Source organism: Hydrogenoanaerobacterium sp., assembly GCF_032017025.1.
Taxonomy (GTDB): domain Bacteria; phylum Bacillota; class Clostridia; order Oscillospirales; family Ruminococcaceae; genus Hydrogenoanaerobacterium.
Genome location: NZ_DALZQO010000027.1, coordinates 1 through 45,092 on the forward strand (window position 1 = coordinate 1; position 45,092 = coordinate 45,092).

Sequence of the window (45,092 nt, forward strand, 5' to 3'; positions counted from 1 at the left end):
GGCCAGCGTCCTCCGTATCAGGGTGGGCAACAGCAGGGCGAAAGGCCTGCATTTCAGGGCAATCGTCCTCCGTACCAAGGTGGCGGGCAAGGCGGCCAGCGCCCCGCTTATCAGCAGGGCAATCGTCCTCCGTACCAAGGCGGCGGGCAAGGCGGCCAGCGCCCTGCATATCAGGGCAACAAACCGTACAACAATAACAATGCGCCGTCTCCAAAACCACAGCCATCCAAACCATCCTATCAGCGTCCGGCTGTCAACCCTGCCAAGCCTGCCGCTCCGCTTGTGGTAGATGCACAGGGCAATAAGGGTAGAGACGTACGTGTGGTTGATATGAGAACCTCACAGGTTAACCTTGACAAATACAACGAAAAATACGAGCAAATTGCGCCCACTACCTTTGCAAAAGATAATATTGTGAAAAAGCAAAAGCTGACACAACGCAGTGCTCAGCGCGGAAGGCCCAACTACTCGCGCCGCGAGCAGGAGCAGCTGAAGCTCCGCAAGCTCGAGATGGAGCGCCAGAGACGCCAGAAGCTCGAGATCACCATCCCCGATGAGATCACGGTTGGCGATCTTGCACTCAAGCTGAAGGTTCAGGCTGCCGAGATTATCAAAAAGCTGATGCTCAACGGCGTTATGGCGGCACAGAACGATGTGATCGACTACGATACCGCAGCACTTGTCGCAATGGAAATTGGCGCTAAGGTTGAAAAAGAGGTTGTTGTCACCATTGAAGACCGTCTAATCGACGACAGTGTGGATGACACCGAGAACCTGCAGCCCAGAAGCCCGGTTGTTGTTGTTATGGGCCACGTTGACCACGGTAAAACCTCTCTGCTCGATGCTATTCGTAACGCACAGGTTACCGCAGGCGAGGCAGGCGGTATTACGCAGCACATTGGTGCATACCGCGTCAGCCTTAACGACAGTCATGTCACCTTCTTAGATACACCGGGACATGCGGCGTTTACCTCTATGAGAGCGCGCGGAGCACAGATTACCGACATTGCAATCCTCGTTGTCGCGGCGGATGACGGCATCAAGCCACAGACCGTTGAGGCGATTAATCATGCAAAAGCGGCAGGTGTGCCGATTATAGTTGCAATCAATAAAATGGATAAGCCTACTGCAAACCCCGATAAGGTAAAGCAGGAGCTTACCGAGCACGAGCTGGTTCCCGAGGAATGGGGCGGCGATGTTATCTGCGTTCCTATTTCTGCGAAAACGCACGAGGGTATCGATACTCTGCTTGAAATGGTTCAACTGGTTGCAGAGGTAAAAGAGCTCAAAGCGAACCCCGACAGACTGGCAAAAGGTACTGTTATCGAGGCAAAACTCGATAAAGGCCGCGGCCCGGTTGCAACCATTCTGGTACAAAACGGTACCCTTCGCACCGGTGATGTTGTTATTGCGGGCACGGCTATCGGCAGAGTGCGCGTTATGCAGAACGACCGCGGAGAGAAAGTAGAAGAGGCAGGCCCAAGCGTGCCAATCGAGATTACCGGTCTCACCGAGGTGCCCTCAGCAGGCGACATCTTCAACGCAGTTGGAGATGAAAAACTGGCACGCGAGCTGGTTGAGCAAAGAAAGCATCATCAGAAGGAAGAGGTCTTCCAGAGCTATAACAAAGTTACACTGGATAATCTGTTTGATCAGATTGCCGAGGGCGAAATGAAAGAACTGCCGATTATCGTCAAAGCAGATGTTGCCGGTTCGGTAGAGGCTGTTCGTCAGTCGCTTGAGAAGATATCCAACGCAGAGGTTCGCGTTCGTGTTATTCACGGCGCGGTCGGTGCAGTCAGCGAAAGTGACGTTATGCTCGCGGCTGCTTCCGGTGCAATCATCGTTGGCTTTAACGTTCGCCCCGATCCTGTTGCTAAGCTCAAAGCAGACAACGACGGGGTTGATATCCGCCTGTACCGCATCATCTACGATGCAATTGAGGAAGTTAGCACCGCAATGAAGGGCATGCTTGCACCGAAGTACCGCGATGTCGATTTGGGCAGAGCAGAGGTTCGTCAGGTGCTTACCATTACCAACGTGGGCAAGGTTGCCGGCTGTTATGTACTGGATGGCAAAATTACCAGAAATGCAAAGATCCGCATTGTGCGTGACGGCATCATTGTTGCAGATGACAAACTGGATAGCCTCAGACGCTTTAAGGATGACGTTAAAGAAGTGGCAAGCGGCTATGAGTGCGGTATGAGCCTTGAAAAGTTTAGCGATATCAAAGAGGGCGACATTTTTGAAGCCTACGAGGTAGAGGAATATCGCGAAAACTAGCGGGTAATATTCGCTGTTTTTGGGCAGAGTAGTGCAGCTTAGCTGTACACTCTGCCATGAACGAAAATACAACAAAGACAGATGCAATGATAAAAATAGGAGATAAATTATGGGAAGCTATCGGGCAGACCGTACAACAGAAGATGTAAAGCGTGAGCTGACGGCGATTATGGCAACACTGAAAGACCCCAGAATCACCGGCATGCTAAGCATTGTAAAGATTGATCTCGCGAGAGACCTTTCGGTGTGCAAGGCGTATATCAGCTCACTTGACGGCATTCAGGCCGCTACCGAGGCGGTAAAGGGGCTGAACAACGCAGCTGGCTTTGTTCGCCGCGAACTGGGAAGCCGCTTGGCTTTACGCCATACACCATCGATAAAATTTGTTGCCGACAACTCCATTGAGCAAAGCGCAGAGATTCTCAAGATTATGGAAGATATCGAGCGCCCGAAACACAATTAAGATTGGGGGAACATGGATGGGCAGTGAAATTACGCTCGAACAGGTATGTGAGCGGCTGAAAGAGCAGGATAACATTCTGATATTGGCACATCAAAATCCTGACGGAGACACGCTTGGCTCTTGCTTTGCTCTGTTGTTTGCATTGCAGGCAATGGGAAAGCGAGCCCGTGTGGAATGCTCTGATCCTTTTCCGCCGCGCTACCGGTTTATGTTCCCCAATTATGTGCCGGAGCAGTTTACCGAACAGTTTATTGTGGCGGCGGATATTGCCGACACTCAGCTGTTTGGAAAAAACAGTGAAAAATATACCGACCGGGTGGACCTTTGTATTGATCATCATCCGTCCAACACCTTTTATGCAAAAGAAACCTACCTGGTGGCGGATGCCGCAGCCACTGCCGAGGTGGTAGCCGATGTGATTGACAGACTGGGTGTTCCGCTTGATCTTGCTATGGCAACCTGTATTTACACCGGCTTGTCCACCGATACCGGTTGCTTCCGTTTCTCCAATACCACTGCAAAAACCCATCTCATCGCATCCCGTGTGATTGACCTAGGTGTGGATAACGCAGAGATCAACCGTGAGATGTTTGGGCGCAAAACCCAGAGCAGAATCGCGATAGAGCGCGAGGTGTACAATACCATGGAGTACCACTTCGGCAACAAGTGTGCAGTGATTTGTATGACACGCGAAATGCTCGAGAAAGCGGGTGCGGACGACAGTGAGCTGGAGGGTGTTTCTACCATTCCCTGTCAGATTGAGGGCGTTGAGGTAGGCGTTACCCTGCGCGAAAAAGAAGACGGGTTCAAAGTTTCGCTGCGCACCGGTAAATACATCGATGCATCCGAAATCTGTGCACGGCTTGGCGGCGGCGGTCATGCGCGCGCTTCGGGTTGTTTTATTGCAGACACACTGGAAAACGCAAAGAAAAAAGTGCTGGACGTAGTAGAGCAGGCGTTTGCAGATGCACCTGCAAATAGGTTGGATACAGGTATTTGTTGACAGCGCAAGGTTCGCTGCTGTGGATAGCAGGCAATGAGAAGAAGCTGTTAGGGGAACCTGGCAGCTTTCTCTGCTGTAATGGGTTGGGGCTTGCCTGCGTCGCATTTTCTTTTAAAAGTCCGGAGAGGTTGCCTTTCCGGCAGGGCTTGGCTCATCTGCGGGAGATTATTTAGGTGAGTTTTTCGTCTGAAGACGAACAAAGCCCCATTTTTGGAGGTTTTCATGACAGGAATATTACTGATTAATAAACCCGCCGGGTTTACCTCGTTTGACGTAATCGCCAAGATGCGCGGCATATCAAAAATTCGCAAAATCGGGCATGCCGGCACGCTCGACCCGATGGCAACCGGCGTGTTGCCGCTGTTTTTCGAGGGTGCAACAAAAGCATGCGATATTATGCCAAACCAGGACAAGCGCTATCGTGCTCGCTTTCGGCTGGGACTCACCACCGATACGCAGGACATTACCGGCAAGGTGCTCAGCGAAGCCCCGGTGATGGCCACTACCGCCGATGTACAGGCTGTGTTGGAACGCTTCGCAGGTGATATTGAACAGCTGCCGCCGATGTACTCGGCAATACAGGTGAATGGGCAGCGGCTTTACGATCTTGCGCGAGAGGGCAAAACGATAGAGCGCGAGACACGCCCCGTCACGGTGTATGAACTGAACCTGCTTGAGTCAGACGATATTGCTCACACTTACACCATCGATGTAAGCTGCTCAAAGGGCACCTACATCCGCACCATCTGCCATGACATTGGCGAAGCCTTGGGTTGCGGTGCAACCCTCACCGAGCTGTGCCGCACCGAGGCAGCGGGCTTTATGTTGCGCGACTGTATCACGTTGGAGCAGGCACAGCAGGAGTCACAGGCCGGTACGCTGTTTGAGCGTCTACTGCCGATTGAATCGGTGTTCGCGGCATTGCCCCGTGTAACATTGGATGAACGGCGCGCCAAGCTGTTTCAAAACGGTGTAAGGCTCGACCTAGTGCGCAATAAGATTCCCAGAATAGACGGTACCTTCGCCGTTTATGGCGGTGAGACTAAATTTTTAGGAATAGCACACAACGATTATGACAAAAATGAACTTCATATGGATAAATTGTTTTCTTTGGTGTAAGGAGGTGGTATGTTTTTGAATACAATTGGAGAAACTAAGGGCGCTGCTATTGCTCTAGGCTTTTTTGATGGCGTGCACAGGGGGCATCAAGCGGTGGTAGGTAAAGCGGTGGAGCTTGCATGTGAGCTATCATTGGACCCCTGCGTATTCACCTTTACCACCAATCACGGCTCACCTGCAGCCAAAGCATGCAGCGGTATCATCACAACCGAGGAGACCAAAGAGGCCGAGTTGTACAAGCTTGGCGTAAAAGAAATCTTTTGCCCCGATTTTGATGTGTTCAAAGATATGACAGGGGAAGAATTTGTGCGCGATATGTTGTACGGGCAGTACCGCGCCAGAGCGGTGTGCTGCGGTTACGACTTTCGCTTTGGCAAAGGTGCCCAGTGCACGATTGATGACATGAAGCAGCTGTGCGGGCGTTTTGGTATTGAACTTTGTGTGGTACCTGCCATTCTGGATGAGGGCAAGGCAATCAGCTCCACCCGCATTCGTGAGGCGCTGCGCGAGGGGGATATTGAGACAGTAAACCGCCTGCTTGGCAGACGCTATGGCTTTGATTTTGCAGTGGTGCACGGCAAGCGGCTGGGCAGAACCATCGATGCCCCCACCATCAATCAGCCGTTCCCTGTGAACTTTGCGCTGCCAAGGTTTGGTGTATACGCTTCGTTTGCCGAGGTGGAGGGCAGGCAGTACCCTGCGGTTACGAGTATTGGAGTTAAGCCAACGGTGAAGAGTGATAATGTTCCGCTTGCAGAAACCTATATCATGGGGATCGATGCAGATTTCTACGGCAAGCACGTACCGGTTACTCTCGTACAGTTTTTGCGCCCTGAAATTAAATTTTCTTCGGTGGAAGAGCTGAAAAGAAACATCCATCGAGATGCACAGCAGGCAATGGAAGTATGTGAAGTTTTTGCTTTACAATGATAGACACTTGTGCTATACTTATAAGGCTAACGCAGCCGTTACCTCGGCTTAGGGATTAAGCCCGTCAAACGGGAACATACCTACCCTCTGCTGCGATACACGGTAATAAAAGAAAGAGGTATTACAATGCTTTTAAAAGAAGAAAAAAATGCAGTAATCGAAGCAAACCGCCTGAGCGAAAATGACACAGGCTCTCCCGAGGTTCAAATCGCAATTCTCACCAAGAGAATTGTTGAACTCACCGAACATTGCAAAATCCACAAGAAAGATCACCACTCCAGACGCGGTCTGTTGAAAATGGTTGGTCATAGACGTAACCTGCTCAACTACCTGATGAAAAAGGATATCGAGCGTTACCGTGCGATTATCGCAAAACTTGGCTTACGTAAGTAATGATTGCTATTCGGAAGGCAGATGGATTTTCATCTGCCTTTCGGTGCATATTTACACAGTAACTAAATTCACAATTCTGTCTAAGGCATAGGCCCGAACACAGGTGAAATAGGTAGAAAAATAAAACCAGCTTCGGCTGCCTAAAGGTGATTTAGCAGTGAATCGGAGGCTCAAACACAAGTTTGAACAGCGGATTTATTGCTAAACCCGAAAGCTGCCGGGGCACGATGGAGGTAGCAAAATTATGTTTGAAAATTTCAGAGTATTTGAAACAGAATACGCCGGTAAAAAGATCAGCTTTGAAACCGGTAAAATGTGTGCACTCTCAAACGGCTCTTGTCTTGTCCGTTACGGCGAAACCACCGTTTTGTGCAACGTCACAGCAAGCCAGCGTCCCCGCGACGGCATCGACTTTTTCCCCCTTTCGGTAGATTACGAGGAGAAGCTGTATTCTGTCGGTAAAATCCCCGGCTCGTTCCTTAAAAGAGAGGGCAGACCTTCCGATAAGGCAATTCTGGCATCCCGCTGTGTCGATCGTCCCATTCGTCCTTTGTTCCCTAAGGATATGAGAAACGACTGCTCGGTTGTTATGACCGTTATGTCGGTTGACCCCGATTGCTCGCCCGAGCTTGCAGGTATGCTCGGAGCTTCCTTTGCAATTGCAATCTCCGACATCCCATGGAACGGCCCTGTTTCGGGCGTGAACATGGGCATTGTGGATGGCGAAATCATCATCAATCCGGATGCTGAGCAGCGCAAGGTTTCCCAGATGACCACCACCGTTGTTTCTACCGATGAGAAAATCGTTATGATTGAATCGGGCGCGAACGAAATCGACGACGACACCATGCTAAAAGCGATTTTGATGGGCCACGAAGAAAACAAAAAAATCGTTAATTTCATCAAAGGTGTTGTCGCTGAAATCGGTAAACCCAAATTTGAATTTGAATCTCAGGAAGTTGACCACGATATGTTCGAGGCAATCAAAGATTTTGCCATCGACCGTGTCAAGGTTGCACTGGATACCGATGACAAGAATCAGAGAGATGCGAACCTTGCTCCCATCGTCGATGATATCCATGCTAAATTTGATGAACTGTACCCAGAAAAAATCGCAATGATTAATGAATGCATCTACAAGCTGCAAAAATTTATTGTAAGAAGATGGCTGCTTGATGAGGGCAAACGTGTTGACGGCAGAGGCATTGATGAAATCAGACCTCTGAATGCACAGGTCGGCTTGGTTCCCCGCGTACACGGCTCTGGTATGTTCACCCGTGGTCAAACACAAGTGCTAACCATCGCAACCCTCGGCCAGCTGCGTGACGCGCAGATTCTTGACGGCATTGACGGCGAAGAGACCAAGCGCTATATGCATCAGTACAATTTCCCCTCCTACTCGGTGGGTGAAACCAAGCCCAGCAGAGGCCCCGGCAGACGTGAAATTGGCCACGGTGCGCTTGCAGAGAAAGCCCTTGAGCCCGTTCTTCCCTCCGTGGAGGAGTTTCCGTATGCAATGCGTCTGGTTTCTGAGGTTCTTTCCTCCAACGGTTCCACCTCGCAGGGCGCCATCTGCGGCTCTACATTGGCTCTGATGGATGCCGGTGTTCCCATCAAGGCTCCTGTAGCGGGTATCTCCTGCGGCCTTATTACCGAGGGCGACCGCTGGATGACCATGGTTGATATTCAGGGGCTGGAAGACTTCTTTGGCGATATGGACTTTAAGGTTGGCGGCACCCATAAGGGTATCACCGCAATCCAGATGGATCTCAAAATTGACGGCTTGACCCCCGAAATTGTGAAAGAAGCATTCGCAAAAACTCATGCAGCGAGAGATTATATTCTTAATGATATTATGACTCCTGTTATTCCCGAGCCCCGCGCAGAGCTTTCAGAATACGCACCCAAGATGATTTCGATCCAGATCCCTGTTGATAAGATCAGAGAAGTCATTGGTTCGGGCGGCAAGGTAATCCAGAAAATTTGTGCGGACTGCAACGTCAAAATCGATATTGAGGATGACGGCAAGGTGTTTGTATCTGCAATCAATATGGCAGATTGCCGCCGTGCAGTTCAGGTCATAGAGACCATCGCTATCGACCCCGAAGTGGGCGCGATTTACAAAGGCAAGGTTACAAGAATTATGACCTTCGGTGCATTTGTTGAAATTGCTCCGGGTAAAGAGGGCCTGTGCCACATTTCCAAGCTGGAAAACAGCCGTATTGAGAAGGTAGAGGACGTTGTTTCGGTTGGTGATGAGATTGTGGTTATGGTAACCGAGATCGACCAGCAGGGCAGAATTAACCTTTCCAGAAAAGATGCGATTGCAAAGCTGGAGGAAAAGAAAAAAGCACAGCAGAACTAAAGTAATTTAATAATGGATGCTGCACTCTCTGTTTTATGCGGAGAGTGCAGTTTTTTATTTTAGAAGAACTCTTTGAATGGACAAATTACAAACGCATACTGTAGTTTGTCCGCTTGAGGTGAAAAACAGCAAAAAGAGTTAAGGGCAGAGGGGTATTACCCTCTGCTTTTTTTACGGCATATTCACCATTTTTGCAGGTAATATACAGCTTATGTTTGTAATGATGCTGACTTGACGTGTATTTAAAAAAGCTGTATACTTTATTCACTAACCATTTTAAAGCATTAAAGCACTATAACGTTAAAGCGATAACGCTTTTGAGAGGATGAAGAACAATATGAAAAAGATATTAGCGATTTTACTGGCAACATCCGTAGCGCTTAGCCTTGCAGCCTGTGGCGGAACCGCGGCTCCGGCTGCTTCCGGCACTTCTTCCAGTGCTCCAGAAGCAGCACCCAGCAGTGAGCCATCTGCAGATAAAATTTTAAAAATAGGTGTTGTTCAGCTGATTGAGCATGACGCACTCGATGCGGCATACCTTGGGTTTGTTGACGGACTGAAAGAGGCTGGCTACGAAGACGGTAAAAACATCCAAATCGACTACCAGAATGCGCAGGGTGAGCAGGCAAACTGTGTTACCATTGCCGACAAGCTGGTGAACGACAAAAGCGATCTGATTCTTGCCATTGCTACCCCTGCGGCACAGGCGGTTGCAAACAAAACCAAGGATATTCCCATTTTGGTGACTGCGGTTACCGACCCTGCCGATGCAAAACTGGTTGCAACCAATGCAGCACCCGGCGGCAACGTTTCGGGCACCTCCGACCTCAACCCCATTAAAGAGCAGATGAGCCTGATTAAAGAATTGGTTCCAACCGTAAAAAAGGTGGGCATGCTCTACAGCTCCAGTGAGGCAAACTCTGTATTTCAGGTGAACCTTGCAAAAGAGGAACTCAAAGCAATGGGCATTGAAAGTGTCGATTACACCGTTTCCAACTCCAACGAGGTTCAGCAGGTTGTACAGTCTATGGTAGGTAAGGTAGATGCGGTTTACTCCCCTACCGATAATACAATTGCTGCCGGTATGGCAACTGTTGCAATGGTTGCCAACCCCGCAAAGCTGCCCGTCATTGTTGCAGAGGGCGGCATGGTCAAAAACGGTGGGCTTGCTACTTACGGCTTGAGCTACTACAACCTGGGCAAACAAACCGCGGCCATGGCTGTTAAAATTTTAGCTGAGGGTGCAAAACCTGCAGATATGCCCATTGAGTATCTCAAAGAGACCGACCTTATCATCAATAAAACAACCGCTGAAGCGCTCGGCATCACCATTCCTCAGGCGCTGGCGGGTAAGGCACAAATTGTGGAGACCGTTGCAGCACAATAAAGGCCTGTAGGTGTAACAGAATTTGCCGCGGTAAATGCCGCGTTCATCTACAGCGATAGAGGGCTTTTGCAGCTCCTGTCGCTGTAGATTGTTGTTATTTTAGAACATATTTGGGAGGAACAGCTATGGGTTTACTACAAGGCTTACTGCTCGCAGTTCCCGGTGCAGTGGCACAGGGTGTGCTGTGGGGCATTATGACGCTTGGCGTCTATATTACGTACAAGGTACTGGACTATGCAGATTTGACGGTGGATGGCAGCTTTGCAACGGGCGGTGCGGTTACGGCTATCCTAATTGTAAAAGGGATGAACCCATTTTTATCGATACTGTTTGCGCTGGTTGCGGGCTGCATTGCAGGCTGCATTACAGGCATGCTACATACAAAACTGAAAATTCCGGCAATTCTTTCGGGTATCCTTTCGCAGCTTGCGTTGTATTCCATTAATATCCGCATCATGGGTAAGGCAAACACCCCTTTGCTGGGTATAAACACCGTAGTGACCGAGGTTAAAAAATGGGTGCCGTCGCTTTCGGATAATACCGTTGCACTGATGCTGGGTTTAGCTGTAGCAGCGGTGGTAATTGTAGCGCTGTACTGGGTTTTCGGTACCGAGCTTGGCTGCTGCATTCGTGCAACCGGCAACAACGAATATATGGTACGCGCATTGGGCGGCAATACCGATGCAATGAAAATTGCAGGTCTTATGCTGTCGAACGGTCTGGTGGCTCTTTCGGGTGCAATGGTTGCACAGACACAGGGCTACGCCGACGTGGGCATGGGCATCGGCGCTATTGTCATCGGTCTTGCATCGGTCATCATCGGCGAGGTGCTGATGGGCAAGCGTTTCAGCTTTGCCTACAAGCTTGCCTCTGTAGTGGTTGGCTCCATTGTATATCGCATCATCATTGCAGCTGTGCTGCAAATCGGTATGAAATCGACCGACCTCAAGCTCCTCACCGCAATTATAGTTGCGATTGCGCTGTCTGTCCCAGTATTTAAGAGTAAATTTAAGCTTGGCAAATTTCCACGCAAGCAAGCTGTAAGATAAGGGAGGATGGAAACGATGCTAAAGCTTACCAATGTATCAAAGACCTTTAATGCCGGCACAATCAATGAGAAAGTAGCACTGGGGGGCGTAAACCTGCACCTGAAACCAGGCGACTTTGTCACCGTTATCGGCGGCAACGGTGCAGGTAAATCCACTTTACTTAACCTTACGGCGGGGGTATTCCCCTGTGATGAGGGTTCGATTGTACTGGACAATTTAAATATTACCAAACAACCGGAATACAAGCGCGCGGCGCTGCTTGGGCGTGTGTTCCAAGACCCTATGATGGGTACTGCTGCGGATATGGGCATTGAAGAAAACCTTGCCATGGCATTTCGCCGCGGTAAAAGGCGCGGATTGCGCTGGGGCATTACCAAGGCAGAACGCGACGATTATAAAGAGCGCCTGAAGCTGCTTGACCTTGGGCTTGAGAACCGTTTGAGCTCTAAGGTGGGCTTGCTTTCGGGTGGGCAGCGGCAGGCACTCACCCTGCTGATGGCGACCCTGCAAAAGCCAAAGCTACTGCTGCTGGATGAGCACACCGCTGCGCTCGACCCAAAAACCGCCCGCAAGGTTTTGGAGATTACCGAACAGATTGTAGCAAAAGATAGCCTCACCACACTGATGGTCACCCACAATATGAAGGATGCCATTCGCCTTGGCAACCGCTTGATTATGATGCATGAGGGAAGAGTGATTTTTGACATTGAGGGTGAGGAAAAGAAAAACCTCCATGTGAAGGATCTGCTGGAGAAATTCGAAACAGTAAGCGGCGATGAATTTGCAAATGACAGAATGATGCTTGCATAAATGGGGAAACCCTTACAGGCAAGCGCGCTCACAGATAGCAAAAGAGTGGTACCCTTTTGGGCACCACTCTTTTGCTATCTGTTTTTTAACCATACACAACAATCACAGTTGAATCTGCTCTGCGATGAATCCGCCGCCCACAACGTAATCCTCATGGTACCATACCACGCTCTGCCCGGGGGCAGGAGCGCGCTGCGGGGTATCGAACATTACCCGAGCTCCGCCGTCTGGCAGCAGGGTAACGGTAGCAGGGGCTTCTTTTGCAACCGAGCGTATTTTTACACCGAGATGGGTCGTATCTGCAAGAACAGGGTGCGGGTGAACAACACAGCTGTGCAGCAGCACACCGCTTGCGTATTCATCGCCCGAATCAGCCAGATAAATGCGGTTGGTTTCGGCGTCGATACTTTTAATAAACACAGGGCGTCCCAATGCGATGCCAAGCCCTTTGCGCTGCCCCACCGTATAATGCAAAATACCCTTGTGTCTGCCACAGGGCTTGCCTTCCGGCGCAATAAAGTCGCCCTCGGGGGCTTTGCCCAGCAGGTTTTCGATGTAAGCGGGGTAGTTGTTGTCGGGGATAAAGCAAATCTCCTGGCTGTCCGGCTTGGTGGCGCAGGGCAGTTTTGCCTCGGCCGCAACCGCACGCACCGCATCCTTTGCAAGGTGCTGCAGCGGCAGCAACAGGCGTGACAGCACGTCCTGCCCCAAGCGGTAGAGCATGTAGCTCTGGTCGCGCGGCAGAAAGTCGGCTTTTTTAAGCAGATAATGCTCCTCACCGTCTTTGACCATATGCTCCACCGAGGCGTAATGCCCTGTGGCAATGTAATCAAAGCCAAGTTCATCTGCCGCCTTGAGGATAAAGTGAAACTTGGTGGAAGGATTGCACATCACACAGGGGTTGGGGGTTTTACCGGTACGGTACTCCTCACAAAATGGCAGTATCACATTGTGTAAAAATGTTTCATGCTCGGTTACCACATGCAGTTTTATACCCAATAGGTCGGCGGTTTGCTGTGCGGCTGCAACCGTAGGTGCCGCAGCAGGGAAGAGGTTGAGCACCACAGCCTCAACAGAATAACCTGCTTTTTGCAGCAAATAAACACAAGCGGAGGAGTCAACTCCCCCGCTTAGTGCAACAAGTACTTTTTTACCGTTAGTGTTCACATGCATGGCAGTCACCGATTTCGCCTACGATAGGAGTGGGGTCAATACCCAGTCTGGTATAGTAGTCGGAAATTGCAGCACGCACAGCCTGCTCAGCTAGAACAGAGCAGTGAACCTTTACCGGTGGCAAGCCCTCAAGAGCCTCAACAACTGCTTTGTTCGTAACCTTTAATGCATCCTCAATGGTTTTGCCCTTAATCATTTCAGTAGCCATCGAGCTGGTCGCAATGGCGGCTCCGCAGCCAAAGGTTTTGAATCTTACATCAGTGATGACACCTTTATCCACCTTGATGTACATTTTCATAATATCGCCGCATTTTGCATTGCCAACCTCACCGATGCCGTTTGCATCATCAAGTTCGCCCACGTTGCGGGGGTTGCTGAAGTGATCCATAACTCTGTCGCTATATAACATTGCCATAAGCTTTGTTCCTTTCTAATCCGCTCACCGCTGTAAAAATGGCGAGCCTTATTGTGAAATAGATTTTTATGGGTTAAAAGCCTTCTGTTTATTTAGAAGGAAGCCATTTGTTGTTTGATAGGGGTGTTACCCCACAATTTTTTCCCATAGCGGGGACATCGCCCGTATTTTAGCAACTACTTCAGGGACGACCGCTAGCAGATAATCGATGTCCTCCTCCGTGGTTTCGTCGCTGATAGAAAGCCTGAGAGAACCGTGTGCAATCTCGGCGGGCAGCCCGATAGAAAGAAGCACATGGCTTGGGTCAAGCGAGCCCGAGGTGCAAGCCGAACCGGAAGAAGCGCAAATACCGTTTGCATCCAGAGTAAGCAGCAACGATTCGCCCTCAATACCCTCAAACGAAATATTGACGTTGGCGGCAAGGCGTTTCTCACGGTCGCCGTTGAGGCGGGAGTGAGAAATTTGCAGCAAACCGTCGATCAGGCGATCTCTCATTGCACGCAGCCTTGCGATGCGTTCGGGCAGGGTGGAAACAGCGTTGGTAATGGCAACACCTAACCCTACAATACCGGCGACATTTTCGGTGCCGGCACGCTTGCCGCTTTCCTGCCCGCCGCCATCAATCAGGTTTGGCAGTACGATGCCTCTGCGGCAGTACATAGCGCCAACGCCCTTAGGCCCATGAATTTTATGTGCAGAAAGCGACAGCAAATCGATGTTCTGTTCTTTTACATCAATGGGCACATTGCCTACAGCCTGTACCGCATCGGTGTGGAATAATACCTTTTTCTCTTTGCAAACAGCGCCAATTTCGGCAATGGGCTGAACGGTACCGATCTCGTTGTTTGCATACATAATCGAAACAATTGCGGTATCCTCACGAATTGCATTCTTAATATCTTCTACGCTCACTAAGCCTTTGTCGTTAACAGGAATGTAAGTGACCTCAAAGCCCTCTTTGCGCAGAGTATCGCAGGTATGCAGCACTGCATGGTGCTCAAATACCGAGGTAATGATGTGCTTTTTGCCTTTGGCAGCGAGGGAACGGGCAACACCCTTGATTGCCCAGTTATCGGCCTCTGAGCCGCCGGAGGTAAAGAAAATCTCACGAGGCTGTGCGCCGAGCGCCGATGCAACCTGCTCACGCGCTTTGTTCAGCGCACGTGCAGCTTCATCGCCCTTGCGATAGATGCTGGATGCGTTGCCGTAGCCTTCTTTCAGCCATGGAACCATTGCATCAAAAACAGCATCAGAAATTTTAGTGGTTGCAGCATTGTCTGCGTATACAAATCTTTTTTCTGCCATAATCGTCCTCCACCAGACATAAATCTGTACTTTTCTATATAAACTGTTATTTTAATCCTACAAGTTAATAATATACCTTTTTAGTAGGAAAATCAATACCTATTTGAAAACTATTTATGGCGCTCACATTCTGCAACTGCCAAGCGGTCGCACCGTTCGTTTTCGGGGTGCCCCGCATGCCCTTTTACCCACTGTATTGTCACCTCATGGCGGGTAAGCTCGGTAAGCAGCTGTTCCCATAAATCTGCATTGAGAGCAGGGTCCTTTTTTGTGCGCATCCAGCCATTGGCCTTCCACTTCTGTGCCCACCCTTTGTTAATGCCGTTCGCTACATATTGCGAGTCGGTATACAGCGTTACTCTGCAGGGCTGGTTCAGTGCACGCAGCGCGGTAATTGGGCCGAGCAGCTCCATCCGGTTGTTGGTGGTGGCTTTGTCACCGCCCGAAATCTCTTTTTCCACACCGTTGCAGCGTAGAATCACGCCGTAGCCGCCCGGGCCCGGGTTACCGGAACATGCGCCGTCGGTAAAAATTTCAACATGCTTTAATTCCTGCGGCATGGCTACCTCCTGCGGTTTTAAATAGTTTGCCTTCATTGCCGGCATAAACGTTGCGTATCTTAAAATTGCTACCATATATTATAGTATCTTCGCGGTGTAAATGCAACTTTTCTATGCAATTGTACCCGAAATTTCTGATAATAAATCATATCTTGCTTTATCCTCCCAAAAGATTATGCCGGAACGTTTTTCTGTCTTGCGGTTAACACTGCCAAAACCGAGCAATACTAATGGTAACGATTGGACGTATTTTAATAACCGGAGGGACAAACAATGTTACAAGCGGTGATTATGGCGGGCGGCGTTGGCAGCAGGCTTCGCCCGCTGACCTGTGACCTGCCAAAACCAATGGCGAGGCTTTGCGGGCGGCCAAATATTGAATATATTTTAGAACTGCTCAAAGAGCACGGTGTAACCGACGCAGCGGTGACGGTACAATATCTGCCGCAGCGCATTTCGGAACATTTTGACGGGGGCGAATATTGTGGCATCAACCTTACCTTTGTAGAAGAGACCGAACCGCTGGGTACAGCGGGCAGCGTTAAAAACGCGGCAAAATATTTTGCACAATCTTCTGATTATAGTATAGAGCAAGGTGCAGCAAAAAAGTCTTGGCCTAAAACAGAAGCGGGAGATGTCTGCTGCATTGTTATCAGCGGCGATGCAATGTGTGACTTTGACCTTACCGCTGCGTACAAACACCACCGTAAAAGCGGGGCTGCCGCAACCATTCTCGTTAAGGCGGTGGACGACCCGCGCGAGTATGGTTTGGTGGATGTGGATGAAGATGGAGATGTGCGTGCATTCGTAGAAAAACCCTGCTTTTCACAGGCGGTGAGCAACCTTGCCAACACCGGTGTTTACATTTTAAGCCAGCAAGCGCTAGCGCTGGTACCCAGCCACCAGCAGTATGATTTTGCGAAGGACCTTTTCCCCAAGCTGCTGAGCAAGGGGCTTAAAATTGCAACCTACGAGGACAATGGCTACTGGTGTGACATTGGCGATATAGAAAGCTACCGCCGCTGCCAGCAGGATATGCTGCAGGGAAAGGTACGTTGCCGAATTGACGGCGCACGCGACCACGCCGGAAACATTTTTAAAGATAGCCGACCACGCGGTAATTACACCATTGTACCCCCTGTTTACATCGGCACAGGGGTAGAGATTGGTGAGGGAACTGTAATCGACGGCATGTCGGTAATTGATGACGGTTCGGCGGTAGGTGCGGGCGCACGCATTTCGGGCAGTATTCTGCTGCCCGACAGCTACACCGGCAAGGGATGTACACTCACCGGTGCAGTAATTTGTGCGGGTGCTTCCGCACAGCAGCAGGCAATGCTGTTTGAAAACTCGGTGCTGGGTGCAGGGGCGGTCGCGGGTGCGCACTCTGTTATCCGTCAGGGAGTACGCGTGTGGGCCAATAAGCATGTAGAGGCGGGTGTTACCCTGCGCGATAACCTACAGTACGGTGCGGGTAGAAACCTCTGCTTTGAGGATAACGGCTTAAGCGGAGAAGCGGGTGTGGAGCTTACTCCCGAGCTGGCGGTTCGCCTTGGCTTGGCGGTTGGATCTACCTGCAAAGAGGGCAGGGTAGGCATCGGCTGCACCACCGACCGTGCTGCACGGGTGTTAGCACAGGCACTGGTTTCGGGCATACTTTCGGCGGGCTGCGATGCACTGGATTTCGGAGCGGGCTTTGAAGCGATGTTTCGGTTTAATTTGGCCTTTTGCGGGCTGAAGCTGGGCGTATTCATTTCGGGCGGCGAAACCGCAAGCCTTCGCCTGTTCACAGTGGGCGGGCTGCCCGCCACCCGCGCGCAGGAGAGGGCAATTGAGGGCACTTTGCAGCGTGGGGAATACAAGCGGTGCAGTTGCACCGGCTTTGGCGAGGTGAGCAACCTCACCGGAATGCGTGTGCTGTATGAAAACGAACTGATTAAATTTGCACCGCAGGGGCTTTCTGACATCGGGGTACAGGTAAAAAGTGCCAACCGTGAGCTGGAGGGCATGCTGCGGCAGACGTTGTATCGGCTTGGTGTTCATCAGGACGACACGTTCACCTTACAGATTTCGCCGGATGGCGGCACGGTAAGCATCACACATGCGGGCAGCGGATATTTGCCCCACAGCAAGGCACTGGCGCTATGCTGCCTCAGTGAGTTTGAGCAAGGGGCCGACGTAGCACTGCCATTTGACTTCCCCCGTATTATGGATGAGCTGGCGGTGCGGCATGGCGTGGCGGTACGGCGGTATCTCAGCTGCCCTGCCGATGACAGTGACCGTGCAGCACGAGAACTTGCCTGCGTTCAGCTTTGGAGCCGTGACGCGCTGATGCTCAGCATTAAGCTGCTTGCGTACCTTAAAAACAAGGGTCTTACCCCTGCACAGCTGTTTCTGCAGCTGCCCGGTTTCGATACCGCATCGGTAATGGTGAAAACAGGAAAAAACCCTGCGGGTATTTTACGGGAGCTCTCAAGAAACGGCAAAAACATCGGTGGGCAGGGCATCGGCGAGGGCGTGGTGCTGCGCGATGACCGCGGCGTGGTCATGGTGTGCCCGTTAAAGCGCGGCGGCGGCATAAAATTGGTTGCCGAAGCTCACAACAGCGAAACGGCAATGGAGCTTTGTGAAAGCTATGAAAAGCTGATAAAACCGCTTATTAGCCTGTAAATATTAGTCTTAAGCTCAATTTCCAAAATTTCGTAAATTGCTATTGTTCGAATTTTACTTGACAGATTTTAGCAAAGAGTATAAAATTTAATCTAAGGTAGTGTTCGGAATTACAATATCATAGTAAGCGAGACGCAGCGGACGGGCAGTGATCGGAAGGATTACTGTGGCCGCTGCAGAACTCCGCTTATCTAGGCAGATTGACGCCATAGCCGCGCCTGTCAGCTGTTTGTTGCAGACAGAGCGGGTTCGGTTTCCGCATGATAGTACGGTGCGGAACAATTTTCTTTTGAAGATATGCCCTGCATGCTCAGGGCTTAGATATTGGAACCTAAGGCAATTTTGAACGGACAAAACCGAATATAACTTTCTATGTTTTCCTGCTTTATCAAAACAACAAGCAGGCTTATTTCGTTGTGCATAGAGGGTTTCTATAATAATGGAGGTACACATAGTGTCAAACGATCGGATAGGAGATCTAAAGGATTTCACAGAAAAAATTGCGCCGAAAACGGCGAACCCGCAGGCACCTGTTTCTCGAATTGGCGAGCAAACTGACTTGACTGAACGTATTGCGCCTAAGGCGAAAAGCAGCCAGAGAGGCTACCGCAGACCGCAGCATTCCGCTGCAAAGAAACCTCAGGTAACCGAGGCGGCAGACGCACCCGCGGCAGCTGCTGCCGTAGTGGTACCTGCACCTGCCGCAGCAAAGCCTGCCGCACCAAAACCAAAAAGGCAGCATAGTGCACCGAAAAAAGCGCAGCCTCAGCCTACTACCATGCAGGCTGCCGTTACCATACAGCAGCCCGCCGCGAAGCCGGCTGAGGCAAGGGGCAAACGCGGCAAACGCCCTGCTACCCCACAGAAAAAAACTCCCGTTCGCATCATACCGCTGGGCGGATTGCATGAGATTGGTAAAAATATGACGGTGATTGAGTGCGAAAACGATATGTTTATCGTCGACTGTGGCCTTGCGTTCCCCGATGAGGAGATGCTCGGTGTTGATCTTGTCATCCCCGATTTCAGCTATGTAGAAAAAAACAAAGACAAGTTGCGCGGTATTGTGCTGACGCACGGGCATGAGGACCATATCGGTGGCCTGGTATACCTGCTTAAAAGCGTAAATGTGCCGGTGTATTCGGCGCGGCTGACACTGGGGCTTGTCGAAGGCAAGCTGAAGGAGCACGGGCTGCTTGGCAGGGTACAGCTGAATGTGGTTCAGCCGGGCGACACCATTAAGCTGGGCTGCATGGCAGTGGAGTTCATCCACGTAAACCATTCCATCCCTGACGCACTTGCCGTTGCAATTCACACCCCCGCCGGTGTCATCATTATGACCGGCGACTTCAAAATTGATTCCACCCCGATTGAGGGTAAAATGATTGACCTTGCACGCTTCGGCGAGCTGGGTAACCAGGGCGTTCTCGCACTGCTGATGGATTCTACCAATGCGGTAAAGCCCGGTATGACCATGAGCGAGCGAAAAGTTGGCGAAAGCTTCGGCAGTTTGTTCCAGCGTGCGCAGGACAAACGAATTATTATTGCAAGCTTTGCGTCCAACATCCACCGCATCCAGCAAATTGTCGATTACGCGGTAAAATACAAGCGTAAGGTTGCGGTTTCGGGGCGTAGCATGATCAATGTTGTGGCAAAAGCGACGGAGCTCGGCTATCTCAAAATTCCCGATGGTATTTTAATTGAGATTGAGGGGATTAACCGTTACCGTCCCGACCAGCTGGTTATCATCACCACGGGCAGTCAGGGTGAGCCGATGTCCGCCTTAACCCGTATGGCGATGAGCGACCACCGCAAGGTGACTGTTACCCCCAACGACTTTATCATCATTTCGGCAAGCCCCATTCCGGGCAACGAAAAGCTTGTAAACCGCGTGATCAACGAGCTGCTCAAACTCGGCGCAGAGGTCATTTACGAGAAGATGTACGAAGTGCACGTTTCGGGCCACGCCTGCCAGGAGGAGCTCAAGGTGATTCTTGGGCTGGTGAGGCCGCAGTTCTTCATTCCGGCGCACGGTGAATATCTGCACCTGAAAAAGAACGCAGACCTCGCTGTTGCAATGGGTATAGACCGCAAAAACACCCTCGTTACCGAAATTGGTAAGGTGATTGAGCTTGACGGCGTAGAGATGAAGATAGTTGGAACGGTGCCGGCGGGCAGAGTAATGGTAGACGGTCTGGGTGTCGGCGATGTTGGCAGCATTGTGCTGCGTGACAGAAAGCACCTTTCCGAGGATGGGCTCATCATCGTTGTCACTGCCATTAATGGCGAGACCGGTGAGATTGCAGCAGGCCCGGATATTGTATCGCGCGGTTTTGTATATGTGCGTGAGGCAGAGGATATGATGGCACAGACCCGCAAGATTGCGAAAAAAGCGGTGGAGACCTGTATCGAAAACAATGTTCGCGAGTGGGGCAACATCAAAAATAAAATTAAAGATGATGTGGGCGATTATCTGTGGCAGGTAACCAAGCGCACACCGATGATTTTACCCGTAATACAAGAGATTTAAAACAAAGGCTGCTCCCTTGCAGGGGGCAGCCTTTTATTACGAAATGGTAAAATACCGTGAAAGAGTGCAATATCAGTTGAGAAAAACACCCGATGATGCTATAATATTTGGATAAAGTAATTGCAGTCAGACAGATTTGTCAGGAGGAACTCCATGAAAAGCAAAGTATGGTTGTTTAAGCCAATCTTTTATATGCTGGTTATCCTGAGTGTGGTATTGACACTGCTCACGGGCTTGTTCAACACATCCGATAGAACCCTATTTTATGTAGAGGCAGCCTTGACGATAACCGTTATTCTGTTTGTTATTATTCGGCTGCGGAATATTCAAAAGGATATTAAGAGCTTTTTACAGAATATGGGGCAGACGCTTACCTCCGCACAAAAGGAGACTCTTACCTCTTTCCCCATTCCTGTATTGGTAGCCAGCCGCAAAGGCGAAATCATCTGGTACAATACGCTTTTTCAAAAAAGTGCCCTGGGGCAGGATGACATGTATGGCTGCAATATCGATGAGATTATCCCCAATATCGATATGGATCATCTGGCGGGCAGCGAGGGCTATGAAATTGAATTCCGTGATCATATGTTTACGGTTTATGCCGTAGAATCTCTCGAACGCGAGACCCCGCTGGTTGTGTTCTACTTTAACGATGATACCAAGCTGAAGAAAACCGCACAGGAGTTTGAAGATACCCGACCGTCTGTTGGCGTAATTATGATAGACAACTGCGAGGAGCTGCAGCAGGCGGCAAAAGAAAGCGAACGCGCACAGCTTACGGGAAAAATCGAGTACCTGCTCATTCAATATGTGGCGGCAAGCAACGGCCTGCTTAAAAAGCTGGAGCGCGATAAATATTTGATGGTGGTAGAGGAAAAATCTCTGCGCACTATGCTGGATAACCGCTTTGATGTGCTCGATAAGGTGCGTGAGATTGTAGTGGGTGACAACCAGATGCCCGCAACCCTTTCCATCGGTATTGGGCGCGGCGCGACGAACCTGCGCGACAGCGAGCAAATGGCACGGCAGGCGCTGGAAATGGCACTTGGCAGGGGCGGCGACCAGGCAGCGGTACGTACCGCCAATGGCTACGAATTTTTCGGCGGTGTTTCCAAGGGCATTGAAAAACGCACCAAGGTAAAAACCAGAATTGTTGCCTCTGCGCTGATGGAGCTGATTGAGGGCAGCGACAATGTTATGTTGATGGGCCACCAGTTTGCCGACCTTGACTGTTTGGGTGCGGCGGTTGGTCTGCTCAAAGGCGTGCGCATGATGGGTAAGCCGGTGTCGATTGTGCTGAGCAAAGAGCGCAATCTGGCACAGCCGCTTTACGAGCGGCTCATAAACAACGGCTACGAAGACGCATTTCTCGACCCTGCCATGGCGGTGGGGCTGATTACCAAGAAAACGCTGCTGATTGTAGTGGATACCCACATCCAGCATATTCTGGAATCGGAAGAAGTATATAAAGCCTGCAAAAACGTTGTGGTCATCGACCACCACCGTAAAATGGTGGGGCATATCGACCGCGCGGTGATTTTTTATCACGAGCCGTATGCTTCCTCCGCTTCTGAAATGGTGACCGAGCTGCTGCAATACTTTGGCGATAACCGCAGCATTGGCAGGCTGGAGGCCGAGGCGCTGCTCGCAGGTATTATGCTGGATACGCGCAATTTTGTTTTGCGTACCGGTGTGAGAACCTTTGAGGCGGCGGCATATCTAAGAAAATTGGGTGCCGATACCGTTGAAGTGCGTAAGCTGTTTGCCAATACAATGGAAAGCTACCAGCACAAAACACAACTTGTGTCGGCGGCAGAAATTTATAAGGGCTGCGCAGTGGCAACCACATCAAGCAACAACGAGGACATTAAGCTGGTGGCACCACAGGCAGCAGATGAGCTGCTGGGCATCAACGGGGTGGATGCTTCGTTTGTGATGTATGAATATGAGGGGGGCACCTCCTTCTCGGCTCGTTCTATGGGTGCTATGAACGTGCAGCTGATTATGGAAAAGATGGGCGGCGGTGGGCACCAGACCATGGCGGGCGCACAGCTTGTGGGCATTCCGCTTGAGGATGCACGCCAGAGGCTGTTTCAGGCAATTGATGAATACCACGCCGAAAATGTTGCAAAGCAGCAGAAAGCGCTGGGTCAATAAATATATAAAAATCTTAGCCGCAGTTTGCGGCGGAATGGAGTATCGATATGAAAGTTATTTTACAGGCAGATGTTAAGGGCACAGGCAAAAAGGGCGAGCTTGTCAATGTATCCGACGGGTACGCAAGAAACTTTTTGTTTCCCAAAAAGCTTGCAATAGAGGCAAACGCACAGGCTATGAATGAGCTGAAAAACCGCGAAGCGGCAGTCAAACACCGCGCAGAGGTAGAACTGCAAAACGCGAAAGATCTCGCAGAGAAAATTGAAGGCAAAACCATTAAGCTCACTGCAAAAGCAGGCGCGGGCGGCAAGTTGTTTGGCTCTATTACCTCCAAAGAGGTTGCTGAGGGTGCCTCGAAACAGCTCGGCGTTGAAATGGATAAGAAAAAAATCACCATCGACGCAGACATCAAAAGTTTCGGCACGTTCAATGCGGTTGTAAAGCTGCACACACAGGTACAGGCAAAATTCTTTGTCACTGTTACCGAAGAATAAAACAAAACGCAATGCGTACACTCTATTTTGGCTAAAGGAGGTTCCCAATGGCGGATTTTGATAATGTTTTTGATACCCAGATGCCCTTCAATCTGGAGGCGGAGCAGTCCGTTCTGGGCGCCATTTTGGTGGATCCCTCCTGCATTGCGCGTGTACTGGAGTTTATTAAGCCCGAGTGCTTTTACAAGCAGCAGCATGTCGATTTGTTCGGCATACTGGTGCGGATGTTCACCTCGGGCCAAGCGATTGACGTTATTACGGTGCTGGAGCAGGCCAAAAGCGAGGAGGTCTTTCCGTCTGAGCAGGACACAAAGATCTACCTTACGCAGCTGGTTCAGATTGTACCCAGCACCGCCAATGTAGAAAGCTATGCTCAGATTGTACAAGAAAAATATTATGTGCGTTGCCTAATGATGGCAGCACGTGACATCATTGAGAATTCACGCGACGTCTCCTACGATGCCAAAACTTTGTTGGATACCGCCGAGCAGCGTATCTTCGAGATTCGCAAGGGGCGTGAGACCCGTGGTCTGCAGCGCATCAACGAGATTATCATTGATGCGTACGACCACCTTCAGCAGCTTTCGGGTGCTGATAAAAATCAGCATCTGGGCACGCCCACCGGGTTTACCCAGTTGGACAACATGATTACGGGCCTCAATAAATCAGACTTGATTTTGCTGGCGGCTCGCCCCGCTATGGGTAAAACCTCGTTTGCGCTGAACATCGCCACCAACGTTGCCAAAAAAGGCAGAAGTGTTGCGGTGTTTTCGCTCGAGATGAGCAAAGAGCAGCTGGTACAGCGTGTATTGTCTTCTGAGGCCAAGGTTCAGTCGCATCTGCTGCGAAACGGCAACCTTGCAACCGATGATTGGACAAGGCTTGCCGAGGCGGCGGAGATTCTTTCCAAGGTGCCGCTGTATATCGATGATTCCACCGGCATCACGGTTGCCGAGATGAAAGCGCGCCTGCGCCGTATGAAGGATTTGGGGCTGGTGGTCATCGACTACCTGCAGCTGATGTCCTCCGGCCGGCGTATCGACAACCGTGTACAAGAGGTTTCTGAGATTACCAGAGGGCTCAAAATTCTTGCGAAGGATTTGAATGTACCGGTCATCACGCTATCCCAGCTTTCGCGTGGGCCCGAAATGCGCGGGCTCGACGCGCGCCGTCCGGTTTTGTCCGATCTTCGTGAGTCGGGCTCAATTGAGCAGGATGCCGACTTGGTGCTGTTCTTGTACCGTGACGAGTATTACAACAAAGATACTGAAGATAAAAACATTGCAGAGTGTATCGTGGCGAAAAACCGTCACGGTGAAACCGATTCCGTTAAGATGGCATGGGACGGCCAGTACACTCTGTTTAGTAACCTGGAGCTGTACCGAGATGAAGGATAAGGCACTTGCAGCCATTGCAAAATATAAGATGATTGCCGCGGGGGACACTGTACTTACGGCGGTTTCGGGTGGTGCAGATTCCATTGCACTGCTGCATTTTTTGCATACCCATGCGGGTGAGCTTGGTTTTACCCTGCGTGCGGCACACATCAACCATGGCATTCGCGGCGCGGAAAGCGACCGCGACATGTGCTTTGTAGAGGATTTTTGCGCTAAGCGAAACATTCCGCTCGAAACTCTTGTGATCCATGATATCTTTACAAAAGCCAAAGAGGCAGGGCATGGGCTGGAAGAATACGCACGAAATGCCAGATACCATTTTTTTGCAGAGTGCACAGCAGGGCAGAGCGCAAAGGTTGCCACCGCGCACACCTTAAGCGACAGCATGGAAACAACGCTGTTTCACCTTGCACGCGGCACAGGGCTGCGCGGTCTGATGGGAATTCCGCCGGTACGCGGCAACATTATCCGTCCGCTCATCACCTGTACACGCGAAGATATTGAGGATTATTGCAAAGCACAAAGCCTTTCCTATGTTACCGACAGCACCAATGCAAGCGATGACTATTCGCGCAACCGCATCCGCCACCATGTGATTCCACAGATGAAGCAGGTGCACAACGGGTTTGAGAGCGCTTACCGGCGCATGACCGAGCACATTGCCGAGGATGAGGATTACCTTGCGCAGGAGGCAAAGCGGGCAGTGCGAGGGGCAGAACTCTCGCATGGATTTGACGCTGTAATGCTTGCAGCTTTACACCCGGCGGTGCGTTACCGCGCAGTTGCACTGATTCTTAAAGCTGGCGGTTTGCCCTGTGACAACGCAAAAGCGGCACTGCTGCTTGAAAACCTTACCGCATCGCACTTTGTACTGGAACTGGCAGCAGGGCGCTATGTTCGAATCGATGAGGGCGTGCTCACGCTTCAAAAGGCATTTGTGCCAACCCCGTACTTTGAGTTTCCGGTACAGCCGGGGGCTTTTACAGTAAACAATACCATTACGGTTGCATTTGAGCAAACAAACTATGAACATTATAAACAAATCGAAAAATATGACCCGAAAGTCTTAAAAAACGCGCTGGATTATGATAGAATATTTGGTGAATTAATATTTCGCCAAAAGTTGGATGGAGATAAAATTAAGCTTTATCAAACCGGTATGACCAAACGGCTGAAAAAGCTGTTTAATGAAGCGGGTCTTTCTGCCCGCCAGCGGCAGAACACACCGGTACTTGCCGATGAACAGGGTGTGGTGTGGGTAAACGGCTTTGGGTGTGATATGCGTGCGGCGGTTACTGCAAATTCAAAAAACATTTTAATCATTGGCATAGCGGAGGAGAAAGAGCAATGAAGGACGATATTTTGAAGGTGCTTATTACAGAGGAAGAAATTGCACAAAAGGTACGGCAGCTTGGCAAACAAATCAGTGAAGATTATAAAGACAAAAACCTGCTGCTTGTCAGTGTACTCAAGGGCTCTGTTCTTTTTATGGCAGATTTGATGAGGGCGATTGACATTCACGCACGTGTCGATTTTATGTCCGTTTCCAGCTATGGAAGCGGTGTAAAAACTTCGGGCGTGGTTAAAATAGTGAAGGATCTCGATATCAATTTAGCCGGTTATGATGTACTGGTGGTAGAAGATATTTTAGATAGCGGGCTGACCTTGCAGTATTTGAAAGAAGTTTTGCTGCAAAGAAAGCCAAACAGCTTTAAAATCGCAACCCTGCTTGATAAACCCGAACGCAGAAGCGTTGATTTAAAAGCGGATTACATCTGTTTTACTGTACCCGATGAATTTGTAGTGGGCTACGGTCTTGATTATGCAGAGAAATATAGAAATCTGCCCTATGTGGGCGTACTAAAGCCCGAAATTTACGCACAGTAACTCGATTTTAGGCGGGCAATTTTATTTGGCAGCAAGGAGTGAACCGATTGGCAATCAACAAAAAGAAATCCAAGGGCATAGGCATTTACCTCATCATTCTTTTGGTCGTAGTGCTGGGTGCGGCTTCTGTGTTTACAATGGGTGGTAAACCTGAAAAACCACTGACCTATCAAACCATTCTGGGCTATTTCCAGGAGGGTGAGGTAAAAAGCTATACCATTAACTTTGGAACAGGCGAGCTGGTTTTAAACCTGCGCCCCACCGAAGAAGAAAAAGTGCAGTACGAAGCGCAGCTTCAGCAGATTCCGCAAAAGAACGAGCAAAACAATGGTTTGCTCGGCGGGCTGTTAGGGGGCAGCGTAGGCGGGCAAACACCTCAGGGGGGCACAGAGCAGCCTCAGAATAAGCCCGAAGAGACGAAGAAGGAAGCCCCAGGCAAACAGATACTGTATAAGGTGCCGAGCGTTGTTTATTTTGTAGAGGATACCGAGGAATTGGTGGCAGAATACAACAAAGCACACCCCGACGACAAAATTACCTTTGACTACATTCGCGCAAAAGACAGCACGATGTTGGAGCAATGGCTGCCAACCTTGCTGTTGCTTGGTGTGATGGTGGTGTTTTGGTTCCTGATGATGCGTCAGGCAGGCGGCGGGGCAGGCAAGGCAATGAGCTTTGCAAAAATGAAGGTGAAAAGCGACGATGGCCGTAAGACCAGCTTTAGTGACGTCGCCGGAGCTGATGAAGAAAAAGAAGAGCTGTGCGAGGTGGTTGAGTTCCTCAAAGACCCACGCAGGTTTAACGAACTGGGTGCAAGAATCCCTAAGGGTGTGCTGCTGGTGGGCCCTCCGGGAACCGGTAAAACCCTGTTGGCGCGTGCAGTTGCAGGCGAGGCAGGCGTACCGTTCTTCTCCATTTCGGGTTCAGACTTTGTAGAAATGTTCGTTGGTGTTGGTGCATCACGTGTGCGTGACCTGTTCGAGCAGGCGAAGAAAAATGCACCCAGCATTATTTTTATCGATGAAATTGACGCAGTCGGACGTCAGCGTGGCGCAGGCCTCGGCGGCGGGCATGACGAGCGTGAGCAGACCCTCAACCAGCTATTGGTTGAGATGGACGGCTTTGGTGCAAACATTGGCGTTATTATTATAGCGGCAACCAACCGTGCGGATATTCTTGACCGTGCGTTGCTGCGTCCCGGTCGTTTCGACCGCCAAATCTACGTCGGCTACCCCGACGTGAGAGGGCGCGAGGCAATTCTTAAGGTTCACACACGCAACAAACCAATTGGCCCCGACGTGAATTTAGAAACCATTGCGAAAACAACCGTCGGTTTTACCGGCGCAGATTTGGAAAACCTTGCAAATGAGGCAGCGCTGTTGGCAGCGCGCCGCAGCAAAAAAGCGATTACCATGCAGGAAATTGAAGAGGCTACCATCAAGGTTGTGGCGGGCCCCGAGAAGAAATCGCACAAGGTAAGCGAAAAGGATAAAAACCTTACCGCGTACCATGAAGCGGGCCACGCAATTGTTACCTACTGCTGCCCCACACAGGACCCTGTGCATCAAATTTCGATTATCCCCCGCGGTATGGCAGGCGGCTATACCATGTCGCTGCCGCTCGAGGATAAAAGCTACATCAGCAAGAAAAAGATGCAAGAGGATATCATTACCCTGCTGGGCGGACGTGTGGCGGAAAAGCTGGTGCTTGACGATATCTCCACGGGTGCATCCAACGACATTGAGCGTGCCACCAAAACCGCACGCAATATGGTAACACGCTATGGCTTCAGCGAAAAGCTAGGGCCTATCGTTTACGGCACCGATGAGAGCGAGGTATTCCTCGGGCGCGACTTTGGTCAAACCAGAAACTACTCTGAAAACGTCGCAGCCGAAATCGATTCCGAGATTCGCGAAATCATCGACAATGCATATGAGCGTGCGAAGGATATTCTCACCGAGCATATGGATCAGCTGCACAAGGTTTCGAAATATCTCTACCGTTATGAGAAGATTGACGGTGAGGTGTTCAAACGTCTGATGGAAGACCCAAACTTCCCAGATGAAGAGCATGAACGTGAGATGGAGGATCGGGAGCGCGACACGAAAGAGCGTGACGAGGCTGCTAAAAAAGCAACGGCTGAGGCAGTTGCAAAACCCCTTGAAATCCCCACCGAAACGGACCCCGCCACTGACGAGGGCGACGAAGAATAAAACCAGTCAAAAGGAGCGCGTTCGCGCTCCTTTTGTTGCTTTGTCTGTGTGGTGAAAAGTTACGAGCGCAACCTGCTCGCAATTGCTACGGTGCACTGGTCTAGCCGATAAATGCCGTTATACGGCTGTGTTGCATGCTTGACAAATTTGCCCGGATAGGCGAAAATAAAAGATATGGGTTAAAATAAAGGTGCGGGCGGAAATCCTGCCTGCAAACGATTAAGAATATCGGAGGCGTGAAATGCCAAAGAAAACTACGGAATATGGAAATGACAGCATCTCTCAGCTTAAGGGCGCAGACAGAGTGCGCAAGCGCCCTGCGGTAATATTTGGGTCAGACGGTATTGTGGGCTGTCAGCACTCTATTTTTGAAATACTCTCCAACTCAATCGACGAAGCGCGCGAGGGGCATGGAGATCACATTGTAATCACCCGTTATCAAGATCACTCCATTGAAATCGAGGATTTCGGGCGCGGCATTCCGGTGGATTATAACGAGCGCGAGGAACGTTATAACTGGGATCTTGTCTTCTGTGAGCTGTATGCGGGCGGTAAATACAACACCAACAACGGTGAAAGCTACGAATATTCTCTGGGGCTCAACGGTTTGGGACTGTGTGCCACGCAGTATTCCTCGGAGTATATGGACGTTGAGATTTATCGTGATGGTATGAAATACAATCTGCGGTTTGAAAAGGGCGAAATTGCGGGCGAGTTGCATAAAGAGCCTACCAACCGTAAAAAAACGGGCTCCAAGATCCGCTGGAGGCCAGACCTTGACGTGTTTACCGATATCAATGTGCCACTCGAGTACTACACCGATGTGCTGAAACGTCAGGCTGTTGTCAACGACGGTATTCTATTCATTCTGCGCGACCAGAGCGGCAAAGGCTTTGAGGAATATCAGTTTATTTATCAAAACGGCATTGTAGATTACGCGGGCGAGCTCGCGGGAGAAGATGCACTTACACCTGTGCAGTTTTGGCAGGGCGAGCGTCGTGGGCGCGACCGTGAGGACAAGCCGGAGTACAAGGTAAAGCTGCAGCTGGCAATGTGCTTCTCTAACCGCTTTAAAATCGCCGAGTATTACCACAACTCCAGCTTTTTGGAGTACGGCGGTTCTCCCGAAAAAGCGGTAAAGAGCGCGTATGTATCGATGATCGACGCATATTTAAAGCAGAATAACAAATATTTAAAGAATGAAAGCAAAATTACGTTTCAAGATATTGAGGATTGCCTAATTCTGATATCCTCGTCGTTTTCTACACAGACCAGCTACGAGAACCAGACCAAAAAGGCGATTACCAACAAGTTTATTGCCGAAACGATGACCGAGTTCTTAAAGCATAACCTTGAAGTCTATTTTATCGAAAACCCCGACGATGCGGCAAAAATAGCCGAGCAGGTGCTGATTAATAAGCGCAGCCGTGAAAACGCCGAAAAAACCCGCCTTAACCTCAAGAAGAAGCTGTCGGGCAACTTGGATATCGCCAACCGCGTGCAGAAGTTTGTCGACTGCCGCAGCAAAGATACCGCCAAGCGCGAAATTTATATTGTAGAGGGCGATTCGGCTTTGGGCGCCTGTAAACTTTCACGCGACAGTGAGTTTCAGGCGATTATTCCCGTGCGCGGTAAAATTCTTAACTGCCTCAAGGCGGAGTACGATAAAATCTTTAAAAGCGATATTATCATCGATATTATCAAGGTATTGGGCTGCGGTGTAGAAGTAAAATCTAAATCGAACAAAGACCTTTCGTCGTTCGACCTCGAAGGCCTGCGCTGGCACAAGGTCGTCATCTGTACCGATGCCGACGTCGATGGCTTTCAGATTCGCACATTGATTCTCACCATGCTTTACCGCCTTGTACCCACGCTGATTGAAAAGGGCTTTGTTTATATTGCAGAGTCTCCGCTTTATGAAATTACCAGCAAGGATAAAACCTGGTTTGCCTACAGCGAAACGGAAAAGGTCGATTGTATCAAAGAAATTGGCAATGCAAAATACAAAATTCAGCGCAGCAAGGGGCTTGGCGAAAACGACCCTGACATGATGTGGCTGACCACCATGAACCCCGAAACGCGTCGCCTCATCGCGGTAAAGCCTGCTGACATCGAAGCAACCGCCAATATGTTTGATGTCATGCTGGGCGACAACCTTGCGGGCCGCAAGGAGTTCATAGCGGAGAACGGGCATCTTTATCTGGATGCTGTAGACGTTTCTTAAATAGGCGATGCACGCAGTTGAAACCGTAAAAGCCCAAAAAACTGGAGGAATGACAGAATGTACAGTTTTAAAAATGATTATAGCGAGGGTGCTCACCCGCAAATTATGGAAGCATTGCTGAAAAGCAACCTTGAGCAAACGGTCGGCTATGGAACAGACCATTACTGTGATGCTGCTCGCCGTATTATATGCGAAAAAATTGGCAGGGAGGATGCGGACGTTCATTTTCTGACAGGAGGAACCCAAACCAATTTAACGGTGATTTCAGCTGCCCTGCGCCCATATCAGGCTGTTATCTCGGCAGATAGCGGACACATTTGCGTGCATGAAACCGGTGCAATTGAAGCAACCGGGCACAAGGCGATTGCAATGCCGGCGCACAGCGGCAAGCTGACACCGTCGCTTATTCAAAAAGCGGTGGATACCCACACCGACGAGCATATGGTACAGCCCAAAATGGTTTACATTTCGCACCCCACCGAGGTTGGTACCATTTACAGCAAAGCGGAGCTGGAAGCGATCAGCACCTGCTGCAAGGCAAACGGACTGCTGCTGTTTGTGGACGGTGCGCGCCTGGCTTCTGCGCTTACTGCGCAGGGTAGCGACGTCACCCTTACCGATCTGGCACGGCTGTCCGACGCATTTTACATTGGCGGTACCAAATGTGGTGCCATGTTTGGCGAGGCTGTTGTGCTGCTGAACGACGCAATCAAGCAAGATTTTCGCTATATGATCAAACAGCGCGGCGGTATGTTTGCCAAGGGCAGGCTGCTCGGCATACAGTTTGGAGAGCTGCTGTGCGGCGACCTATACTTTGAGCTTGGGCGGCATGCCAACCAAATGGCGTCGCTGATCAAAGAGGCCTGTCAAAGCGAGGGCTTCTCTTTTGTGACCGATTCGGTTACCAATCAGCAGTTCCCCATCCTGCCGGACACAGTGCTGACTCAGTTGGAGAAGAATTATTTGTTTGAGGTATGGGAGAAGCGCAGCGATGGATACACCGCGGTTCGTTTTGTTACCTCGTGGGCTACTCATGAGCAAAACGTCAAGCAGTTTGTCGCCGATTTGCACAGCGCCTGCAAGAACAGCCTAGGCTGAAAACAAGGAGTTGAACCGGATGCCCCCAAAAAAGAAGAAGACCGAGAACAATAAGCCCCAAATGGGTGAAAAAGTATATATTGAAAATGCGGGAGTGGTGCTGGATCAGCCCATTACCGAGACGATAGAAAAAAACTATATGCCCTACGCGATGAGCGTTATTCTCTCACGCGCCATCCCTGAAATCGATGGCTTTAAGCCTTCGCACCGCAAGCTGCTTTATACCATGCATAAAATGGGGTTGATATCGGGTGCACGCACCAAGTCGGCGAATATTGTAGGGCAAACCATGCACCTAAACCCGCATGGAGATGCGGCGATTTACGAGACGATGGTGCGCCTTTCTAAAGGCTATGAGGCGCTGCTGCACCCCTATGTAGACAGTAAGGGTAACTTCGGTAAAAGTTATTCGCGTGATATGGCGTATGCTGCCAGCCGTTATACCGAAGCCAAGCTTGACCCAATCTGCACGGAGATGTTCAGCGATATTGACAAGGATACCGTTGATTTTATAGATAACTACGACAGTACCTGCAAGGAGCCAACATTGCTGCCCGTGACGTTTCCCACCATCTTGGTCAACCCCAACATGGGCATCGCGGTAGGTATGGCAAGCTCTATCTGCTCGTTTAACCTCAATGAAATCTGCGATACCACCATTGCTTTACTCAAAAACCCACAGCACGAGCTTGCATCCACCCTGACAGCGCCCGATTTTGCAGGCGGTGGCTACATCATCCACAATCAAAACGAGCTGAACAAAATTTACGAGACGGGCAGGGGTAGCGTACGTGTGCGCTCACGCTACAGCTACGATAAGTCAAACAACTGCATCGACATCACCGAAATTCCACCGAGCACCACAATTGAGGCGATTATCGATAAGATTGTGGAGTTGGTGAAATCCTCAAAGATCAAAGAGATTGCGGATATTCGCGATGAAACCGACCTGTCTGGTCTGAAGCTTACCATTGACCTCAAACGCGGTGTGGATGCCGAAAAACTGATGGCGAAGCTGTTTCGCATGACGCCGCTGGAGGATAGCTTCAGCTGCAACTTCAACGTACTGATCGCCGGCTCACCTCGTGTTATGGGTGTAGGTGAGCTACTCATCGAGTGGATTGCCTTTCGTGAGGAATGCGTAAAGCGCAGGGTGTTCTTTGACCTGAAAAAGCGCAAAGAAAAGCTGCATCTGCTCAAGGGTCTTGCGAAAATTCTCCTTGATATCGACAAGGCGATTCGTATTGTGCGCGAAACCGAGGAGGAAACCGAGGTCGTACCCAACTTGATGATTGGGTTTGGCATTGACGAGCTGCAGGCGGAATATGTAGCAGAAATTAAGCTGCGCCACCTCAACCGCGAGTACATCTTAAAGCGCACCGATGAAATTGATAAGCTGAAAAAAGAAATTGCGGATATGGAAGACATTCTTGCGGACGCAAAGCGCGTAAAAACCATCATCATCAACGAGCTTAAGGAGATCAGCAAAAAGTACGGAAAACCCCGCAGAAGCCTCATCATATACACCGATGATGAGGAGGCAGTAATGATCGAAGAGGAGATACCGGACTACGCAGTAAACTTGTTCTTCACCACAGAGGGCTACTTTAAAAAGATTACCCCGCAGAGCCTGCGCATGAGCAGCGAGCAAAAGATGAAGGAGGGCGATGCGGTGGCACAGGCGGTGGAGGATACCAACACTGCTGAGCTGCTGTTCTTCAGCGATCGCTGCCAGGTGTACAAAAGCCGTGCGTGTGATTTTGATGACACCAAGGCGAGTGTGCTGGGGGATTACATCCCCGCCAAGCTGGGTATGGATGAGGAAGAGCGCGCCGTTTATATGGCGGTAACTCAGGATTATAAGGGCTATATGCTGTTCTTCTTTGAAAACGGCAAGGTTGCCAAGGTGGATATGGGGGCTTACCAGACTGTGACGAGACGCAAAAAGCTGGTTGGCGCGTATGGTAACAAATCGCCCTTGGTCGCGGCTTACTACGCACCCGAAGACAGCGAGTACCTGCTTACCTCCACCCAAAACCGCATGCTGTTGCTGCACAGTGGCGCTATTGCGAGCAAAGCCACCAAAAACACACAGGGTGTTGCGGTAATGACGCTGAAAAAAAATGCCAAGCTGCTTGCTGTAAAACCTTTTGAGGCAGGCAGCCTCGCCAATGAACACCGCTACCGCATCAAAACGCTGCCTGGCACCGGCATGCTGCCCCGCCCCGAGGATATGGGTGAGCAGCTTACCCTGTAACACAGGGTGGAAAGCCGGGCGCAGAGCACGTTGATTCTAGGTAGTTACACGGATATTACGATAAAAAACAGAGCTGCCCGCATACAAACACAGACAGCCCTGTCAAACGGAATTACAATTCAGCTACAGGTTACTCACAAACGCAACAATTGCACCCAAAGGGTACAGTGTAGCCGCACTGTAAAACCATATTTAGTATAGGCAAACGTTTAAAAATTATGCACAAAGGCATAGAATCTTGGAAGAATACTTGCAATCAACATGCATTTGTGATATAATACTGAAAGTTGACATGGAAAGTGCGGAGGTGCAAAAATAATGAATGCTTTTGAGATTGTAGGCGGAATAGTACTTGCAATTACGTGTATCATAATAGTGCTGGTCGTCATGATGCAGGAATCGAAATCTGACGGCATGGGCGCGGTAACCGGTGCAGACTCTGCCATGAATTATGGCAAAAACAGAGCGAAAACCAAAGAAATGCTGTTGAACAAAGTTACAAAGGGTGCAGCGGTTGTATTCTTTGCAATTTCTCTGGCGGTTTGTATCATTTCAGTTTATGTCAAATAATGTTTGCATAAAGTGACTTAAAGGCTCTGCGCTTATTTGCGCAGGGTCTTTTTTGTCAATAAGGCAAAGTTTGTTTAAGGGTACTTCTGAAAACAGCAAAATGTTTGTAGTTTTTTGTTTTCAAAAACGCCCTAGAAAGAGAATTTATGAAAAAAGATTTTACCAATCAGATTTTAGATACGCTGCGCAGCAGCGGCAGCAAAGGGTTTACCGCACGTGAGCTCTGTGATAAGCTGCGCGTAAAGCGCCAATACCGCGAGGAGTTCTTTTTATCGCTGCATAAGCTTGTTAAAAACGGAACAGTGCGCGAAAAGAAGGGCAGATATCGTGCAAACAAACCGGAGAAGCTGATTACCGCCAAGATTATCAGCATTAAAGAAGGTTTTGGCTTTGCGGGTTCGGATGAGTTGGAACGTGATATCTTTATTCCCGGGCGTGCTTTGCAGGGTGCTATGCCGGGCGATACCGTGCTGATCCGTAAAACACAGGGCAGGGGTGAGCTGCCTGAGGGTGAGGTTGTGCGCATCTCTGTACAGAGTGAACAGCCCTTCAGCGGTGTGTTTCGCAAGCAGGGCGGACGTTGCGAAATTGTACCCGATTCGGGCTCTAAAATCCCCGTTAAAGTTGCACCGGCAGATGCACTGGGTGCGCGCGACGGCGATAAGGTGCTGGCTCATGTAACCTCACGCGGCAACAGCCACTTTACCCACAAGGCTGCCGTTACCGAGGTATTCGGTAAGGCAACCAGCGCGGCGGCTTGCAGCGAAGCAATTTTGGCGGCAAGCGGCATCACCAAGCAGTTTTCCGACGAGGTGCTCAAATTTGCCGATCACATCAGCAGCAAGGGCATCACCGACAAGGACATGCAGAGCCGCCTTGATCTGCGTTACGACCTTATTTTTACCATTGACGGTGCAGATACCAAGGATATCGACGACGCGGTATCACTGGAAAAGCACGAGGATGGCTGGCACCTCGGCGTGCATATTGCCGATGTAAGCCACTATGTAAGGCCCAACACACCGCTTGATGTGGAGGCGTTTGAACGAGGCACCTCGGTATACTATGCAAATTCTGTGGTACCTATGCTGCCGCCCGCGCTTTCCAACGGAATTTGTTCACTCAACCCGCAGGAGGACAGGCTGGCATTTTCGGCACTGTTGTCGCTGGATAAAACCGGCAAGCTGATTGGCTATCGATTTGAAAAATCCATCATCCGCTCCCGTGTTAAAGGTGTATATTCCGAGATTAATCAGATTCTTTCCAATACCGCCGATGATACGATTATGGAAAAATACGATGGCTTAATCAAAAGCATTTGTGACATGCGTGAGCTTGCGGGAATTCTCTCAAAGCGTAGAATGAGCCGCGGCGGGCTGAACCTGCAATCAACCGAGTCGAAGATACTCGTGGGCGGGGACGGACGTGCCGAGGAAATTGTAGAACGTGTACAGGGTGTTTCCGAGGGCATCATCGAAGAGTTTATGCTCACAGCCAACGAAGCCGCTGCATCGCTTGCCATGGAGCGTATGATACCGTTCGTATACCGCGTACATGAGCATCCGTCGCCTGAGAAGATTGAAAACTTATGCACTCTGCTGGATGCACTGGCGGTTGACTGCTCTGAGCTAAAAAAGCATATTTCGTCGGGTGCGCTGGCACGTATTTTAAACGCAGTGAACGGCACCGAGCTGCAGCTGCTGGTAAACAACCAGATTTTACGATCGATGGCAAAGGCAAAATACAGCGAGGTAAACAAGGGGCATTTTGGGCTTGTGCTTGAAAACTACGCCCACTTTACTTCGCCCATCCGCCGCTACCCCGATCTCACCATACACCGCATTATGACAAGCTTGCTTTCGGGTATGGACGATACCCGCCTCAAGCGCAAATACGGTAATTTTGTAAAGATATCGTCGGAGCAGTCGAGTAACCGCGAACAGCGCGCTATGACGGTGGAACGTGACTGTGAGGATTGCTACAAGGCAGAGTATATGACCCGACATATTGGTGAATGCTTCGACGGTGTAATTACCTCCGTGACCTCTCATGGCATTTATGTGGAGCTTTCCAACACCATCGAGGGCATGATTCGTATCGACAGTCTGCCGCAGGGCAACTACGATTATGACGGTATGGTGGAGCTTGTGGAGACTTCCTCCAACACTCGCTACCGCGTGGGCAAGCTTGTACGCGTGCAGGTGGCAGGCGCGGACGTCAGCGCCGGAAATATTGATTTTGTGCTCGCACAATAACATGATAAAACCCCCCGATGAAATTGATCATCGGGGGGTTGTTTGCTTTATGTTTATGTTACCACGGCCGTTTGTCAGCCGTCCAACCCTGTGTATTCCAATAATTCAGGTCTCTTTCAAGGGGAGGGTACAGCTTCACACGTTGTCTGCAAAGCATGTGAAACGATGCCCGGAAGAGCAGGGTTGGCTTACGCTTTTTATCCATTCTGCTGTAAAATCGGTATGCCTTGCGCTCCAGCGCCTTGGTAAGCTTAGCCTGCCGTTTTGCAGGCATGCTGTCAATTCCCTCCGCCATTACCGCTAAGCGGTAGGTGAGCGGCTTTGTAGCGCCCCACCAAATTACACTGTCCTGAATCGGCTTGATTGCGCCTTTCGTGCCGGCACCCGCTGTTGTAGAGAGGATAAACACATTCTTTCCAACCATTCCAGGCCGTGCACGGTGCACCACAAAGATATAAGCAAGGTGATCAAGCAGCGCTTTTACCCCAGCGGAGCAATGCAATGCATAAACAGGCGAAGTAAAAATAATGCCGTCCGCCGCAAGCATGTCATCTAAAATGGGCTGCACATACTGTGCATGCGGGCATTTATCCTCGCCATAGGTAAAACAGGTAAAGCAGCCGCGGCAAAATTCGGGCATATCTTGCGGCAAAAAGTACTCCGTAAAAGTGATATCGGGGTCAATCTTTAACAGATCATCCTTAAAAATTTGTACAGCTCTGTAGGTGTTGCCGTTCTTACGGGGGCTGCCGTTGATGATGACGATGTTCATAGCTGTCTGCCGCCTTTAATATTCGTGTTTTGGTTGAGCACTGAATAACTAACTGTATTGCAGATGTAGCTTGGTAGGTATGCTTTGCAATCATGCAGAGTGCTTAGCCCGCCTAGAAGCCGCGGGAAGAACCTCCGCCGCCAAAACTGCCACCTCCGCCACCAAAACTGCCTCCGCTAAAGCCGCCACCACCTCCGCCGAATCCACCGCTACGTCCGCCGCCAAAGCCACCGTAGTAGTGTCCTCCGCCATAGAAGCCGCCTCCGCCACGAGGAGGTCGGGGCCCGCCGCCTCCGCCGCGCCTCATAACGCCGGTTGAAATAATGATGGCAACAATGACAAGCAGCGGGAACAGAAAGCCGGACGATCCGCCTTCATCGCGGTTTCCCTGCGTCTCATAAACCGTGACGTCGTTTGGTACTTCCATGTTGTATTCCTTATAAACCTCGGTGAGCAATGCCGAATACAGGTTGCGAATGCCGCCGTCCCAGTCGTTGTTTTTTAGGTAGGGGACGGCGTAGTTGTCGAGAAAGCGTCCTGCTTTCGCATCGTTGACCGCGCCCTCTAAGCCATAACCAACCTGTACCGTAATTTTGCGTTCGTTGGGTGCAAGCAGAATAAGCAAACCGTTGTTTTTTTCTTTACCGCCAACGCCCCATTCGCGGCCGAGCTCCAGCGCGTATTCATCTACAGTTTTATCGTCCAACGAGGCTACCGTGGCTACAACAAGCTGTGCAGTGGTTTTTTCATCCAGTACACGGCTATTGTTAAAAATGTAGTCCTCCGTCTCGGAGGAAAGCACGTTGGCGGTATCGTTCACATAAAAACGGCTGCTGGGTTTGGGCAAGGCAAACACCGCTGTTGTGAGCGCCGCTAAAACCAGGACGAACGCCGCGATACGTCCAAAAATTTTCATATTGTTACCTCAAGTCGTTTTGTATAGCTTATTTGGTAAAATCCACCGTTGGGGGTACTTCCGAACCTGGGGTTGCTTCAAAGTATTCTGCCGCATCAAAGCCAAACATGTTAGCAAAAATGACGGTGGGGAAGGTTCTGATCTTTTTGTTGTACGCCTTTACTGTGTCGTTATAATCTTTTCTGGCAACAGCAATGCGGTTCTCAGTACCCGCCAGTTCATCCATCAGTGCGGTGTACTGTGCGTCTGCTTTCAGGTCGGGGTAATTTTCCACTACCATCAGCAAGCGGCTGAGTGCGCCGGTAAGCTGTGCGTCAGCGTTTGCCCTCTCTTGCATTGTGCCTGCGCCCGCAAGGTTTGCACGCGCGTCAGCCAGTGCCGTCATAATCTCAGTTTCGTGCGCAGCGTAGCCCTTTACAGTTGCCACAAGGTTGGGGATAAGGTCGGCTCTGCGCTGCAGCTGAGTTTCAATGTTTGCACTTTGGCCGGTTACATTCTCCTGAAAGCCGACAAGACCGTTGTAGTTGCCAACACCCCACGCGACAGCAATCACGATAACCACGACAACTGCAATGAGAGCAATCATGCCGCCGGATAATTTTTTCATATTGTTTTCCTCCATCAAAATAGTTTTGCTAAGTATATGTTTTGTACCCAACTGTCAAATATTTGACAGTTCATATTATAACATATTTTGGATGCAATACATCAATAGATTGTGAAGTTCATTTCGGGAATGTGTACATTTTCACCGCAACAATCACTGTATTTTTACGATTGGCGATCAGACGTTTTTGCAGAAAACATGTGCCTCAAAGCTGATTTGAACATCCAGTTGTTCAAGCTGCTGCAAGCGTTGTGTTGCCTGCTGTGAGGTCTTCCAGTAGTAAGGAGTCATGGCGAACAGATTCATGATGTCCTCGTTGCAGGATATGTGAATTTTATCTTCAAAATGCAGCTTTTCTTTGTAGGCAAAGCCTGCAAAGCTATAATGTTTGGGCTCGTTGAGATACGGATTTTCGTACAAAAACTCTTTGAGCTCCCACAGGTGCCGTTCCCCCGGCCCCACAATAATCATATGCCCGCCATCGTGCAGAACACGTCGGAACTCCTCATCGGCGACCGGAGCAAAAATATTGGTTACCACATCTGCAATATCGGCTGGCAGGGGCATATCAAAGATACTTGCCGCTGCAAAGCTAATGCCTTTACAGCGTTTTCCGGCGTATTTCAGCGCATATTTTGCAATATCCACACCGGCGATAAGGGGCGCTTTGCCCATTTGCACCAGCTTTTCGTAGATGGCGGTGGTGTAATAGCCTTCGCCGCAGGCAGCGTCCACAACAACGGGCGACGGTAACTCGCTGGTAATGCCGGAAATATACTGTGCAAGCCCCTGTGCAAGGCAATGGTAATAGTTTTTGCTGAGAAAATGATTGCGCGAAGCGCACATCTCTTTGCTGTCCCCGGGTACCACGCACTTTTTACTTTCGTTGCGCAATAGGTTGATATAGCCTGCTGCCGCAATATCATAGGTGTGGTTTTTGGGGCACTTTAAACTATGGTCTTGTTCCGTCAGTTCTGCTTTGCAGATTGGGCAGAGGAAAATACTCATGCGAAAGCCTCCATAATACGATACAAATAGTTATAATACCAGTTGTAATTCCAAAATGTAATGATATACTTTTATAAATCGCCAAAGTCGGTAGCGAAAGCAGCTTGTTTTTGCTGAAATCGGTATTGTAAGCCAACTCGGTAGCGCAATTCGTCGCCCCACGCTGAGCTGTGCGATTAAAAGAACGCTTCACGTTTTTGAATTGAATCTAGAACAATCAAACTTATTCTTACAAAAAAGAATACGAGATGCAATATTAATACAAATTATTACAAAAAGAGCAGGGATTGCCCCTGCTCAAACGACATTCCGCGGCAAGGCGGGCGGGTCGTACCCGTTATATGATTCTTAGTCGCGGAAAGTAAATCCTGTTTCGTCTGCTTTATCGATAATTGCAAGAGACTCAAGGCGAATACCTTTTTCGCGCAAAACCTCTCCGCCGTCCTGCCAGCCTTTCTCGATGACAATACCGCAGCCTGCAAATTTTGCACCGCTCTGTTTCACAATATCAATCAGCCCCAGCAGAGCCTTGCCCTTTGCAAGAAAATCGTCAAGAATGAGCACACAGTCGTCGCTGGTAATGAATTTTTTCGAAACCTGAATGTCGCAAACCGTACCGCGGGTAAACGACTCCACCTGAGAAATATACAACTCACCATCAAGGTTTTTCGATTGTGTTTTTTTTGCAAATACAACAGGAGCATTACCGAAATGCTGTGCGGCAATAGCAGCAATACCAATGCCGGAAGCCTCGATCGTGAGAACTTTGGTGATGGGTTGGTCTGCAAACAGACGGGCAAACTCCTTGCCAATCTCGTTCATCAATACAATGTCCATCTGATGATTCAAAAAGCTGTCTACCTTAATAATATTACCGGGCTTGACATGCCCGTCCTTCATAATACGTTGTTTTAAAAGCTCCATTGCCTCCACCGTTTCTCCGCACGCTGAAATATGACTGATAGAAAATACCGCTATTCATTTCGTGCGGGAAGTGAACGCGGTATCTATTACATTTTTAAGTATAACCCTTATTATAACACAAACTTTGCGCAAGGGTTAGAGTGTTTGTCGAATTTTAGCGGTACTTTCAACAAATCATCACTTAGCACACCCAATGTATGCGTACCACGTACAGTTTTGTCTATTTTATATATCTTTGCGCATAGCCGCAGCGTGCACAAAGCTGCTCAGCCGCCTTACGTGCGGTAAAACCCTCATAAATGCGCTCTGCACGGCGCGAAAGCAGAATGGTTTTGAGCGGTGCATCAAAAGCGTTGCCAAGGTCGACCGTGCCCTCACTGTCAAGGCAGCAGGGCACGACGGTTCCATCTGCCAGGATACCAAACTGGTCACGCAGCCCATAGCAGAACACTTCGTCGCCCATAACCGGTGCGTTAAGGCTTGGCCATTGAAACTTCTGCGCCATTTCGAGATAGATGCGCGGCAAAAGCTTGATACCGCTGCGCCCCTGCCCAAGTGCGTTGCGCAGCGAAAACACACAGCCAAACTCCGCTTCGAGCAAATCGATGATGTCTTTATTCAGGCGGTTGCTGCCCTTGAGCTCTGCGCTATCCATATTCCATAGGCGCAGCACATTAATGGTACCCTCATCGGCAGCGCACCGTGCAAAATCAACAATATCGCGCACATAATCCTCCAGTGCAATGCCGCTGTCGTTTGCCTCAAAGCTGTGCAGAGAAAAATGCACCTTGTACAAGCAGGGGGATTTGAGCAGCAGTTCACGCTTTTTATTGATGAGCGTGCCGTTGGTGGTGATGGTAACCTTGAGGTCAAGAATCTCACAAATTTTAAGAATTTCGTCCAGCTGCGGGTGCAGCAGAGGTTCTCCCATCAGGTGAAGGTAAACGTAATCGGTGAAGGGCTTCACCTGCCGGGCAAGCTGTGCAAATTGGTCAGAAGTCATAAAAGTGGGGGTACGAGTGGTTTTGGGGCAGAAGTTGCAGCTGAGGTTGCACACGTTGGTAATTTCGATATACGCTTTTTTATAGTTGGTCATTGCTGCACCCACCTTTCGAGCTCCTTGCTGTAAGCTTTCAGTGCACCGGGCAGTGCGTAGCTTTCGCGCAGCTCGGTCAGCTTTACCCATTCGCCATCCTCTAAAGCAGAAGGCTTATCGGTATAAACGAGGTAGCCCTGCATCTGCCACTCGATGTGCGAAAAAATATGCTTCGCTTTTTTTAGCGAGTGCACCGCGGTTACAGAAATGCCCTGTTGTGTGAGCTGATCGGTCAGTTCGTCGCGGTTGAGCCAGCCGTCTGCATTCCAGAACTCCCAAAGCCCGGCAAGCAGTCCGTCGTCGGGGCGCTTTCGCAGTAAAACGAGGTCGCCGCAAATCAGCACGGAAATTGTTTTTTTCACTGTTTTACGCGCAGGCTTTGCGGGTTTAACGGGGTAATCTTGCGGGTTACCTGCAAGAAATGCTGCGCACCGTGTACGAACAGGGCATACATCACACAGCGGGGCGCCGTTGGGGAGGCACACCGTCGCGCCGAGTTCCATCAGTGACTGGTTAAAGTCGCCCGCCCGCCCGCCTGAGGCAGGTAAGTCAATTTCGGCAGGAATCATGTTTTGCGCCAACACCTGATATTCCTTTTTCACCGCAGGCAGAGAAATATCGGCGCTGTTTGCCGTAATGCGCGAGAGCACACGCAGCACATTGCCGTCCACACAGGGTACGGGGATGTTGTAAGCGATGGATGCGATTGCACCGGCGGTGTACTCACCAATTCCGGGCAGCGTGAGCAGCTGCTCGTAGCTGCGCGGTAGCTCGCCGCCGTATTGCTCTACAACAATTTTAGCCGCCTTTTGCATGTTACGTACGCGGTTGTAGTAGCCTAAACCCTCCCACAACTTGAGCAAAGTTTCCTCATCGCACCGGGCAAGGTGCTGTAAGGTAGGCAAAGCGGCGGTAAAGCGCAAAAAGTAGGCACGTACTGCTTCAACGCGGGTTTGCTGCAGCATAATTTCGCTTACCCATACAAAATAACTGTCTGATGCCCCACGCCATGGCATTTCGCGTTTGCAGCGGTCGTACCATTCCAGCAGAGGGAGGTGCAAATCAGCAAGCGATGCAATCATTTTATCTTCAAAAATACTCATTTAATCCTCACAAATACAAGAGATATCTTTAGTCTACCAGTCTGTGATTTATTTTTCAAGTGGTAGGGGCTACCTGAAAAACTGAAAAAAGTTGACATATGGCCCTATAAAAGTGTATGATTGCTTAAGATATAATTTGTTCACATTTGGACAAGTGTTTTAATTTGAGGAGGTTTTCTTTTGGAACGTGAAAAATTTGCCTCGCGGTTGGGCTTTCTGCTCATTTCGGCGGGCTGCGCAATCGGAATTGGGAACGTGTGGCGCTTCCCGTATATCACAGGTTTGTATGGCGGTGCGGCGTTTGTACTGATTTACCTGTTGTTTTTGGTGATATTGGGTCTGCCCATTATGGCAATGGAGTTTTCTGTGGGACGTGCCAGCCAAAAGAGTGTGGCGCTATCGTTCAACAAGCTGGAGCCAAAAGGTACGAAATGGCACATCTACCGCTGGTTTGGCATGGCGGGCAACTACCTGCTGATGATGTTTTACACCACCGTGGGCGGTTGGATGCTTGCGTATTTTGTAAAAATGGCAAAGGGCGATTTTGCCGGGCTGTCGCCGGAGCAGGTGGGTGCGGCGTTTGGTGATTTCACCACTCAAACCGGGGCGCAAATTGCATGGATGGTAGTGATTGTGCTGCTCGGCTTCGGTGTGTGCTCCATGGGGCTGCAAAAGGGCGTTGAAAAAGTTACAAAGCTGATGATGTGCAGCTTATTTGCGATTATGATTGTACTTGCAATACGCGCGGTAACACTGCCGGGCGCTGCAGAGGGCTTAAAATTCTATCTGGTACCCGATTTTGGCAAAATGGTAGAGCATGGTATTGCAAATACCATCTTTGCAGCAATGGGTCAGGCATTTTTCACCCTGAGCCTCGGCATTGGTGCGATGTCCATTTTTGGCAGCTACATCGGTAAAGATCGCAGCCTAATGGGCGAATCCATCAGCATCACCCTGCTTGATACCTCGGTTGCGCTGATCGCGGGCCTCATTATTTTCCCATCCTGTGCGGCGTACGGCATCAACCCCGGCGAAGGGCCCGGCCTTGTATTTGTTACCCTACCCAACGTGTTCAATAACATGGTGGGCGGCCGTTTGTGGGGTTCGTTGTTCTTTGTATTTATGTCGTTCGCAGCACTCTCAACCATTATTGCGGTATTCGAAAACATTATTTCGTTTGCCATTGACCTCACCGGCTGCAGCCGTAAAAAAGCCGTTGCGGTCAATCTGGTTGCAATCATCCTGTTGTCGCTGCCCTGCGTGCTTGGGTTTACCGTACTCAGCGGTTTTCATCCTTTGGGCGGCAGCAGCAATATCCTTGACCTGGAAGATTTCATTGTAAGCAACAACCTGCTGCCGCTGGGTAGTTTGGTGTACCTGTTGTTCTGCACCTCGCGCTACGGCTGGGGCTGGAAGAACTTTACCGCCGAGTGCAATCTCGGTAAGGGCGTAAAATTTCCCCAATGGGCGCGTCTGTATGTCAGTTATGTTCTGCCGGTAATTGTGCTTGTAATTTTTGTACAGGGCTACATTTCGAAATTTTTCGTTAAGTAATCAATTGCATAGTTAAAAAGAGGAGGATATCGTACGATATCCTCCTCTTTTTTTGCTCTGCTTTAGCAGGTGCGTTAGGCGTCTTGCCGCCTAATGCACAAATAGCCG

35 protein-coding genes are annotated in these 45,092 nt (G+C 50.0%); 24 read left to right on the forward strand and 11 right to left on the reverse strand.

Features of this window, described 5'->3' with window-relative positions; genetic code table 11:
* The 10 genes from infB to RTV33_RS13530 all read left to right on the forward strand — a co-directional run.
* A partial coding sequence (gene infB, locus RTV33_RS13485; protein WP_312645092.1) for a translation initiation factor IF-2 occupies nt 1-2,283 on the forward strand: 2,283 nt, incomplete at its 5' end.
* 109 nt (nt 2,284-2,392) lie between these two features.
* Nucleotides 2,393-2,746 (forward strand): 30S ribosome-binding factor RbfA, encoded by a 354-nt coding sequence (gene rbfA / locus RTV33_RS13490; protein ID WP_312645093.1) that lies wholly within the window; start codon nt 2,393-2,395, stop codon nt 2,744-2,746.
* Between the two features lie 16 nt (nt 2,747-2,762).
* A complete protein-coding gene (locus tag RTV33_RS13495; RefSeq protein WP_312645094.1) occupies nt 2,763-3,749 on the forward strand; it encodes a bifunctional oligoribonuclease/PAP phosphatase NrnA in 987 nt (328 codons plus the stop codon).
* A 222-nt stretch (nt 3,750-3,971) separates the two neighbouring features.
* A complete protein-coding gene (gene truB / locus RTV33_RS13500) occupies nt 3,972-4,868 on the forward strand; it encodes a tRNA pseudouridine(55) synthase TruB (protein ID WP_312645095.1) in 897 nt (298 codons plus the stop codon).
* A 15-nt stretch (nt 4,869-4,883) separates the two neighbouring features.
* Nucleotides 4,884-5,798 carry a riboflavin biosynthesis protein RibF gene (ribF, locus tag RTV33_RS13505; RefSeq protein ID WP_312645096.1) on the forward strand — a complete coding sequence of 305 codons (915 nt, stop codon included), beginning with the start codon at nt 4,884-4,886 and terminating at the stop codon, nt 5,796-5,798.
* A gap of 126 nt (nt 5,799-5,924) precedes the next feature.
* Nucleotides 5,925-6,191 (forward strand): 30S ribosomal protein S15, encoded by a 267-nt coding sequence (gene rpsO / locus RTV33_RS13510; RefSeq protein ID WP_312645097.1) that lies wholly within the window; start codon nt 5,925-5,927, stop codon nt 6,189-6,191.
* 244 nt (nt 6,192-6,435) lie between these two features.
* Nucleotides 6,436-8,556: a polyribonucleotide nucleotidyltransferase gene (locus RTV33_RS13515; RefSeq protein ID WP_312645098.1), complete on the forward strand. Its 2,121-nt coding sequence runs from the start codon at nt 6,436-6,438 to the stop codon at nt 8,554-8,556.
* Nucleotides 8,557-8,893: 337 nt separating this feature from the next.
* A complete protein-coding gene (locus tag RTV33_RS13520) occupies nt 8,894-9,943 on the forward strand; it encodes an ABC transporter substrate-binding protein (RefSeq protein ID WP_312645099.1) in 1,050 nt (349 codons plus the stop codon).
* A 125-nt stretch (nt 9,944-10,068) separates the two neighbouring features.
* Entirely contained in the window at nt 10,069-10,992 is a 924-nt protein-coding gene (locus RTV33_RS13525) for an ABC transporter permease subunit (RefSeq protein WP_312645100.1), read from the forward strand.
* A gap of 15 nt (nt 10,993-11,007) precedes the next feature.
* Complete coding sequence (locus RTV33_RS13530; RefSeq protein ID WP_312645123.1) at nt 11,008-11,802, forward strand: ATP-binding cassette domain-containing protein; 795 nt, start codon at nt 11,008-11,010, stop codon at nt 11,800-11,802.
* Between the two features lie 102 nt (nt 11,803-11,904).
* Here RTV33_RS13530 and mnmA read toward each other — a convergent pair whose 3' ends face one another.
* From mnmA to rnhA, 4 genes are all read right to left on the reverse strand, one after another.
* Nucleotides 11,905-12,975: a tRNA 2-thiouridine(34) synthase MnmA gene (mnmA, locus tag RTV33_RS13535; RefSeq protein WP_312645124.1), complete on the reverse strand. Its 1,071-nt coding sequence runs from the start codon at nt 12,973-12,975 to the stop codon at nt 11,905-11,907.
* Nucleotides 12,959-13,384 (reverse strand): Fe-S cluster assembly scaffold protein NifU, encoded by a 426-nt coding sequence (gene nifU, locus RTV33_RS13540; RefSeq protein WP_312645125.1) that lies wholly within the window; start codon nt 13,382-13,384, stop codon nt 12,959-12,961. The genes mnmA and nifU overlap by 17 nt, the downstream gene beginning before the upstream one ends.
* Before the next feature lie 132 nt (nt 13,385-13,516).
* A complete protein-coding gene (gene nifS, locus RTV33_RS13545) occupies nt 13,517-14,695 on the reverse strand; it encodes a cysteine desulfurase NifS (RefSeq protein WP_312645101.1) in 1,179 nt (392 codons plus the stop codon).
* Nucleotides 14,696-14,805: 110 nt separating this feature from the next.
* Nucleotides 14,806-15,255, reverse strand: a complete 450-nt coding sequence (gene rnhA / locus RTV33_RS13550; protein ID WP_312645102.1) for a ribonuclease HI — start codon at nt 15,253-15,255, stop codon at nt 14,806-14,808.
* A 273-nt stretch (nt 15,256-15,528) separates the two neighbouring features.
* Here rnhA and RTV33_RS13555 point away from each other — a divergent pair, with 273 nt between their 5' ends.
* The 13 genes from RTV33_RS13555 to rnr all read left to right on the forward strand — a co-directional run bounded on the left by RTV33_RS13555 (nt 15,529) and on the right by rnr (nt 37,004).
* Nucleotides 15,529-17,925 (forward strand): sugar phosphate nucleotidyltransferase, encoded by a 2,397-nt coding sequence (locus RTV33_RS13555; protein ID WP_312645103.1) that lies wholly within the window; start codon nt 15,529-15,531, stop codon nt 17,923-17,925.
* 454 nt (nt 17,926-18,379) lie between these two features.
* The gene (locus tag RTV33_RS13560; RefSeq protein ID WP_396327516.1) at nt 18,380-20,452 is read left to right on the forward strand and encodes an RNase J family beta-CASP ribonuclease; all 2,073 of its coding nucleotides are present in this window, start codon (nt 18,380-18,382) and stop codon (nt 20,450-20,452) included.
* 153 nt (nt 20,453-20,605) lie between these two features.
* Nucleotides 20,606-22,609 carry a DHH family phosphoesterase gene (locus RTV33_RS13565; RefSeq protein ID WP_312645105.1) on the forward strand — a complete coding sequence of 668 codons (2,004 nt, stop codon included), beginning with the start codon at nt 20,606-20,608 and terminating at the stop codon, nt 22,607-22,609.
* 47 nt (nt 22,610-22,656) lie between these two features.
* Nucleotides 22,657-23,103, forward strand: a complete 447-nt coding sequence (gene rplI / locus RTV33_RS13570; RefSeq protein WP_312645106.1) for a 50S ribosomal protein L9 — start codon at nt 22,657-22,659, stop codon at nt 23,101-23,103.
* A gap of 47 nt (nt 23,104-23,150) precedes the next feature.
* Nucleotides 23,151-24,500 carry a replicative DNA helicase gene (dnaB, locus tag RTV33_RS13575; RefSeq protein WP_312645107.1) on the forward strand — a complete coding sequence of 450 codons (1,350 nt, stop codon included), beginning with the start codon at nt 23,151-23,153 and terminating at the stop codon, nt 24,498-24,500.
* Entirely contained in the window at nt 24,490-25,851 is a 1,362-nt protein-coding gene (gene tilS, locus RTV33_RS13580; protein WP_312645108.1) for a tRNA lysidine(34) synthetase TilS, read from the forward strand. The genes dnaB and tilS overlap by 11 nt, the downstream gene beginning before the upstream one ends.
* The gene (hpt, locus tag RTV33_RS13585) at nt 25,848-26,387 is read left to right on the forward strand and encodes a hypoxanthine phosphoribosyltransferase (protein WP_312645109.1); all 540 of its coding nucleotides are present in this window, start codon (nt 25,848-25,850) and stop codon (nt 26,385-26,387) included. Before tilS ends, hpt begins: the two co-directional genes overlap by 4 nt.
* Before the next feature lie 137 nt (nt 26,388-26,524).
* Entirely contained in the window at nt 26,525-28,600 is a 2,076-nt protein-coding gene (gene ftsH, locus RTV33_RS13590; protein WP_312645127.1) for an ATP-dependent zinc metalloprotease FtsH, read from the forward strand.
* A gap of 241 nt (nt 28,601-28,841) precedes the next feature.
* Nucleotides 28,842-30,824, forward strand: a complete 1,983-nt coding sequence (locus RTV33_RS13595; protein ID WP_312645110.1) for a toprim domain-containing protein — start codon at nt 28,842-28,844, stop codon at nt 30,822-30,824.
* A 57-nt stretch (nt 30,825-30,881) separates the two neighbouring features.
* Complete coding sequence (locus tag RTV33_RS13600) at nt 30,882-31,922, forward strand: low specificity L-threonine aldolase (RefSeq protein ID WP_312645111.1); 1,041 nt, start codon at nt 30,882-30,884, stop codon at nt 31,920-31,922.
* 19 nt (nt 31,923-31,941) lie between these two features.
* A complete protein-coding gene (locus tag RTV33_RS13605; RefSeq protein WP_312645112.1) occupies nt 31,942-34,179 on the forward strand; it encodes a DNA topoisomerase (ATP-hydrolyzing) subunit A in 2,238 nt (745 codons plus the stop codon).
* Between the two features lie 318 nt (nt 34,180-34,497).
* Nucleotides 34,498-34,749: a preprotein translocase subunit SecG gene (gene secG / locus RTV33_RS13610; RefSeq protein WP_312645113.1), complete on the forward strand. Its 252-nt coding sequence runs from the start codon at nt 34,498-34,500 to the stop codon at nt 34,747-34,749.
* Between the two features lie 146 nt (nt 34,750-34,895).
* On the forward strand, nt 34,896-37,004 hold the full coding sequence (gene rnr / locus RTV33_RS13615) for a ribonuclease R (RefSeq protein ID WP_312645114.1): 2,109 nt from the start codon (nt 34,896-34,898) through the stop codon (nt 37,002-37,004).
* 58 nt (nt 37,005-37,062) lie between these two features.
* On the opposite strand, the gene RTV33_RS13620 is transcribed toward rnr, so the two are convergent.
* The 7 genes from RTV33_RS13620 to mutY all read right to left on the reverse strand — a co-directional run bounded on the left by RTV33_RS13620 (nt 37,063) and on the right by mutY (nt 43,430).
* Nucleotides 37,063-37,776: an NAD(P)H-dependent oxidoreductase gene (locus RTV33_RS13620; protein WP_312645115.1), complete on the reverse strand. Its 714-nt coding sequence runs from the start codon at nt 37,774-37,776 to the stop codon at nt 37,063-37,065.
* Between the two features lie 112 nt (nt 37,777-37,888).
* Nucleotides 37,889-38,692, reverse strand: a complete 804-nt coding sequence (locus tag RTV33_RS13625) for a TPM domain-containing protein (RefSeq protein ID WP_312645116.1) — start codon at nt 38,690-38,692, stop codon at nt 37,889-37,891.
* 28 nt (nt 38,693-38,720) lie between these two features.
* A complete protein-coding gene (locus tag RTV33_RS13630; RefSeq protein WP_312645117.1) occupies nt 38,721-39,299 on the reverse strand; it encodes a LemA family protein in 579 nt (192 codons plus the stop codon).
* Nucleotides 39,300-39,476: 177 nt separating this feature from the next.
* Nucleotides 39,477-40,307 carry a putative RNA methyltransferase gene (locus RTV33_RS13635; RefSeq protein ID WP_312645118.1) on the reverse strand — a complete coding sequence of 277 codons (831 nt, stop codon included), beginning with the start codon at nt 40,305-40,307 and terminating at the stop codon, nt 39,477-39,479.
* Nucleotides 40,308-40,655: 348 nt separating this feature from the next.
* Nucleotides 40,656-41,231 (reverse strand): xanthine phosphoribosyltransferase, encoded by a 576-nt coding sequence (locus RTV33_RS13640; RefSeq protein ID WP_312645119.1) that lies wholly within the window; start codon nt 41,229-41,231, stop codon nt 40,656-40,658.
* A 220-nt stretch (nt 41,232-41,451) separates the two neighbouring features.
* Nucleotides 41,452-42,327: a radical SAM protein gene (locus RTV33_RS13645; RefSeq protein WP_312645120.1), complete on the reverse strand. Its 876-nt coding sequence runs from the start codon at nt 42,325-42,327 to the stop codon at nt 41,452-41,454.
* Nucleotides 42,324-43,430, reverse strand: coding sequence for an A/G-specific adenine glycosylase (gene mutY / locus RTV33_RS13650; RefSeq protein ID WP_312645121.1), 1,107 nt, complete (start codon nt 43,428-43,430; stop codon nt 42,324-42,326). The genes RTV33_RS13645 and mutY overlap by 4 nt, the downstream gene beginning before the upstream one ends.
* A gap of 180 nt (nt 43,431-43,610) precedes the next feature.
* Between mutY and RTV33_RS13655 the strand changes: the two genes are divergently transcribed.
* Nucleotides 43,611-44,984 carry a sodium-dependent transporter gene (locus RTV33_RS13655; protein WP_312645122.1) on the forward strand — a complete coding sequence of 458 codons (1,374 nt, stop codon included), beginning with the start codon at nt 43,611-43,613 and terminating at the stop codon, nt 44,982-44,984.
* The last annotated feature ends 108 nt before the right edge of the window (nt 44,985-45,092 follow it).

Coding starts and splice junctions, on each gene's coding strand:
- rbfA (WP_312645093.1), top strand. CDS start 2,393: ATGGGAAGCTATCGGGCAGACCGTACAACAGAAGATGTAAAGCGTGAG.
- RTV33_RS13495 (WP_312645094.1), top strand. CDS start 2,763: ATGGGCAGTGAAATTACGCTCGAACAGGTATGTGAGCGGCTGAAAGAG.
- truB (WP_312645095.1), top strand. CDS start 3,972: ATGACAGGAATATTACTGATTAATAAACCCGCCGGGTTTACCTCGTTT.
- rpsO (WP_312645097.1), top strand. CDS start 5,925: ATGCTTTTAAAAGAAGAAAAAAATGCAGTAATCGAAGCAAACCGCCTG.
- RTV33_RS13515 (WP_312645098.1), top strand. CDS start 6,436: ATGTTTGAAAATTTCAGAGTATTTGAAACAGAATACGCCGGTAAAAAG.
- RTV33_RS13520 (WP_312645099.1), top strand. CDS start 8,894: ATGAAAAAGATATTAGCGATTTTACTGGCAACATCCGTAGCGCTTAGC.
- RTV33_RS13525 (WP_312645100.1), top strand. CDS start 10,069: ATGGGTTTACTACAAGGCTTACTGCTCGCAGTTCCCGGTGCAGTGGCA.
- RTV33_RS13530 (WP_312645123.1), top strand. CDS start 11,008: ATGCTAAAGCTTACCAATGTATCAAAGACCTTTAATGCCGGCACAATC.
- mnmA (WP_312645124.1), bottom strand. CDS start 12,975: ATGCATGTGAACACTAACGGTAAAAAAGTACTTGTTGCACTAAGCGGG.
- nifU (WP_312645125.1), bottom strand. CDS start 13,384: ATGTTATATAGCGACAGAGTTATGGATCACTTCAGCAACCCCCGCAAC.
- nifS (WP_312645101.1), bottom strand. CDS start 14,695: ATGGCAGAAAAAAGATTTGTATACGCAGACAATGCTGCAACCACTAAA.
- rnhA (WP_312645102.1), bottom strand. CDS start 15,255: ATGCCGCAGGAATTAAAGCATGTTGAAATTTTTACCGACGGCGCATGT.
- RTV33_RS13555 (WP_312645103.1), top strand. CDS start 15,529: ATGTTACAAGCGGTGATTATGGCGGGCGGCGTTGGCAGCAGGCTTCGC.
- RTV33_RS13565 (WP_312645105.1), top strand. CDS start 20,606: ATGAAAAGCAAAGTATGGTTGTTTAAGCCAATCTTTTATATGCTGGTT.
- rplI (WP_312645106.1), top strand. CDS start 22,657: ATGAAAGTTATTTTACAGGCAGATGTTAAGGGCACAGGCAAAAAGGGC.
- dnaB (WP_312645107.1), top strand. CDS start 23,151: ATGGCGGATTTTGATAATGTTTTTGATACCCAGATGCCCTTCAATCTG.
- tilS (WP_312645108.1), top strand. CDS start 24,490: ATGAAGGATAAGGCACTTGCAGCCATTGCAAAATATAAGATGATTGCC.
- hpt (WP_312645109.1), top strand. CDS start 25,848: ATGAAGGACGATATTTTGAAGGTGCTTATTACAGAGGAAGAAATTGCA.
- ftsH (WP_312645127.1), top strand. CDS start 26,525: ATGGGTGGTAAACCTGAAAAACCACTGACCTATCAAACCATTCTGGGC.
- RTV33_RS13595 (WP_312645110.1), top strand. CDS start 28,842: ATGCCAAAGAAAACTACGGAATATGGAAATGACAGCATCTCTCAGCTT.
- RTV33_RS13600 (WP_312645111.1), top strand. CDS start 30,882: ATGTACAGTTTTAAAAATGATTATAGCGAGGGTGCTCACCCGCAAATT.
- RTV33_RS13605 (WP_312645112.1), top strand. CDS start 31,942: ATGCCCCCAAAAAAGAAGAAGACCGAGAACAATAAGCCCCAAATGGGT.
- secG (WP_312645113.1), top strand. CDS start 34,498: ATGAATGCTTTTGAGATTGTAGGCGGAATAGTACTTGCAATTACGTGT.
- rnr (WP_312645114.1), top strand. CDS start 34,896: ATGAAAAAAGATTTTACCAATCAGATTTTAGATACGCTGCGCAGCAGC.
- RTV33_RS13620 (WP_312645115.1), bottom strand. CDS start 37,776: ATGAACATCGTCATCATCAACGGCAGCCCCCGTAAGAACGGCAACACC.
- RTV33_RS13625 (WP_312645116.1), bottom strand. CDS start 38,692: ATGAAAATTTTTGGACGTATCGCGGCGTTCGTCCTGGTTTTAGCGGCG.
- RTV33_RS13630 (WP_312645117.1), bottom strand. CDS start 39,299: ATGAAAAAATTATCCGGCGGCATGATTGCTCTCATTGCAGTTGTCGTG.
- RTV33_RS13635 (WP_312645118.1), bottom strand. CDS start 40,307: ATGAGTATTTTCCTCTGCCCAATCTGCAAAGCAGAACTGACGGAACAA.
- RTV33_RS13640 (WP_312645119.1), bottom strand. CDS start 41,231: ATGGAGCTTTTAAAACAACGTATTATGAAGGACGGGCATGTCAAGCCC.
- RTV33_RS13645 (WP_312645120.1), bottom strand. CDS start 42,327: ATGACCAACTATAAAAAAGCGTATATCGAAATTACCAACGTGTGCAAC.
- mutY (WP_312645121.1), bottom strand. CDS start 43,430: ATGAGTATTTTTGAAGATAAAATGATTGCATCGCTTGCTGATTTGCAC.